The organism is Leptospira ainazelensis, from assembly GCF_016918785.1.
Lineage (GTDB): Bacteria > Spirochaetota > Leptospiria > Leptospirales > Leptospiraceae > Leptospira > Leptospira ainazelensis.
Window position 1 is genome coordinate 57,672 of the sequence record NZ_JAFFPT010000060.1, and the last position, 57,671, is coordinate 115,342.

Consider the following 57,671-nt stretch of genomic DNA (forward strand, 5'->3'; position numbering starts at 1 on the left):
CCCTTTCTAAAATCAATTTAGAAGATGAGAATGTGGTCTGGGGTGTAAACCGTGTGGAAGACTTTCCTTGGCCGAACCTCCTCGACGGGATGTCCTGTATTGAGTGTGGACGTTGCCAAGTTCAATGCCCGGCAAATAGAACCGGAAAGGTCTTAAACCCAAAAGCAATCATCGTAGAACTCAAACACGCACTTCTGGAAAAAATGCCGGAAGTCGCAAAGATCCGTCTGGAAGAATCCGACGCGGCAGTTGCCGCAGAAAAAGTGGCCGCTCTGGATACGGCAGTGATCAACAACTACGAAGGCCTTTCCGAAGAAGCCCTTTGGGGTTGTACAACCTGTTATGCTTGTGTCGAGGCTTGCCCCGTTGGAAACAACCAGGTGAACGCGATCATGGAAATGAGAAGACACTTGGTTCTTGCAGAATCCAAATTCCCCGTAGAACTCCAAAACGCGTTTGTGAATATGGAAAACAACTCCAACCCTTGGGGTGTAGGAGCTCACACAAGAGCGGATTGGGCGGACGGACTCGGTGTAAAAACCATGGCGGAAGATTCCAACGTAGACGTTCTCTACTGGGTCGGTTGCGCCGGAGCTTTTGACGAAAGAAACAAGAGTATCGCGAAGTCCTTTGTAAAAATTCTCCAGAAAGCGGATGTTAAGTTTGGGATCTTAGGAACCGAAGAAAACTGCTCTGGAGATTCCGCAAGAAGAGGTGGGAACGAATATCTCTATCAAACTCTTGCACAAACAAACGTGGATACGATGAACGGATACAACGTCAAAAAAGTTGTAACCGCTTGTCCACACTGCTACAACACGATCAAAAATGAATATCCTCAGTTCGGAGGAAACTTCGAAGTCGTTCACCACTCCGAGTTTATCAACGATCTTGTAAAAGAGAAAAAGCTGGATGTAAAAACCGCAGAAGACGCGTCTTCCGGGAAATATACCTATCACGATTCTTGCTACATCGGTCGCTACAACGACAACTACGAAAACCCAAGAGACGTGGTCAAAAAAGTGGCCGGTGGAAAACTCGCCGAACCTTCCGATCACCACACAAAAGGACTTTGTTGTGGAGCCGGCGGGGCTCAGATGTGGATGGAAGAACAGAACAACGACCGCGTAAACATCAAGAGAACCAAACAACTTCTGGATACCGGAGCGACGACGATCGCAACGGCTTGTCCTTTCTGCGTGACCATGATCACCGACGGAGTAAAACACGAAGGAAAGGTAGAAGATGTAAAAGTAAAAGATATCGCGGAATTGGTGGCGGACAACCTCGTCTAACCGTTTCTAATTTAGAATTTACTCATAAAAAAGCCGGTCTTTAAAAGCCGGCTTTTTTATTTCCTTTTTACTCTTTTTCCGATTGCAAAAATCAAAACTTTCTTTGGATGCACGAGCCCCTAATCCTTCAATCCTTGCTTTGTTACGAATTTCGTTTTAGTTCCTCGGCCCCTCTTCCGTCTGAAATTTTTTCAATTTAGAATTTTTGAAAATCGTCGAAACTTTCCGTTTACTCTTGAAAAGGATTCTCCAAGTCCAATTTCAAACCTTTTTAGGAAGGACATTGTTTGTCGTAAGAAATGAATCAATTCCAAGTGCTGAAATTTGGAGAATCCTAAGGAAATTCGTTAGAATTCTTACAAGAGAAGTCAGTTTCTCAGCCTTGTGCGTTTTAGAATCCTCTAAAAGTAAGAGTTCCCACACTTGACGTTTTAGAACAAAGTTCTGTTTTAGAATCCTCTAAAAGTAAGAGTTCCCACACTTGGCGTTTTAGAACAGAGTTCCGTTTTAGAATCTTCTAAAAGTAAGAGTTCCCGCACTGGGCGTTTTAGAACAAAGTTCTGTTTTAGAATCTTCTAAAAGTAAGAGTTCCCACACTGGGCGTTTTAGAACAAAGTTCTGTTTTAGAATCCTCTAAAAGTAAGAGTTCCCACACTTGACGTTTTGCAGAAATAAACAGCTAACAAATTTTAATTTCGAATCCACTCACTTCCAATGAAATCGTTTCCTTCGAAGAATCGATTTACTTAGAAAACTAAATAAAGAATTTAGAAGATTCTAAAACCTCGCTTTATTTTCGTTCTAATCCAAACCTCTTTCTACTTTTATTAAGAATTTTGTCGGAAGGTATAAGATTCAAAAAAAAATGAGACTGGAGATTTTAAGGAAGATTGACTTTCTCAAACGATCGAAAATTCGTAGGAACTCCAACAACAAATCAGGAGAATCCATGAAAAGTATTCCGATTCGATCACTCAGAAAGAATTATAAACTCCCACAATCCGTCTCTTCAAACGAGGTTCACTTGATCTTTGAAACAAAGGAAGAATGTCCCTGGTTAAACCCGCATCTGATGACCCAGATTCGAAATCTCTTTCGAGAGAAGGCTGAAGAATTGAAAGTAAAAATCTTTCTTGTAAACGGAACTAAAAATCAGGTCCACGCCCTTCTCTCAGTTCCACCCACAATCGGACTTGCGTCGGTGGTTCGCCGTCTCAAAGGTTATTCTTCCAGAATTTTAGGAAAAAATACATTTTGGAAGAAAGGTTATCGGATCCAAACCGTGGGAGACAAAGATTTTCATTCCGCGTTCCGTTTTCTAAGAAATCGAGTCAACCGTTCGGAGGCGCATAACGTTGATCGAGACTTTAAAAAAACGGCTTAGGTCCTGAAAGGGTTTTCGTTCCTTTTTATTGGGTCTTTGGGATGAGAGATAAGATTTTTTTAAGAATCCAATTGACGATTCCGCGGAGGAGGTTTAAAAAAAAAGAACGCGCTCTTTGAACCAAGGGCCTTTTAAAAAAAATAGGCGAAGTGGTCAAAGACCGCTTCGCCTCAAAGACATCTGGTGCAAATACGTTTCTTAAGACTCTAAAAAATTTCAGATTCTTACTTTCCAAATTCTCTTTTTTTAGAAACGAATTCTAAGATTTGTAAATTCAGAGGGAATTTTTCTTCGGAACGAAAACAGAGTCTTTCCCGGAGAAAAGTCTGCCGTCTTGACAAAAACTTGGAAGGAAACCGAGGAAGGCCTCCTTTCAGAGGATTCTCCCATGCGAATGCAAAGAAATCTTCCCTCTTTTTGTAAAAGAAGGAAGATTCTAATTCTTTAAGAAGCAGGCGGGTAATCCAAAAGAGTTATCTCCGGATTCTTCTTTTGAAAATATCCTTTGTCCCATTCCGTGTCGAAAAGAAGCGCGGCGCGACCGCCCCGATCCGTCACGAGATTTGCCGAAGAAGGAACCTTTGCAAGATCCTCTTGAGCGATCCAACAAGAGATGGCGTAGGGAAGAATCGTGATCGTAGAAGGAGCATTGTATTCGTCCATAAGTCTTCTCTTGAAAACCTCGAACTGAAGTTGTCCCATCGCACCGATGATCGGCAATCCGGCGCCGACGGTCTGAGAAGAAAAAAGATGTAAGATTCCTTCCTCTGCGAGCTGATCGATTCCTTTTCGAAAACTTTTCATACTCGCCGTGTCGGAAGAAGAAATTGTGGCGAAAAGTTCGGGCGCAAAAACCGGAAGTCCTTTGAGATCCGGAACCTTGGAAGTCGCGACGATATCTCCGATCGCATACGTTCCTGGATTTACAAGTCCGATGATATCTCCGGGATACGCTTCATCGACCGTGTTTCGATCCTGTCCAAAAAACGCAAAAGAAGAGGAAAGTTTTACGGATTTTCCCAATCTTCCGTGAAGGACGTTGAGCCCTCTTTCAAATTTTCCGGAAGTGACTCTTAAGAATGCGATTCGATCCCGGTGCTGGCGATTCATGTTCGCTTGAACCTTGAAGATAAATCCGCTAAACGGAGTGTGAACCGGATCCAGTTTGGATCCGTCCTTTAAAGGAAAAAACATAGGAGGCGGGGCGATTTTTATAAATTCATCCAAGAACAATTGAATCCCGAAATTGTTCACCGCAGATCCGAAAAAGACGGGAGTGATCTTGGATTCTAAAAAGTCCTCTTTGTTAAACTCGGAGATCCCACCTTCTACGAGTTCTAATTCTTCTCGAAACGCTTTGATGACCCAGTCCTCAAAGCGAGAATCCAATTCGGGATCGTTGATTCCCGAAGTTTGAAAAGAAGATTTTTGACTTCCTCCCGGAGTTTTGTCATAGGTAAGAATGGATTTATCTTTTCTGGAATAAACTCCGCTAAAATCCACTCCGGTTCCAATCGGCCATACCATGGGAACCGCAGAAATTCCGAGAACCTTTTCGATCTCATCCAAGAGTACAAAAAGATTTTTTGTGGGTCGATCCATTTTGTTGATAAAGGTTACGATCGGAATTCCACGATCCCGACAGACCTTGAAAAGTTTGATCGTCTGTGGTTCAACGCCTTTTCCTGCGTCGAGAACCATTACGGCCGTATCCGCCGCGATGAGGGTTCGGTATGTATCTTCGGAGAAATCTTCGTGACCGGGAGTATCTAAGAGATTGAGGACGTGTCCGTTGTATTCAAACTGAAGTGCGGCGGAAGTGATGGAGATTCCTTTTTCTTTTTCCATCTCCATCCAGTCGGAAGTGGCGGCCTTCCGATTCTTACGAGCCTTTACGGCACCCGCGAGTTGAATCGCACCTCCGTAGAGGAGAAGTTTTTCTGTAAGCGTTGTTTTCCCCGCATCCGGGTGGGCGATGATCGCGAAGGTTCTTCTTCGCCGGGTTTCTTCTTCTATCGTTTGATTTTGTTTCTGCGCTACGGTCTCGCTCATAGAATTTGCCCTACCCTTTTCCAGATTTTTCATTTGGACCCGACTGTCAGCAATTAAACTCGGGTTTAAAACAAGCAGGATTTATTGGATGAAGGATTGGAAAGAATAAGGAAGAATCAACGCCTCTACTTTCGAATTCGTTTCTTCGTAGTTCCGACGCTCCTCCGTGAAAGTCTCGCGCCCCGCCCTGATTGGGTCATAACCTTACCCTTAAAGTGGACTGAATCTTGAAAAGAATCTGTCGTAACAACGACAGTCCTCCGTTAAACGAAATCCCCGCCCAAATTTCGGGTGGAGGGGCGGGAGGCGGAAAAATTCGGGAGACTTTGCTCTATCAGAAAATCACTCTTTTTGCAAGGAATATTCTCTCTCAGAGCTTTTGTAGGAACTCCTACAAAACTTTTCTACCTTTTTATCGATCCCGTCTGACCCCCGAATTCCATTCTTGATTTTTCAAATCCGGAATTCTTAAAAAAATTTGTCCCTCGACAAAAGCGTGGGACTCTTACAAAATTCCCCTCTATAAAAACTTCCGGTATGCTCGTGCTTCTTAAAAGATTCTTCGATTTTCCAAAAAAACTTCAGCGACTCCACCTTTCATTTTTTCTCACGTTCGTATTCATCGGGTAAATCGATTGTAACAGGAATGGATTAGATTCTTCCCTATCTTACAAAAAGAAAGGTGTTTTATGGAAGGGATTCCCCTCACTCCATCCAGAGTTCTCAAAGGATTGAAACTACAAATAGACGGACTCGAAGAATCTTTTGAAATTCTAAAAATCAGAGAAGAAGGAATCACGGTTTCTTCTTTGTCGGAACTCAATCTCCTCGTTGGATCTCCCTTAAGCGGGCAGATCGCTTCCCCCGGTTTAAATCTCCAATTTCGATTTCAAGGAAGTTTACAAAGACAAGTCCTCCGACCGGATCAAAACGGATTTATCTTGGGAATCCAATTCCATCAGACCACAAAGTATCCCGATCTTCTCATCGCTCTTGAACTCGCTTCTTAGTTTTCTTTTTTTCTTTTTAGGCATTCGTTCCCGACAAACCATGAACCTTTTACGGGGCGCTTTTTAGCCCCGCTTTTTTTTAGACTCTACGCCTCACTTTCTTACGGGTCGCCGTTCGCCGAATCGTAATTTATCAATTTTCATTTACGAAACAACTTCCGTTTTGTTTTCTGTACATATCCCTTATGTCTGAAAGCAACGTGAAACATCTGATTTCCTGGGAAGATTGGTCGGATTCCGAGATCGTCGATTTGCTCAAATTTGCGATCCATGTAAAGAAGAATCGTGTCAACTACGCGGGTCATCTCAGTGGACGAAGCCTCGCGATGCTCTTTCAGAAAACTTCCACAAGAACCAGGGTTTCCTTCGAAGTTGCAATGACCGAAATGGGAGGTCATGGAATCTATCTGGATTGGATGGCGTCTAACTTTCAGCTCTCCGATATCGATCTAGAAGCGAGATATCTTTCCAGAAACGTCTCAGTCATCATGGCCCGTCTCAAAAAACACGAAGACCTCTTGGCTATGAGAAACGGATCTCAGGTTCCCGTTATCAACGGTTGCGACAATATGTTTCACCCTTGCCAGTCCCTCGCCGACGTTATGACGATCGCCTTGGACAAACCCGATCGTCCCCTCGATCAAGTGAAACTTACTTATATCGGAGTTCACAACAACGTGGTCAATTCTCTCATCGGAATCACAGCGGCCTTAGGAATTCATCTGACGCTTGCGACTCCGATCGCCGAGAAAGAAAACATCCACGAAGGAACCGTAGAAAGAGCCAAGTCGAAAGGAACCCTCGCCTGGGAGAAAAATCTCGAGAAGGCGGTAAAGGACGCGGATTATATCTACACGGACACTTGGCTCGACATGGAATTCTTCAACGACCCTTCTTATGCGGAGAAAAAAAAGGAAAGAATGGAACTCATGATGCCTTATCAGATCAATTCTTCTCTTATGGAAAAAACGGATGCGAAGGTCATGCACGATATGCCGATCCACGCGGGATACGAGATCACAAGAGACGTCGTCTTAAGTCACCGATCCATCATCTTTCAACAAGCCGAGAATCGTCTGGACGCTCAAAAAGCCGTCATTCTAAAACTTCTCGAGGCGTAACCTTTCCGAAAATCGGTTTACCAGAGGCCTACGCTTCCGAAACCTGTATTTAGAGCCTTTTCACCCTCACTTGCGGGCTCGAATAAGAATTAAAGGTATCTCTATGTCTAAATTGACTCATCCAAGAGAGGCGCTCTTCGAAGGAGAAAAGCCTTTCCCTATCATTCCAGCCTGCGAACACTTTGCCGGCTCCGAAAAGCTGATCACAAAAGCCCTTGAACTCCAGAACAAACTCGGCGGTCTTTTCGACATCACTATGGACTGCGAAGACGGAGCTCAAACCGGAAAAGAAAAAGAACACGCGGAATTGATAGTTCGTCTTCAGAACAGCGAGCTCAACAAACACAACATGAGCGGCGTGAGAATTCACGACTATACAAACGCTTTCTGGAAACAAGACGTAGATATCATCGTTCCGGGCGCAGGCGCAAAAATCGCATACATCACCATTCCAAAACCGACTCGCGCGGCTCAAGTGGAAGAGATGATCACCTATATTCAAAAAGCGGTTCAGAAAGCTGGAATCAAAAGAGAAATTCCGATTCACGTTCTGATCGAAACCAACGGAGCGCTTCAGGAAATCGAAAAGATCGCGGCTCTTCCTTGGTTGCAAGTTCTTGACTTCGGTTTAATGGACTTTATCTCGGGACACCACGGAGCGATTCCTGCTTCTTGTATGAAAAGCCCCGGTCAATTCGATCACGAACTTTTGAGAAGAGGAAAAGCGAACCTCGTGGCGGCCGCTCTTGCAAACGGAGTGATTCCGGCGCACAACGTAACTCTCGATTTAAAAAATCAATATCAAACTTACAAGGACGCAAAACGCGCCCATGACGATTTCGGATTTTTGAGAATGTGGTCCATCTACCCGACTCAAATCCAGGCGATCCTCGACGCGATGGCTCCGGATTACAGCGAAGTTCAAACCGCCGCTGAAATTTTGATCCAAGCTCAAAACGCGGAATGGGGACCGATCCAATACGCGGGCGATCTTCATGACCGCGCGACTTACAGATATTTTTGGGAAATTCTTCAGAAAGCAAAACTGACCGGAATACCGGTTTCAGAAGAAGCGTCCAAAAGATTTTTCAGCTAATCGGTTTTACGAAAACCTACATTCAAAAAGCCGCAAGCGATTGCGGCTTTTTTGTTTTTCTTTGATAGGGATTTAAAAAGGAAGAATGGAGAGAAGTGAAGAGTGAATTATTTTACGAACTTCTCCAAAAGTTTTGCAATCAGCTCGTTTAAGCTCTTTTCAACATAGTCCCAGGATTTTTTATTCATGGGCTCCAAAGGCATTTTTTTATTGAGTTGTTTGAAACGATCGAAACTTTCTCTTGCGTAGTCGAGATATTTTCTCGGCTCGATCCCGAGTCGATCAAGATGGCCTTCGTTCTTATTGTAAATTCCTGCGACTTTCTCTTTGTATTCGTCTTCCAAGAAATAATAACGGATATCCAATTTGACTTCGTCCATGGCTTTATAAATCTTCATTCCCTGCCCTTCTTTTTTTTCCGATGGAGCAGTCTTCTCCGCGAGATTTTCCGAACCTGAAGATTTTTGAGTCTCTTTCGGACCGGCGGCCTTGGAAGCGGAATTTTGATTCCCTTTGATCAACTTCTCAAGTTTTTCACGTTTTAAAATATCAAATAAAGCGCTCTTCTTATTCTTAGTCACGATCAAAATCCTATCTATTTTAAACTTACACCAAACCCGGATTAGATTCAAACCATCGGTTTCACCGAAAGTAAGAATTCGATTTCAAGGAAAGATTCTATTATTCTTATCGGAAGAAACGCCTATCCAGTCCATTACTAACGGTTTATGAGACGATTTTTATTATAAAAAAAGCGGCGTTTCATAGAAGTGTAACGACGAAGAATTGGAAACAATTAATTACCAGAATTCTCTTCGGCCTGAATTTTTCTCAGAGCGCAGTTCGGCAGCCATTCACAACGAAGACAAAAAGGATCCTCAGGCTGAAACGTCGAAGGTGGACATAAATTTACATTTGTCTGTTGCAAAGGAGTCAGAATTGTTTCCTTCTCGGAAAAGGTATTGATCTTTGAGAGTTGTGCTAAGAGTTCCCGATTTTTTCTAGTTTGTGTATCCAGATCCTCGCTCATAGAACGGGCCGTCGGAACCGAAGGAGAAGATTCTCTCTGAGTTTGTTTAGGAAAGATTTTTCCTGAATCAAAAAGATTCCCCTTTAAGATCCAGGGAGCCACGAGAGTGGCTCCGATCGCTCCGCCTAAATGACATGAGTTGCTGATAAAAAACGGGGAATGAAAATAGTATAGGGAAATCAGATCGCCTGCATAACCCACTCCCACGATGATCCAAGGCGCATAACGGGCTTTCATTCGAAAGAAGATAAGAAAAACTTCGGTTTCAGGAAATAAAATTCCGAAAAGAACCAAAATGCCGGTGATTCCCCCGCTTGCGCCCAATGTCATCGTCTGAAAAAGATCCATCGGATAGGGAATTCCTAAAACGTGAAGAATCACCGGAGCGAGCGCAACGGTAAGACCGCCCACCAAAATGGAAACGACATAGATGATCGAGAATTTCCAAGCGGGAACGTATTTGCAGATCAAACCGCCGAACATCACAAGAACATACATATTCAAAAAAAGATGAATAAAAGGAGTTCCGTGGACGTCGTGAAGAAAGCCGTAAGAAAAAATCTGCCAGTAATCTCCTTTAAAAAAACGCGCAGGAGTCAGAGCAAAGTAGTATTCAAGAATTCCGGTTCCACCCGCAAAAAGTTGAAGAATGTATATGAGAACGTTTGCCAAGAGGAACAGATTGATCGGATGAAAAATGGAATAACCGAAAAGCGAGATTCCGTTTCGGTATTTTCTTTTTGCCATATAGGATAGAATACGAACTGTGGTCAGAGAGTCAAGCAGGCAAAGCCGGGGCAAAATTTCACCCCGGGTTTCCTCATTCTCCGGGAGAAGGAGAATGATTTTCAATCACACTCTTTTCATCGAAAAAAAGAGCCTCATCCTTTATAGCCGGGAACAAAAAAATGCAAGAATCAGGATTAAAACCAATTCTTTGGAAAGAAAAAGAACTCGTCCTTTTGGATCAAAGAGTTCTTCCCGGTAGCACTTCTTTTTTGACCGCAAAAACTCTGGAAGATTGTATTTTTGCGATCCGAGAAATGGTCGTTCGAGGAGCGCCTGCGATCGCGATTACGGGAGCGTTCGGAATCACGCTCTATCTCAAGGGACTTTCCTCCAAACCGTCTCTTTCGGAGTTAAAGAAAAAACTCGCCGAACTTTTAGAATCCAGACCGACCGCGGTAAACCTCAGACTCGCGATCGAAGAATTCCAATCTCGTTTTCCTGAAAAAGATTATTCCTCTTTTGATTTGGAAGATCTTCAGAAAGGGGCGGAAACGTTCGCGCTTTTTATGCTCGAAGAGGATTTGAATAACAACCTCGCACTTTCCAAAAACTCACTTGTCTTGTTTCCCAAAAATCCGTCGCCGTTAAACATCATCACACATTGTAACACCGGAGCGTTAGCTACCGCAGGTCACGGAACTGCGTTAGGCGTTATACGATCTCTCCGCGACGCGGGACATTCGCTCACCGTATACGCCGATGAGACAAGACCCTATCTTCAAGGCGCGAGACTTACAGCCTGGGAACTTAAGGAGGAAGGAATTCCTGCGTATCTGATCACGGACAGTATGGCCGGTTGGCTCATGTCTTCCCGCAAGATCGACGCAGTGATCGTAGGCGCGGATCGAATCGCTTCCAACGGGGACACGGCCAATAAGATCGGAACGTATCCTCTCGCGATCGTCGCCAAACACCATGGAGTCCCTTTTTATGTGGCGGCAACCGAAAAGAGTATGGATTTTAGAATCCCGGACGGAACACAGATTCCGATCGAAATGAGAAAAGAAGAAGAGGTAACCTCCTTCGGTTTTTTAAAGGACGCGGAAGGAAAACCGTTTTTGACCGAAGGAATCATCGCACCCAAGGGAATGCCCGCTCTCAATCCGTCCTTCGACGTAACACCCGCATCCTTGATCACCGGAATCATCACGGAAAGAGGAATTATCTCTCCTGTTACCGAGGAAAATCTCAGAAAGATTTTCACTTCCCGATAACATTTGTTAAACGAATTCGCGAACTTGAAAGAACGAAAAAACCGAATTCCAGTTTATAAGAATTCGGTTCGCCTCCGAAAAGACTTCATTCGCCGAATCGAAATTTGTCGATCGAAATGGAAAACAATCCCTTCGACTTTTTATCAAAGGTAGGAAAGTAAATCCGATCTCCAAACGGAACCGCGACCGAAATATCGGTAATCTTGGAACCGTCGTGCATCCAATAATACAAAGCGCGTTTTGCATCGGAGCTCAGAACAAGCACTCCGGTCTTTTTTGAGATGGGTAAAATTCCTTGCGGAAGAGATAGAAGAAAAGACTTAAGCCAGGGATTTTTGTGAACAAAGTTGATCAATCCCGATCTTCGTTTGATAACTCCTACCCAAATTCTTCCCTTTTCGTCCCGTTCCAAACCGTCTGCTAAACCCGGCAGATTTTCAAAAAGGATCTCGGATTTCCCCTCGTTCCTTCCGGATAAAAAAGCGCGAAGAATTCTAAACTTAGTTGTTTCGGTAAAAACGACGGACTCGTCATCTTTTGTTTTCCCTTCTTCCAAAAGAATTCCGTCCACAAACGTAAAACCGCCTAACAAGAGTGAGACGGATTTTTCTTTACGATTGTACATCCAGAGTTTACCGTGAGGATAGAGTCCTATCGCTTCCGGAACCGCGCCGCTTCCCATCGCGGCGTCCGATCTTTCAAAGGGTTCGGTGATATAAATACGATTCCCGTCTTTTGAAACCGCAAGGTCGTTGCAAAGAGAAAACGGCCTCGAGTTCGAGGCGTTTAAATCCTTTAAAAAAAAGGTCGGTCTTTCAGATAACGTATAAACTTTTTCGAATTCCTCTTTTTCGGTTTTTGGCAGATCGATTACCAAAGGTTTAAGAATTCTAGTCGCAATATCGACCTCATACAAACCGACTCGGTCTTTTTCTCCGTAAGATTCTCCGCCCAACCGGGAAGCGCAGAAAAGAATCTTTTCCTTTCGATCGTCCGCGAATTGTATTCCCGCCGGATTCACCGGAGGACGAACCCATCGTGTAGCCTTACCCTCCATCTCGTCCAGTTTCCAGATCCATCCGTCCATACCCGATGCGTAACCGATTTTCTTTTTAGAATCGAAAATCAGATCGTCGTGTCCGGGCAGATCCTCCATCTCCACCTTGAGTCCGTTTAAAAACGGATCTTCTTTTGTTTCGACTTCCAAAATTCCGGAGGGGGTTTCTCCCAAGATAACCGCTTCTCCGATTTTGATTTTCCCGGGATTACAGCCGACTCCGATCAAAACTAATAAGAATATTATAATTATTTGATTTACTTTCATTTTACGGCGGCAATTTCCTTTTTTTGATTACGTGAGGGACTTCCTCGTCCAACCAATACGCTTTGTCTTTTTCCACAACCAAGATCTCCTCGAATTTATAGCCGGTCTTACCGCGACCTAGGTGAGGTTCTATCGCCCACAATCCGATTTTATCTCCTTCGTGATCCGGAGTCAAAAGTTCCGGCAAAACCTTGTGTGATAAAAATTCGAACGAGCCCTGCAGGCTAAACCAGCTCGCAAAACCGACGGGCAGCAAAGGGAAGGAAAAACTGGGAAGATGCACTTTATAAACCCGATGACCTAAAACCGCGAACGGATATAAAGAATGCACGTTATCAAAACCGCTTTCCTTCGCATCCCGATCGATCTTCCACCAAATCTCGGAAGCGCTCATAGAAGATGAAAAGTATTTCGGAATTTCTTTTCTAAGTTTAAGAAGATATTCCATTCCTAAAGCCAGTTCCGGGTTCGGAATCAAAGAAGAAGAATAACCGATATCTCCGATATAGCCGTCTACAACGGGAGAAACGTCGAGGATAAAGGATTCGTGAGACGTTAGTCTCTTCTTGCCGGGATGAAACTGAGTAAAACGTTTGTAACCGTCAAACCTCGCGTGTTCTCCGAACCAGGCAAAGGGACGATGTAAAAACGCCTTCACACCGTGGTCTCTCAAAAACATTTCCATCCGTTTTGTGGTCTGAATCTCGGTCCATCCTTCCCGCATTTCTCTTTCGGTTTCGGTCACACACTGGTACGCGAGCCGCTGCGCTTTTAAAAAACCCGTCTTCTCTTCCTCGCTAGGAGTTTTGATCGATTCGGAATTGTATCTGGAAATTTTCGAGGAAAGTTTGGATAAGAATCCCCTCTGAGTCTGTACTGGCATAAATTTTTCCCTTTGTGCAATGGGGAAAAGACTAACAGATTCGAAAACGTTTGGATTGAATGATTCCGGTATCGGCTTAAATTTTTAGATTCTCCAAAATCAATCCGGCTCGCAGAATCTGACCTCGATCGATTTCAGATGACCGAAAAAAAGAGAAGGAACAAATCCGAAATTCTCCTTAAACGTTCTTGAAAAATGAGCGGAATCCGAAAACCCCGCGGCGTGTGCCGCCTCTGTGATATTTTTGCCTTCTTTCAAAAGTTTCACCGTGCTCAAAATCCGAACCCAGAGTAAATAACGTCTGAGAGGAATTCCTAAATTCTCCTTAAAAAGACGAATCAACCGATCCTCAGAAATGGAAAAGTCCTTTCCGATTTCCTTCATTCGAATGCTATCCGGAAGTTCGGTCCGAATTTTATAAGCGATCCTGCGAATCCTTTCGTCTATGTTTTTTTCCAATTTTCGAAAGGGAAACACACACTGAAGAAGATCCAGATGTAAATCCCAGGCTTCTTCGTCGTTTAGAATTCCGTTATATAACTTCCATAATTTTTCCGTCAGAGGGAGGAAGTTTTCGATCTCAAGACGTTTAACTTCTCCCGTTTTTACAAAGTCTGAAATTGACGCATACTCGTATGTTTCCGGATCGATCAACAAGGCGATCATCTCTACTCCGGGGGAAACCGTTCTATGATACGTGTTGGGTCCGACCAATGCCACTCGGTATTCTTCTTTTCCTTGTTCGGTTTCAATACTGATTTTTTTTTCCAAGCTGATCGCCAAAGTCGCCGCATAGTGCACGTGAAAATCGGTCTGCATCGCGTTCGTCGCGTACATAACCCTGCTATTCCATAGATAAAGAATGTCTTTATGAGAAAAGTCCATCCGAGATTCTCCGATTTGTTTCGTTTGTTTCGAACAAACTCTTCTTTGATCCGATTCTTAATTTTAAACCGAATCCGAGAAAAGGAAAATCATGTCGCTTATCAAATTCGGTCCTCGGATTCCGGAAGAATGATTGTCCGAACCAAAGGGAACTTATCAAGTCAAAAACGGAGACTTTCGAACGGTTTCAGGGTTAATCTTTTTTTATTGGAAACATTCCTGAATTTTCAGTCGAAAACAAAACTTAGATCGGATACGGAATCAGATTCAATCCCTTGTAATCCTTTTCATAGACCGAAAGATAAACCCGCTTTTTTCCCGGAACAACGACGATCAGAGTGGAAAATAGAGAACCGTTGTGCATAACGTAATAAAGCGGCTTTTTGGCGTCCTTTGACAAAACGAGCAGACCGGTCTTTTTTGATACGGGCTGGAGTTTTTCGGGAATATACAGAACTAAGTTTTTCCAAAAAGGATGTTTGTGTAACCAGGTGATCAATTTAGATCTTTCCACCGGCAAGGCGATCCAAATTCTTCCCTGCGGATCGCGGTCCATTCCGTCCGGAAATCCGGGCAAACCTTCGATCACGATTTCATCCTCACCCGCACGATCGCCTAACAAGTGCAAACGAATCAATCGGCATTTTGAAAGTTCGTTCATTAAGACCGAGGTTTCCCTTTTTCCATGCGGCGGATATTCGAGTAGGATCCCGTCTAGATAGGAATAGTCGTAAGCGACCAAACTTGCGGTTTTTTCTTTTAAATCAAACTTCCAGAGATTCCCGTTTTTTCCAAGGGTTAAAACCTCGCTCCGGGATTGACTGCTGACTCCGAGTATGGCTCCCTTATGATCGTAAGGTTCGGTAAAATAAATTCTTTCTCCGTCCTCGCTGATCGCGAGATCGTCCGCCTTTTCCACCGCGCGACTATTCTCTTCAGTCATTTCCGTAAAACTCAAGGTCGGCTGTTTTTCGGGGGTGTAGAATTTACCGATATTATTCTTTCCAGATCCGTATCCCGATTCCGGAATTTTGGGGACACGAGTTCCGATCTTCCGGATTCGTTTATTAGAAATTTGTAATTCGTAAATTCCGGGTCCGTTCGGATCGGTCGGATCGTCCTTTTTTCCACGAGACGCGCAAAAGTAAATAAAGTCCGGATTTTTAGGATGAGCGACCATTCCTCCGGGTAACAGGGGAGTTTTCACAAAAGGTGTCGCGCTATTATTTTTTAGATCGACGATCCAAATAAAACCGTCCATCGAAGCTACAAAAGCCCTATCCAATTCTTCTTGTAAAAGGATTTCATCTTGAGCCGGAACGTCCGATATCAAGGTCTGAATTCCTTTCGAGCTTAGATCCCGAGGATCCTTGACTTTTTCTATTTCCTCGTTGTAAGGAAAATCCACCGGCTCCTGGATTTGTTTTTTAAAATGATCTTCGGGGAAATTGAGAAGATTCCAGAACACGATTCCCAAAAAGACGGGAACTGAAAAAATGAAAAATTTTTTACGACTCATGGAAACAATCGTAACTCAAAACTCGAAATGCCGCTTGAACGAATCCGGTATTTGACTTTTTAAATCGATCGCCGCGGCTATTTCTGAAGAGAAACCATCATCGCCTTGTCTTGACCGGGTTCGAAAACCATCATAAAGGAGGATTGAAATTTAATGATCTTTTCGATCTGTCTTCTATAATGAATCACGGCTCCGGGATGAGCTCCTTTCTGAACCGCCAATCGAACCGAACCGGGATTAAAACGAGCGCCTTTCAGAGTGTCTTGTTTGAACTTAAGCATATTCAAAATTTTTAATTTTTTGTTATAGTCTTCGAACACGGCTTTAAAAGCGGCCTTTTTATCGTCCGGAAGATTTCCTCTAGAACGTTGGACCAGGTGTTTGATCTGTTGGATTTTCGGAAGAATCTTTTCCATCTCCTTCTCACCGAGTTGGATCTTACGAGTGATATCCTGGAAGGAACGATCGTTTTTAAAATGAAAACCGAGTTCGATACTCACGTCCAGTTCCGCATTGGAACCTAAGGAACTTAAAGAAATACCTTCGTTGGTTCTAACCTTACTGGAAACTAGGTTCCCGTTCGGTCCGTTTAGGATGATGGAACCCAGGGTATCGATCGTAGAATTAAGAATGGCTCCTTCGATGATGATGTCGCTTTCGGTTTCCAAACGCGCGTTTTCGATAAACTTTGCCTGAACCCTGCCGATCACTTGGATGACATCCTCTCCCCCACCTTTGATTCCTCCGTGAACGATTAGATCCTGGCCGACTTTGATCGTATTACTCTCCAAGTTTCCGTAGATCACTAAAGAACCTGAACATTGTACGACCGAACCGAGTTCGATATCTCCCCGAACGATCACGTTTCCGTCAAACTGAATGTTTCCAGTGGAAAGACCTACGTTACCCGCAATCTGTAACTCAGGAGAAACGTTGATGGAAGATTCGGTGACAAAGATAACACCGTTGCTAGTCGCGTGGTATTCCTGAAGTTCCTTTCCTTCCTCCATTACCTTACGTTCTTCGATATTATTCCCGACGACGAGTTTTGGACGTTTGATCGCGGGCGGAGGAATGATATTACCAAAAACGTCAAAGCCCGGAATTCCCGGAGTCCCTTCAAACTTGGTAGCGAGTTTTTCGCCGATCTTGACGTTGATGTATCGATCGATATTTCTAAAATCGGCTCTTCCGTCTTCGAGAAGTTTGACTCGTTTTGCCATCGGATGATAAAAACGAACCCAACCGTTTTCTCCGGGAGTCGGAGCCACACCTTTAGCGACTTCCACCTTGATCGGAGTAAAGTCGTTCTTTTTACCGGCTTCGTCCAACAGAGTAAGAATTCTCCGAATTTCATCGGTTAACATTCTTTCTCTATGAATCCCCCACTCCATGATAATACTCCAGAGTTTATCCTTAGAAACGGTTTCTCCTTTGAGATTGTAAGGTCTTACCGTAAGAATCGCGGAAAGTTGATCGGGGGAAATCGCAATGCTGATCGCGGATTCCACCGAAATGGGTGAAACTTGAGATTCAGGACTAGGTGTGTTCATAGGTTCGTCGTTCGCATTCATAGTATTTCGATCTTTGGCCCGGAGACCAAGGTTCGTCTCTCTCTAATCTCGGCTTAGGGAGAAGGAACTTGAATGTAGTATATAAAGTTCCCTTGAATTGAAACTTTTTTTTACTTATATTAGGATGAAATCATAAATAAAAAGAAGGTTCATCTCAAACAACAAACAATGGCTCGATTTTCCTTCCTCAATCCTAACATTTTTCCGTAAGATTGCGAGCAAGTATTCATATACTCGGATAAGAATCGGATTCTAATTTGGCCGTGTATGAGACGAAGTCGGATATAACATTCCACGTCTAAAACCGATTCGACGCAGAAAAAAGATAACTTCCCCAGAATTCGGCCATCGGAAGAATTTCCGTCAAACGCGAGTAAAACGGTAAATGATCGCCGTGAGTCAAAAGGCTTGTTTCCAGATAAACGGCGGAAACGGCTTGGTTCTTGAGGATCAGACTTTGGAGATCTTTGGATTCTTGTGCTGAAATGACGGGATCATCGTCTCCGTGGAGTAAAAAACAGGGTTTGATACAACGATTCGCGAAAAAAGCGGGAGATGTTTCTTCGATAAACGAATCAGGAACCTGGGTTCTCAATTGTTTGGAGGCTTGGATTCGAAACTGAGGATTTTCCAAAAAATCTTTCACAAATTTCCGATCCTCTCCGTTGAGAGAATGAAAGATCTGCGGCCCCTTTGCTAAATGTCCTTTCCTCGAAAGTCCGTTGTCAAGAGCCGATTCGAAAAAGTATTCCTTTAAAAGTTCCACGTTCGAACGAATCAGATGAACATAATTAAACATCATTACATTGACCGCATAACTTTCCTTTTCGTAATTTTTAAGAATAAAAGGAAAGGTTTGTCCGAAGTTTGAGTAGGAACCGATCAAAAGCATCGAAGAAAGAATCCTCTGACATTCCAGATTTGCTAATGCGACAAAGCCCATTCCCGCGGAAAAACTGGCCGAAAGATAGGAGATAGGACGCCGTTCCAGAGCGTAGATCTGTAAGAATGAGGAGCGGATATTCGAGACGGTTTCCGAACTCATAATAAGCGACTTTACTTCCGGTAGTTCGGGAAGATAAACCCGAAAACCACGGTTGGCGAGATTGGTTCCAAGCGCGAGAATCCTCGGATCGTCGATCCCCCTTACGCTCATTCCGTGTTGGAGATGGACGATCGGCGCGGAAGGATTGTTCTCTCTTTCAAGAATTTTGGTTCTTAGTAAAACGGAATTCGGAAGCCTCAAAACAGTTTCCGTTACACGCGCTTCCTTGGGAGTTTTGAAACCGGAGTAGTCGATTAAAAACGGAAGTCCTTTCCAAAGATGTAAAGAATTCATTGCAAATTAAGGTTTAAGGCGCGGTAAAAATCTCCACAAAATTTTTGGAACCGAAACCGATTTTTTAACGTCTTCTCGCGGGGAATTTCGAATTGAATCCGTTTTCGAATCTGGAAAAAATTCGATCGTTAAAAAACGATCCGCAGAGGAGAACCAAAAAGGAAGAAAAGCCGGATCGTAGACTCAAAACTTCTTCATCAGAAGGATGAGATAGATTCTTCCGAGATATTGTTTTTCACGCGCGTCCTTTAAAAAATAAATCAGGATGTATTGGCGAAACGTTTCGAGATCGATCGGAACGATTTTGTGATTTAGGATTTCCGGAGGAAGAAGTTCGGTTTCGAATCTTCCGAGTCTCATTTCGGAGATCAAAGATCCGCAGATCTGGTTTGCAAACTCCATAAGAATAGAAGGCGCATCCGCGCGTACGGTCGGATCGATATGAAAGGATCTTGCTATCATAGGAAGTAATTTCAGTTTTGTATATCCGTCCATCGCAAGAAATAATTTTCCTTCTATCTCCCCTTTAAACTCGACCATCGTACAGTTTTCGTAACACAAACCTTCGTTTTTGGAGGGACCAAAGGCTTCCCGCATCGCGGTTACGTTCAAGGTCTTATCCAGATATTCCGGAAAAATCTGGGAAATGGTAAGAATGAATTTTTCGTCGAGTAAGGGATCTATACTCACAGACAGATATACCTATTCGGTCCTTGTTCGATCGAAAGACCGAGCGCTTTTCTCGCGTTAGCAGCCCATTCTTCTCTGCTTTCTTCCAGAATGGATACTCCGAGATTCAGATCGACCCGGTGGTTTTCCTTTTGTAAGGATTCTATTAGTTCCTTCAGATTCTTACTGAATTGTTCCCAGTCTTCCGGAGACAAAAAGAAGGCGACTCGGTCCTGACGAATTCTATAAAAACGAATTTGTTTTCTAAGAACCTTTGAAGTCCACAAAGAAGTCCATTTTAGAATATAAGGAAGAGAGGAAGCGGTAAGAATACTTGCAAAAATTAGAATATTCTCCTGGACCCGGATCTTATCGAGTTCGAATGCGTGGATGTTTCCAAAACCGGTTTCCGGATCGGAAGATTCAAACTGAATCGATACCCTCTCTTCGTATTCCTCTTTCCAGGATTGAAATTCTCTCTGATTCAAAAATTTCCAGTCGTTCGACGCGAGTTTGAGATATCCGAAAGGTTGAATTCCGGTCGCCAGAGGAATGTATACAAACTCGTCTTGAAAACCGATTCTTCCACTGTTGATTTCTTTTAACGTTTTTTCCGAAAGATCCCATTCTTCCGGCGATTCAGGAAGATGAAATAGTTTTCCCCTCTTGGACGCCAAAAGAAGGGAAACTTCTCCGCTCAAAAAATAGATCTCAGCGTTTTGAATTTTAGAACTCAGCTGTTCCAAAAATTTTTGATGGGCTTCGATCAATTCCGGATGAGAAGGAACTTCCCTTTTCCATGTAATCAGCGATTTGTTTTGCCGAAAAGAGCTGTCGCCCTGTTTTACGATCCGATCCGCCTTTTGTTCCGGTACGACCGGATTCTCCGCTTGGATCGTCGCCGATGGAGAAGGCCGGGAGCTCGTGATCTTGTTTTCTGAAAATTCTTCTTTGTTTTTTTGTTTTGGTTTATCTACGCTTTCTTTGAGAACAAGCCCAAAGAGAAACAAGAGTGAAATCGAAATTCCCCCCAAAACCAAGGTGTCTCCGGACAGGAATTCCTGAACAAAACCAACCGGTTTGGTTTGAGCAAAAAGGGATCGATTAAAAAAAACTAAAATGATTCCGAAATATTGGATTTTCATAAGCTGAGTGCCGTTAATATAGTTAACGGGCAGATTCCGATACCTCTGAACCAATTTTTATGAAGTTGTACAACGAACTCGCAGAATTCTACTTTGATATCGAAAAACCGGCCCGCAAGATCGATTCGGAAGCCAAGTTTTTGGATCGTCTTTTCCGCAAACACAGAATCATGACGATTCTGGATATGGGTTGCGGAACCGGAGAACACGTCCGCTATTTTCAATCCCTCGGTTACAGACCGAAGGGAATCGACTCTTCCTCTCGAATGATCGACGTAGCAAAAAAAAGATATTCTCATTGTAAGTTCGACGTAGCTCCGATGCAGAAATATCAATCCGGTTTTCTTTTGGATTGTGTAGTCAGTCTTTTCGGTTCGTTTAACTATCTCTTAACGAACGAAGAGATCGACTCCACACTCAAACTCATCGAACAAAATCTAAAACCTGCGGGTCTTGCGGTCTTGGAAGTCTGGAACGCCGAACCTTTGCGGGCGATCAAAAGAAAACCGATCACTCCCGTGGCTCAGATCAAATCCCAAAACGCCACGATCCAAAGAAACAGAGGCTTTCGTCTGGTCAGGGCCGATACTTCCACCATGGTGGAAGTCAACTACATCTACCAGATCAATACCCGTGAAATCAGAGATAAACACGTTATGCGCGTTTTCTATCTTCCGGAGATCGAAAAGATGATCCTTAGACATAAATTCGAAATCATGCACGTCTATTCAGGTTTTAACGAAACCAAGTTTAAGAATTCCGCCGGAAGAATGATTCTCGTTTTAAAAAGAAAAAACTCTTAAACTCGAAAACTTTCTCGGGCAACCCGCAAACAATATATTCTCGGACTCAATCCGAATCGAATATTCAACCGAATTTCATTTCGGCAATTTCCACCTTTGAACTATAATTCCGTTTCAAAGTATAAAAATCGCTTTTCAAAATTCTTCTTAAAAGCGATTTCGAAAAGATTCAAAAAATGGAATGTTCTTTGTTTTGAACGTGATGCGGATCGGAGAAAGAATTAAAATTTGACTCAAAGATAGTCCGATAAGGAAGTTCGGAAAATTCAGAATCGTTCAAAAAATCCTTGCCCAACCTTGGCAAAGACCTATCTCATAGCTCGGGAGAATTTTATGCCAGAATCCTACGATCTCACCGTCATCGGCGCCGGACCCGGCGGTTATGTTGCCGCCATTCGAGCCGCCCAATTGGGAATGAACGTCTGCGTCATTGAAAAAGATAAACCCGGCGGAATCTGTCTCAATTGGGGTTGTATTCCCACAAAAGCGCTTTTGGAATCGGCTCACCTTTTGGAAAAAATACACGCGTCAAAAGAATTCGGAATCGACTCAAGCCAAGCAAAACCCGATTTCCCGAAAATCATACAACGGTCCCGTGAAGTCGCGGACACAATGGCCTCGGGTGTGGAATTCCTTTTAAACAAAAATAAGATCACTCGTAAAAAAGGAACCGCCGTATTCAAAGATTCGAATATGATCTGGCTTCCGGATACTTCCAAAGAGGAAATTGTTTCCAAATATTTTATCGTGGCGACGGGAGCCAGAGCCAGAGAACTTCCGGGTCTTCCTTTCGACGGAAAAACCGTTCTGTCTTCCAAAAGTGCGATGGTGTTGGAAAAAATTCCGGATTCTCTTTTGATCGTGGGAGCCGGAGCGATCGGAGTCGAGTTTGCGGACTTTTATGCGGCGATGGGAACCAAAGTCACGTTAGTCGAAATGTTGGATCGGATTCTTCCGGTCGAGGACAAAGAGATCTCTTTATTCTTAGAAAAATCGTTTGTAAAAAGAGGCATTCGAGTTTTGACGGGGGTCGGAGTTTCCGGTCCAACACTCAAGGACGGAAAAGTCAAAGTTCTTCTGAAAGGAAAAAATCTTCCGGAATCGGGAGAAATTTTGGAGTCGGAGAAAATTCTAGTTTCGATCGGACTTGTTCCCAATACGGACTCGATGAACTTGGAAGAGATCGGAGTTTTTTTACAAAGAGGTTTTGTAAAGACGGATACAAAATACAAAACGAGCGTTCCTCATATCTATGCGATCGGAGATTGCAACGGGCCTCCGCTTCTCGCTCACGTCGCGTCTATGGAAGGAATCAAAGCCGCGGAAGCGATCTCGATCCACGCGGGAAATCCGCATCGACTACGTTATACTCCCATCGACTACAACGCGATCCCGGGTTGTACGTATTGTCATCCCGAGGTCGCATCGATCGGTTTTACCGAACAAAAGGCGATCGATCTCGGTTATACGATCCGAGTCGGAAAGTTTCCCTTTATCGGAAACGGCCGCGCGCGTGCGATGGGAGACGCCGGAGGTTTTACAAAAGTGATCGTGGATCAAAACTCGGGAGAAATCTTAGGAGCACATCTGATCGGCCCCGGTGTGACGGAACTTCTTCCGACGGTCGCCCTCGGGATCACTCAAGAATTGACGGCGAAAGAAATCGCTTCCACGATCTTCGCCCACCCTACGCTTTCGGAAACCGTTATGGAGGCGTTCGGAGCGGCTCTGGGAGAAGCGATCAATCTTTGAGTTTAGAATCCAGATTTCCAGTAAGCAAGATATCGGTCTTGTTTACCTGAAACTCGGAGGGAAGATGAGAACTGAGAGAAAGAAGAGAAGGATCGATATCGTGAAATTTTCCCGAGACCTCGTCGAAAAAATGATAGTGATCCACGATATTACTGTCATAGACGGACTTTCCCAAACAGGAGAATTTGAATTCTCTCAAAAGTCCCGCACTCACAAGAATGTTTAACGTGTTGTAGACGGTCGCCAGACTCATCTTAAAAGACCGACTATCGACCCATTCTTTTACTTCTTCTGCGGTAGGATGATCGGCCTCGCAAAGAACATACTGACAAATCGAAATTCTCTGCATCGTAGGTTGGATGGAAACCGACTTCAATCTCTGTTCGATCTCGTTCGGGGTCAAACAGGCCTTCTTTGTAAACAACGCTTCCATTCTTTTTAAAATCCCTTAAGGGAAGAACCTTCTATCCATCTGACATACTCAAAGTGAGTTTTTGCACAATTTATTTGTCCAACGGCTTAAGAAACCATTCTCTTTCTTGAAAAATTCTGCAATCCAAAAAAGTTCGCAAAAAAGAATGCCACAAATCGGAAAAAAAAGACAAAGAGATTCTTTTTCCTTTTACTCTCGCTTCTAAATCCTGAAAATGTCTAAAAATTCTTCAGATGATACGAGCTATGAAACAAAAACTTACTTCCGTCCTTCTGGCGATCCTTCTTACTCTGCCCGCAGCGGCGCTCTTGGCCGACGAACCCACGGGAGAAACACAACCCCAGGTTCAGTCCACCGAGAATCACGATTCTTCTCATGAAGAGGCGACCGGAGGCGGTCACCACGAAGTTCAAGGAGAAGACCTTCCCTATTGGAGCGTAATTCCCTTTGTTCTGATTCTTCTGAGCATCGCGCTTCTTCCGATCGTTTCCCACACCACTTCTCATTGGTGGGAAAGTAACACGAATAAGCTGATCCTAGCCTTGGGTTTGGCTGCGATCTCTTTTGTGATTTTGGTTCTCCACGGTTGGTTTGGAAAGATCGTTCATACCCTTGTCTTCGAGTATGTGCCCTTTATCATTCTTCTGGGCGCGCTCTTTTATATTTCCGGCGGAATCCGTCTGAAAGGTGATATCGAAGCGACTCCGGTAAACAACACGATCTTTTTGATCATCGGAACCTTTCTTGCCTCCTTTATCGGAACGACCGGAGCTTCTATGCTTTTGATCCGTCCGATTCTGAAAACAAACTCGGAAAGAAAATACGTAGTTCACACGGTTATCTTTTTTATCTTTCTTGTTTCGAACATCGGGGGTTCCTTGACTCCGCTCGGAGATCCTCCTCTTTTCCTAGGTTATTTGATCGGTGTTCCGTTCACTTGGACTTTTAAACTTCTTCCGGAATTGTTAGTTGCGGGGATTCTTCTTCTCGTAGCGTATTTTATCTGGGATTCGATCGCCTACAAAAAAGAAACTCCCAAAGATCTCAAAAAAGACCGCATTCACAAACAACCGATCAGCCTCGAGGGTCAGGTGAATTTTATCTGGCTTTTGGGAGTTGTTTTGTCGGTGGCGTTTATCAATCAAAACTACATTCCACAAATCGCCGCAAACCCGTATCTTGCATTTATTAGAGAAGCGGTTTTGATCGGTTTGATCGTGGTTTCCAAACTTACCACGAGAGGACACGTGAGAGAACACAACAAGTTTACGCTTCATCCGATTCAGGAAGTTGCGTATCTTTTTATCGGAATTTTTGTTACGATGATTCCGGCTCTGATTCTTTTAGAACACCACGGAAAGGATCTGGGAGTGACTCAACCTTGGCAGTTCTTCTGGGTTACGGGTCTTTTCTCGGGAGTTTTGGATAACGCACCGACATATCTCACCTTCCTGTCTTTGGCTAAAGGAACTCTGGGAATGAACAACGTCGCTCAAATCCTGGCGGATCCGTATGCAGAAAGTCTTCTGAAAGCGATTTCAGTCGGCGCCGTCTTTATGGGAGCGCTCACTTATATCGGAAACGCGCCTAACTTTATGGTAAAATCCGTTGCCGAAGAAAACAACGTAAAGATGCCGAGTTTCGGAGGATATGTTTTGTATTCTTTTGCGATTTTGATTCCGACGTTTATCCTTCTTACGTTTATCTTTTTTCGTTAGAAAGAATGATCCACAGGCCCTTCTCGTTTTTGGGAGGGGCTTTTTGTAAGAGCTCCTACGAATTCGAAGGCAAAATTCTACTTGCAAAAAGTGTGATTTTCTGATAGAGCAAAGTCAGCCGAGTTTTTCCCGCGGACCCGCCTCCTCCACCCTATGAGGGTGGGGCGCGCGACTTTCACGGGGGAACGTGGGAGTTCCTGCAAAAGCTCTGAGAGAGAATATTCCTTGCAAAGTTATGATTTTCTGATATAGGAAAATCTCCCGGAGTCTTCCGCCTCCCGCCCCTCCACCCAAAATTCGGGCGGGGCTTTCGTTTTACGGAGGATCGTCGTAGTTACGACAAATTTTTCTGAAGATTCAAACAACTTTCGGGTAAGGTTATGACCCGATGAGGGCGGGGGGCGCGGCTTTTACGGGGGACCTGTCGGAGTTCCGACACAAATTCGAAGGCAAAATTCTACTTGCAAAAAGTGTGATTTTCTGATAGAGCAAAGTCTCCCGAGTTTTCCCGCGAGCCCGCCTCCTCCACCCTATGAGGGCGGGGCGCGCGGCTTTCACGGGGGACCTGTCGTTGTTCCGACACAAATTCGAAGGCAGAATTCTATTTGCAAAAAATATGATTTTCTGATAGAGCAAAGTCTCCCGAATTTTCCCGCGAGCCCGCCTCCTCCACCCAATCAGGGCGGGGCGCGCGGCTTTCACGGGGGAACGTCGGAGTTCCGACCAAAACCCGAATTCGTTAAAATCACGACAAAGTCTTTTTTCCCTAAGAAAAATAAGATTCGATCCAGAGTTCCAATTCGGAAAAGGAAGACACAAATTCTAAATTTTCCTTTCGAAAGATTTCTGCGGAATATTCTTCATGAGCCATTCCTAAAAACCGCAAACCGGCCCCCATTGAGGAAGTCGCATCTCCGATCGTGTCTCCGACATACATGATTTCGGAAAAATCCAGTTTTCTCTTTTGAGCCTCCTCCAGAATCGGAAGAAAAACTTTCGGATTGGGTTTGTGAACTTTTGTGTCTTCCGCGGTCTGTATCGCGAAAAAAGAATTTTTAGAAAAGGAAAAACTTTCCAATTCTTTCAAGACCCTCCTCCCGCTCGAAGAAGAAAGAATCCCAAAGTGAAACCGCGGACCGTATTTTTGTAGGAAGTCCTCTACACCGGGAAAGGTAAGATTCGGATCTCTTTGGCAAAAGGAATCGTAAACATTCCAAAGAGCTTCCAAGTCTTCGGAATGTTTTCCGTAAATTCTTCTTAAAAAATCGTCTCCGGGCAAACCCCAAGCCTCGTCGATTTGGAAGTCCTTCAATTCAAACCGAAATCGTTCTCTTGCGAGATTCTTCAGAGTATTGTAACGAACCTTTTTTGTCTGTACTAAGGTATCGTCGTAATCGAAAAGAATGGCCTTGATTTTCATTCTTGGACGTTCTCACCTTCCTTCCTTTCTCTCATTCTAAAAACTTGTTTTTGATCTAAAAAATACGCAGATGAAATATTCTATTTTTAGAATATTCTAAAAGAACCAATCTTTGCCAAAATCCCCTTCCATCTTAGAATCTAAGAGACATCGTTTTCGCGGAGCCACTTCGATCTTAGAATCGAAAAATTCTCTTTTTTATTTTTTCGATTCTTCCGGAGGAAGAAAGATCACGGAATCGATCTTTTTTCCCTTTTCCGAATCGATGTAGTTGATTTCGATCTTTCTCTCCGAGGCGGGTTTATAAAGAATCAAAGCCGAAATCATATCGTAGACGGTAAGAGAATAGTCGATTGCAGTAACGACGGCGGGAAAGACGAGAAAACGCGACTTCGTTACGGGTTTGACCTCTCTTTCTTTTCCCGCGGCCATCCATTTGTAGATCCGAGTCGAACGATTCATTCCTTTCATGTGTTCGAGATCCAATTTTACTTCGGGAAGAACGGCTTCCGTTTGGCGAAACGAAACCTTGACCGGAATCATTTTTTCCCCGGATTCTTTTAAGGCTTGGGAGAGTTGTAAATCAAAGGTATCGTCGTCCAGGTATTCGATCTCGTTGCAATTCGCAAAAACCGTATTGCAGATGTCTCCGTATTTGCGATGAACAAAATAAACGAGGAAGATATTTAAAGTTTCAGGATGATACAAAACCTTCGCGTGATAATCGGAAGTCCTTCTATAATAAACCTTTTTATAGATTCTTTTAAAAACGTCCCAACCGACAAGACCAAGATCTTTTAAGAACGGAGGTTCGGGAAGTTGAAAGGAACGAACCGCGATATGCAGTCTTTCGATCGCAACCTTACCGTCCCTTTTGGAAATTTCCTCCAAAACGGTTCGAACATCGTCCAAATCTTCCGAATCGATTTTACGCGCCGAGGCGGAAGTATCGATAAGAATTTTTCCCGCGTTCTCGGACATCAACTGAGAAATTTTCGGCTTCACTCCTTCCGTAAGAATATCTTCTAGTTTTAAGGAAATACAATCGTTCGGATGACAGGAGATTTGTTCTTCATAGACCGCGTCGGCGTCGGAGGGCACGACCGGCAAACTCTCCGCACTTAAGAAAGAATGGAATAAAAGAGAAACTACGATCGAGGAAAGAAAAACGATCCGTGAAAAAAAAAGGTAACGCATTCTTTTGTTTATCCTAAAAGGAATTATCCTGAGGATTCTTCTTTTCAGACAAAGAAAGGAAAGATCTTTTTTACAAAATCAATTGATTTCGTCTCGGTAATCCATCACAAGATACATCAGAGTTTCTTGATCCGTCGGATTGGAATATTCGTGAGGAATATCGGCCCTAAAAAAGACGGAATCCTTCGGCTCGAGTTCTACGATTTTTTCTCCGACACGGAGACGAAGTTTCCCGGAAACGACGACGATGTTTTCGGTGGTTCCGGACTGATGCGGTTCCGCAATCTCGATTCCACCCGGTTTTAAAATGAGTTCGTAAAATTCAGTCTTTCGATTTCCGTTATAAGGGAAAAGCGCGCGGCTCGAAAAAACCTTGGAGCTGGAAAACAAAACCTTCGTGCTTTCGGCCTTCATCACGATGATACCTTCGGTTCCTTTTTCTTTCAAAAGTTCGCTAAAAGGAACATTCAGACCGTTTGCGATCTTCCAAAGTACGGAAATCGTAGGAACGCTCTTTCCTTGTTCGATTTGAGAAAGCATGGCCCGGCTAACTCCGCAACGGGAAGCTAGTTTATCCAAGGAAAACCCTTTTGTATGGCGGATGAGTTTTAGATTTTCTTTAACGACTTCTGTGATGTGCTCGCTGGAAGGAAGTTCTTTCCCCGCTTCCAATTCTTCCGTTGCTGGGTTCATTTCCCTTTTTTTGTCTAATATAGCAGAATTTTGTCAATCGAAAACTCCTATCCCTCGAAAAATAGACTTAGAATCAAAATCCGGATTCGAATCAAAAACTTATAAGGGGCCGCGAAAAAACGGATACAAGACGCAGAAACCACAAAGAAAGGCCCCGAACGACTCTGAAAAGCGAATCCTGACCCTCGATTGAAAAACATATCCTTACCCACAAAGTTGTTTGAATCTTAAGAAAAATCTGTCGGAACAACGACAGTCCTCCGTAAAACGAAAGCCCTGCCCTGATTTTTGGGTGGAGGGGCGGGAGGCGGAAAAATCCGGGAGATTTTTCTATATCACAAAATCATAATTTTGCAAAGGAATATTCTCTCTCAGAGCTTTTGTAGGAACTCTTACAAAAAGTCCTACTGGGATCCTTCTTCATTCTAAATAGCTTTAAAACTTGCGGATAAGGTTATGATTGAAAAAAAGGAGAATCAGGAAATGGAAAAATCTTTTTTTTTAAAGGGAGAATTCAAAGCAAAACCAAGAAAATTCTCAAACCAATGGGCCTAAAATTTCGGTCCGAAAAATCGAATCGTTTTTTTTGAAATCACATTCTAGATCTATTGAGTAGCAATTCCTAATATACTTGGTCCGGGAGAACCCGCATCTCCTTGTGTCACGACGGTCCAATCGGTGGGAAGTCCCGTTTTAGAAAACCCAAACGCAGTTGGCACATTTGCCGAGACGCGCCCTCCTACAACAAACAAATCCAAGGTAGAATTGTAGACAGAAGACATCCAATCCAGACCGGAACATTGGACCATATTGGGGGAAGCGGCAGGGTGCCAAACTTGAAGCGTAAGATCGTAATAATCCACGGCACACTGATTTCCAAAAACGACGATCTTGTCCTTACCTTCCACTGCGGAATTGATAAAACCGGGAATCGCCGTATTGAAAGTCCCGCTCGAAGCGACGTTCAAAACCGTATTTCCGATCTTCGCAAAACTTGAGGTAGGATTCACATCCGTATTCCCGCCAAAAACAAAAACCTTACCGGACTTGAGAGCCAATACTCCACTCTTTGAGGAAGGAGTCGAAATCGAAACCGAAGAGCTGCTCAAAGAAGGAAGAGAAAACTGAACCAATTCCGAGTTCACGCTGTGAAGACCGCTGATATAAACTTCGGAGTTCGCGGAGCTGTAAGAGCTAAAGGAAAAGTAATCCGTCCCGATATAAGTCGATCCGTCGGTAATCGAAAGAAACTGCCAGTTTTTACCGTCGTCGGAGATTTGGCCAAAAAAACCGACCCCGGTCTGAGCGGCAATATGCTCTCCCGCCGCAAAAAAACGTCCGCCCCCAAAAGTGACCGTATAGAGATTTCGGATCACCGAAGTAGGAGTTCCACTGATCGTAATCGTACCGGCAGCGCAAGAAGACTGAACCCAGGTTTCCCCGTCCTGACTAGACCAAATCCCACAACCTGTGTTTGCCGTAAGAGTTCCCACGGCAACCCAGGTTCCGTTTCCGTAAGCGACACTGTAGATAAATCCGTCCACACAACCGGGAAAACGGGTCGCGCTGTATTTCCAAGTTGTCCCGTCCCCACTCGTCCAAGAAGAACAATTGCTTCCAACCGCGACAAAGGAAAGGGAGCCGTTTGCCCCCTTTGCGGGAACAGAACCCAGACTCCATCCGATCTGCCCGAGCATCGCCAAAGGATTGGAATTATCAAAACTATACTTATCCGCTTCCGCACAGGAGGAAAGCAGAAGAATGAAAAACCATGCTCTGATCGTGTGTTTCATACCCGCCTCTTATAAGATAACAACGGTTCCATTTCTTTTCTCAGAAAAATTTAGGAACTACAAGTACGAAATCCCTTTGGTTACATCCGAAATCCATAGAATTCTAAGGCAAGAATGGAAATCCGAAAAGCACGAAATACAAAAAAAACGGATGAAACGGACGAGAGAACCTTACTCGAAAACATCGAAAACACGGCTTTGTCTCGGTCCCTTGATCGAAAACCGCGCGTTCTTATAACGTTTTGAGGACCGGAGAAGCGCCAAGTGAGAAACACAATCCCACTTTACAATCCAGGTTCCAATAGAAGAATGAAACCGGCTTTCGAAAAAAAGGGAATGAAATCTAAATTCAAAAAAGAAAAAGCGGATAGGGCGGCAATTCCCAATGCTCCCAACAATTTGGGATTTAAAAAACTTCTGTCTCTAAAACCGGATTCAAAAGAATTCCGAACCGACTTCCTTTTCCGGCTTACCGAGAAAAAGAACCGACCTAAAAAACCATTCCGATTACGGGAAACAAAGACGGACTTCCTTTTTCCATTCTTAAAAACTAAAAAAGTTTCAGAAGTTCTTTTTTGGATCTAAGACAAAAAAATGCCTAAAGAACATTCCAATTTTAGAATATTCTACCAAACGGATTCTTTTCTATTCGCCGAAAAACCCGCCGGAATTCCGGTCCACGCAACCAAGGATTCTAAAAGGGAAAACTTTTCCGATCTCCTTCAAAATCAACTCGGTCTTCCGTTTTTAAGAACCGTAAATCGTCTCGATCTGGATACAAGCGGCCTTGTATTCTTCTGCAAAAATCCCGAAAAGAATAAGGAAGCGGATCAAATTCTAAAATCTTCGATAAAAATTTATCTCTGTGTCGCCGAAGGAATTGTTCCCGAGGATCGTTTTACGGAAACCTGTTATCTCAAAGACGGAAACAAAAGGGTCAAAAAAGTATTTTCCGGCGGCGATAAGGCCGTGACCGAGTTCGTAGTATTAAAACGAAATCCAAAAGAGAACTATTCGGTCCTTCTCGCAAAACTTCATACGGGGAGAAGACATCAGATTCGATTTCATCTGAGTGAAAAAGGATATCCGATCGTCGGGGATTCCGTCTACGGAATTTCCGATAAATCGACGTTAGACGATCAAAGACCGAATTCCAAAAGGAACGGAAAAAAAAATCCTCAGTCAAAACGGTCCCAATTGCACGCGCTTGGAGTTTCCTTTTCCGAAAAGGACGGCTTAGAAGAACGGATTCTATGTCCTCCTCCGATCGATTTCAAAAGATTCTTAGACGGAGTTTTGATCGACCTTACTCTTTTTTCCAAATTCTCCATAAAATAGAAAGACAAAGAAAACTTCTTCGGAACTATCTCCTGCGAACGGAGAATTTTCATGTCAAAGAATGCACTCATCATCGGAACAAGCGGAGTCGCCGGACAAAGCGCGGTAGAAGCGGTTCGGGAATTTGCAAAGAAAAAAAACGAGGATTGGAAGATCCTCGCGACCACGAGCAAGGATGTTTCACTTCCCGAAGCGGATCTTACGATCACAAAAATCAACTTGGACGATCCGAAAATCTCGCTCGAACGTTTGTATGAAGCTTTGAAAAAGAATGGAATCGAAACACTCGATCTTTTTGTTTATACACCCGCGAGGGGAAATCTGGGCTACCCCGTTTCCGAGACTCCGGAAAACGACGTAATAGAAGCGGCGAAGTTTTGTTTGGATCCGATGCTCGCGGTGGAAGAAAAATTAAAACCGCTTTTGAGCGTCGGCTATTCCGCGTATTATTACAGACCGCACCTCCAACCCTTTTACGGTTCACTTGCTTTTATCAAAAGAAAGATGGAAGAATGGGCTCTGCAGAATCCGAAACATCGAAAGATCATCCGTGCCGGTTCTTTTTTTAGTCAGAGCGTTCGGGGAATTACGATCCTTCTTCAGAGAATGGGAAAAAAATCGCAAGACAAAGATCTACAAGACCTAATCAAACAGCAGAAAGAATCGGGCCTAAGCTTTCCTGATTTTTTTCTTGAGTACGTCGCCAAACAAGAGGAATCCTCTTTTGCATCCAAGTTTCCGGACATTCCGTTTCGACTGACTTCCCAAAACGATCTCAAAAAAGCGTTAGTCGCCGTCTTAGAAGGGGAATCCGCTCCGATCGTTTCTCTTGTCGGAGACTGGGTCTGGACGGAGAATACGTTGCCGGAAATGCCGGAATATTTAAAGAAATTCTAATATTATAGAATTAAAATGGAACTATTTTTCAGACAAATGGAAATTCAGGACCGAAAAGTGCCGAGTTTTTAAGAAAAAAAAATGAGACCGAAAAAAAAGACCGAAAACACCATACAACTCGAAAAAAATCCCATTCCTCCTAAAGGTTATCGTTTAAAAATCGAAAATCATCCTATGAAACGTTTATTGATTTTTCCTTTGATTCTTATTTGTTTTCTTTTGAAACCGATCGCGGCGGAGCCGGATCCGAGCGATCCGACCTTGAGTCCGGAAGAACGGCTGAAGATCATACAGAATCAGGAGACTCGATGGGAAATCGGAAAATCGTCTCCGAATCCTACCCCTTTCCTCTTTTCGGTTTTAAAACCCGCAGTGGAATTTTTTTCTACGGATTTAGAATCCGTAATGGATATCGGAAATTTTAGACTGACGATTCCTCCCCGTTCCTTTCCGAAAACGAATCGAGTGGAAGTGAGAGTCATCACCTTAAACAACCACGCGGATTTTCTCTTTGCGGGAATTCCGACACAAATCGGTCCGAACCGGAGTCCAAATCTTCTTTTGGAATCCACCGGAATGTTCTACGTTTCCTTTTTTGACGAAGATGGAAAACGGATCGAACCCAAAAAAAAACTGAGAGTAGAATTATTCCCTCTCGCGGATCCGAACGGTTCGAACATATATCGTTATACAAAGGGGAATTGGGATTTGATTTCGGAAAAGCAGGAAACCTCTACGATATCCGAAATCGAAGGAGCGGATTCGATTCCTTTTCAAATCTATTCCAAAATTGATTCCTCCGGTTGGTGGAACTTCGATAAACCAAAGCCGGAATTTACCTGCGTTACGGGAAAAATTCTCGCGAAAAATCCGGAAGAATTTTCGATCCAAGGAATCGGAATCGATTACTTCGGAACGAGTTACGGAAGTATCGAACCTTCGGGGATTTTTACACTGAACGTCCTAAAGGATTCGAATGTGAAAATTTTCGCAGTCCTTACTCCCAAAAACAAGAAAACTCAAAAGGAAATCGGTTTCCTCCCGACCTTCCGGACACAAAAGCTGACAACGTTTTCTTCGGAAAAAAAATCTCAGTGCCAGAAGGTTTCCGAAATTTCGACCTTCCCGATCGAAGAATCCGTTTTTAAAGATAGAACCCAATTTCTAAAAGCGATCGACATGCCGGATCTATAATATTCTAAATTTAGAATTTTCTGTTCTCCTTTTTTTCAAACTTAAACAAAAACAAATAAACTGAAAACTTACTTTTTGTTTTTAGGTTTCTGGGAATTCTTTTTTGAGAACGTTTTTTGATCGGCCTTAAAAACGGATCCGCCCTTTCTCTGAGAAAGAACGATCACCGGATTTCCTTTCGGAAGCGAATCTATGATTTTGAGAAGTTCGGAAAGTTTTCCTCGAAATTGAAATTCCGTTTCTAAGGTGAGATCCAAACAAAGAAAAATCTGTCTTTCCTCACCGGATTCTTTTAAAACGAAATCCAAGTCGTGAAGAACCGCCTTATAACGATACGGTGTTTCGTAAAATACTAGCGTATGTCCCGGTTTTAAAAAACGATCCAATTCTTTTTTACGCTCCGAAGATTCTCTCGAAAGAAAACCGCAAAAGGTAAAAGGTGAAATCTTAAATCCGGAAATGCTGAGGGCGGCACCGAAGGCGATCGGACCGGGCGCGCTCCTCACAGTTCCGCCTCTTCTCAAAACTTCTTGGACGAGTTCCCGACCCGGATCTTCGATTCCCGGAGTTCCCGCGTCAGAAATCAGAACGGTCAAGTCGGACCCGAGAACCATTTCGCCTAACGCACGTATGTCTTCGGCGGTCGAATGTTCGTTACAAAGCAAAAATTCTTTATTGATGGAAAGGGACTTGAGTAGAGTGGAAGTCGTTCTGGATTCTTCCCCTATGAGTATATCAGAATGTTCTAATAGTTCTTTTGCCCTCTGCGTTATATCGCCCGGATTTCCAAGAGAAACGGAAACAAGGATCAAAACTCCTTTCGGTTTTGTATCCATAGTTCAGATCAAAACTCCTTCCAGAACGTTCCAAGCGCGAAGACTCTGGACCTTGGCTTCTTTCGGAGGAACGTAGCCTTTCGCCCGATCCAGAAAAACCCCGAGTTTGGAAGATTCCAAAAGAGGAAAGTCGTTTACGGAATCACCAAAGGCGAGATCGGGAAGCCCGCGGGCGGATTCTTGGAAACGTGCCACCTTCCCTTTTCCATACGTAAAGGGTTCCAAAATCCGAGAAGAATGGATTCCGTTTTGAAGAGAAAGTTGCATTCCTAAAACCTTCTCTTCCGGAATTTCAAAAAGTTTGGAAACCGACTGAATGATTTCCTGAGGAGACGCGGTCACGATCCAAACTTCCCAACCGGAAGCTTGCAGATGACTCACCAGTTCTTTCATCGGTTCGTAGATCTTTACGGAAAGTGAATCGGAATCTTCCGCGTGTTGATTCCAAACCGAGCGGGAAATCGTTTTTAATTCCTCCGGAGAATGGCCCGAAAAGATCCAGGAACTCCAGCGATACGAAGCTTCTAAGCCCAAGTTTTGTTGGATCGAATCGTATTCTTCCAAAACAAGAGAGCGAAACAAAAGAGGATCTTTGAATCTTGCGGAAAGAATCCGTTCCCGATTCTTCTCCGAAAAAAAAGAGGAAATGTCTTCCCGATAAGCCGGAACTCCTTGCGAAAGAAAGAGTTCCATCACGGCTTCTCCGAAGTCGTTTTTTACGAGAGTATTATCAAAATCGAATGCGGCTTTCCCGGGAGAAAGCCGGGAAAGAGTTTCGTAAAGATCCGGATTCCAAAAATCCCGGCGAATGGACACTTTAAGGTTCGATGGTCTCCCGCGCGATCGCCACACGACCCTCGGAAGAAGATTGAAAGAGCGGAAGGTAGTGTTCCGGATTTAAAACTACGTTTTGATAGCGAACTTCGAAGTGAAGATGTGGACCGGTCGTATGTCCCGTATTTCCGGAAAGCGCGATGATCTGTCCTTTTTTGACCTTATCCCCTTCTTTTACATAAAGAAGCGAATTGTGTGCGTAGAGAGTGTTGATCTGATTGATTCCGGGATGCGAAAGAAGAATTTTATTTCCGTAACCGCCGTCCTTTTTGGATTCTAAAACCACTCCGTCTGCGGCGGCGATGACGATCGAGCCGGTGGGACAGGCGATGTCCACTCCGGAATGCATCGCGTTCCATCTTCTTCCCAGACGAGAAGTTACGAAGGAATGTTTAAAACTGATCGGCCAGATAAATTCTCTCTGATCGGTCCGGAGAATCTCTCTTCCTTTGTCTTCGAGAAGAAGACTTCTTGTAAAATTTTCGTTGTAAGGGAAGAATACAGGTTCATTGACCGGAATTCTTTCGTTGTCCGGGATTCCGTTGACCCGTTTGATCTCGTGTTCCGTGGTTCCAAAGTTGTGAACCAGGTCTCCTACGGATTCTTTGACACGATTGGGGACAATCCAGATTCCTTCCGTGCCTCGGTAGGTCTGAAGATACTGATTGTCCAATTTGATTTCTTCTAAATTTGTATTGGCGAAGGATTTGATGCTAAAGAGTAGCCCAAGAACAAGCAATCCCGCCAGTATGTAGCCAGTTTTTCTTTTCATATCGTAGATTCCCAAATATGTCGCCAAAAAGCCTCGATGTCCGGGGCCTATTTTCAAGGTCGGCAACGGAAAACAACTTCTGAAGTCAGTCTTCTCGTTTGGGGATTCCATTCAAGAATTTTTCGACGCAATTCCCAAAGCAAAAATCAACGATATTTAAAGATTTTATATGATTTTTAGAAGAATAAGGTAGATTAGATCGTTTTTAAGAGTTTTTTGCCATTTTCTGGAACTTCGAGCTTTCTTATTGAGAACAGATTCTTATTTAGAAAAGCAGGAGTTCCTACGTTTCCCTTTCCAAATTCGAATTGCAAGAGAACGGAAGAAATTTTCCCACGGAATTCAAATGAAAACCACGCTAACACTCCATTCTTCTTTTTGAATTTATGCATTGCAAAAAGAACGAGACAAACGTTCTGTTTTAGAATTCTAAAAAACGAGATTTCAATTCCGGACTTGGAATTCTGCAAGCCTCGCTCTTTCCAAACCATCGATATCGATTTTTTGCGATCCAATCATAGACGATGTCTCGCAATAGGGTCGGAACCCATCGAAAGATCGACGCCAGGTTCCAAGGAAAGGAAAGATGAGCCGCGATCTTCAATACGGCGTTTGACTTTTCGTAAAGAATTCCATTCTCCAAAAAAAGAACCGAGGAAGGAGCAACGTCGGGAAGATTTTTTTTCGTCAAAATCCGTTCCGCGAACTCCGATTGAAGACTCGCAAATCGAAGATTTTTTTTCGGGTTATGATCCAAGAAGAATAAAACGGTTCCGTTGCAGAGATTGCATACTCCGTCAAAAAATACGATCGGAGTTTCCCGTTTGTCTTCCATTAAATCCATGTATTGTTTAGACTTTTCTTGATCGGAATCTTCTTGTCTTTGTTTTCAAAAGAGAATCCAATTTTAAGGGCAAGGAGGAAAACCTTTTCTATTTTTGAGAAAAGAGAATTTTTCCACTTTCGATCACGATCGTCTGATCCTTGATCTTTGAATTCGAAATTTCTTTTCCTAAAGAGAACGATTCAAGACTCAGGCTAAGACAAGGAACGTTAGCTCCCGCTTCGACGACGGCTTTTGTTACCGTCTGAAACGTTTGTGTTTCGTTTTTTTTGGAAAGAATTCGAAATCCTACGATTCCTTCCCGAAGGGATACGGGAGCGATTCCGTTCTTCACCGCCTTTGTCGACTTCTTTACAAAACAAATCTTAGAAGACGGAATCATACTTTCCGTGTAAACGATCTCGTGCGAAACCTTGTCTCGATTGATCAAGTGAACTCCGTTTTTAAATTCCTCCGCGGAAAGTGAAAAAAAAATTAAAATACAGAAGAGATAGATCCAATTCTTATACATAGATTCCAAGTCCTTTGCCTTTACCGTTGTTTTGGATTTCGATTTTAAAATTCATCCCGATCGTTATCTCTCGCAAACGTGTTGAATTTTTACTTAAATCTGTCGTAGTTCCGACGCTTCTCCGTAAAAGTCGCGCGCCCCGCCCTGCGTAGCGACCCATCGGAAGCTACGCACTGAGCTTTTCGGGTTGGAGGTGGCGGGTTCGTGGGAAAAACTTGGGTGACTTTCCTTTATCAGAAAATCACGCTTTTGCAAGTAAAAAGTCTCGATGTAGGAACTCACACAAAGATTCGTCTTTGGGATCCTTCTTGACTTCCAACCGCTTTTCCCTACTTGTCCCAGCCCCCCTCAGGAACGGATTCCACAATGAATTTCTTTCCCGATCCTCCTACGAGTAACGAATTCTTATTCTGGTTGTGTCCGCTCCTCAACTTCAGTCTTGTAATTGTAAATCGCGGAGCCGAAAATCACGGGGCCCAAAAAGAAACTTCCATAGACGACAGCGTAGATCCCCGGATAAAAAGCTGGATTGGTAAAAGCCAATCCAAACCAGGCCCAGACCAAACCCGTTTTTTTTAAGTTCAATTTTTTTTCGGGTCTTTCTCGAACGAAAAAAATTCTTTCCGATTCGGATCGGATCTCCAAAGAAGAATATTCGTAATACGTTGCCAAATCGTTGTGTCCGACGTATTCTTTATAACCTGGATGTTTTGTTTTCAGATGCGCGTCGATCGGAAGAAACTCCGATTCCGTCGACTTGAATTGAGAGGTCTTTATCTCATCGAAATAAAGGACCGTGGTCGAATAGGTTCGGCTTCTGAAAGGCGCGTATGAATTCTTGGATTCGATTTGAATCGAACCCACATAATCACCTTCGGGAAGATCAAGGATCCATTTTTTTTCGGGTAAACGATCGGTGATCGAAAATTCTTCTTTGAAAATTCTCCCTTGGGAAAGATAGGATTCCTTTTTCATCATCGAAACCCGTATTAGAGAATTCTGATCTTCCGATCTTTCGATTTGAAACGTCAGTCTTCCTTTTCGATCGAATTTGTTTCCGGATTCGACATGAAGTTGAGTTTCGTTTCCTCTTGTGCTACAAGAGACAAAGAATAAGATCGCAAAGGAAAGATACACAAACGAATTCATATTATTTTTTTAGAATATTCTACTTTTTTATTATTATATAGAAGCCGGAAATTCCAGCGCCGCTCATTTTCTTTTGTTTCGTTTATCGTTTAAAAGGCAAGAGCACGTTTTTTAACTTGGGAGACCAGGGTCCATTCTTCCTTAAAAAAACCGCCGGACTTCCCAAAGGACTTTCCACTTCGATCTCTTGTTTTCCCGTATAATTTTTTCCCGTCCAGAGATGTTCCCATTCACCTTCGGGAAGATATCCTTTTACGGAGGATTCTCCTTTTTGTAAAACGGGTATTACCAAAAGATCTTCTCCCAATAAAAATTCAGTTTTGATCTCGTGGGTTCTTGGATCGTTAGAATAGTGCAGATACAAGGGCCGAACCACGGGGAGACCGGTGAGAGACGCTTCTTTGACGAGGGCTTGCAGATATTCTTTCAATACAAAGTGCATCTTTCCGTATCTTGCAAATTCTCGAATCGTTTCTTCGTCGCTATAGGCTTGGTGGTTTTTTTCGGGGCGATTTCCTTCGTGCGTTCGAAAGACCGGACTAAAGACGTTCAACTCGGCCCAACGCAAAAACAACTCTTTGGAACGATGATAATCCCGGATCGGATTGTTGATCGTGGTGTAACCGCCGATATCGCTGTGATTGAGTGAAATTCCGCTTAAACCCCCGGACAGAAGACCGGTGAGAGCGGAAGTAAGTCCGTCGTGTTCTCCCCAGCTCACCATCTGATCCCCTTCCCAAAAAAGAGTGGAATGTTTCATAGATTCGCTATAACCCGCTCTTGTAAAAAATACGATCTTTCCTTCCTGGCCGGCCTGGCGGATCGCTTCCCGATTGATTCGAGCCCATTCGACGGGGTACACGTTATGATAGCTTTCCGCGCTTACGCCGGAATGAAGAACCGCGTCAAGAGGAAGCCATTCCCCAAAATCCGCCATCCAACCTGAAAGACCCGCGCCTATCAGATTTTTTTGAATGATCCCCTGGATCCACTTTACGGCTTCCGGGTTTGTAAGATCGAGTAAGTAGGCGGGAAAACCGGCCGTCGCGATTTCGTAGTCTTTTCCGTTTTTGTCCTTTACGAGAAAATTCTTTTTGACAGCTTCTTCAAAAAGGGGACCTTCGTTCGCTAAAAAAGGATTCAAATAACCTAATACAGAAATTCCTTGTGAGTTTAGATCCGAGCAGAATTTTCTAAACTCGGGATAGGACTTTTCATCCGCGATCCATCGCCACCAAAGCTGGGAACCGAAGCTCGTCTTTCTTCTTCCCACCCAATCCTGGATCCAAAGAGCCGTGATCGGGTTTCCCGCTTTTTTCGCTTCTTCTATTCTTTTTAATACGACATCCTTTCCACCTTGAACTCCGAGCCAGGTTCCGTAAGCCCAATCCGGAAGAATCTGCGCCCTTCCCGTCTTCTGCGTAAACTTCTGAACGAGTTGGGAAGGAGAAGAATTTTTCCAGATCGATCCTTTCAGTCCGTTTTCCCGAAACTCGATCGTGATCTCCTCCGGTTTAGAAAAATCAAATATAGAATACGAACTGTTTTCGAAATAAAAGGATCGGTTTTTGGAAGTCAGAAAAAACGGGATCGGAGTATAAGTGGAATATTCGTTTCCGCCGGCTCCCGCCATCAGATTGGCTCCGGCGGTGATCGGCTGGTCTCCCCTTCCCAGTCCTTGTTCTTCGGTCAATAAAAACGGAGTTTTTCCTTTGAAGTTAAAATGGGAGAATTGTTCTCCCAGACCGAAGATATTTTCATTCTTTTCGGAAAGAATCCTTATGTACGAACGATTGAGGGAAGAATCCGAAAATACTACCTTGAACTCCAGAGCGGTTTCGTCTAACGGAATAAAACGGATTTCATAGTCGGTCTTACAATTCTCCCCTTCGAGTTTACCTGAAATTGTAAGTTCTTTTTCGTTGGAAAGAATCCGTTCTAAACTCTGTAAATCACAACGTGTCTGGATCTTGTCCTGGATATGAAACGAAGCAAACTTCGATTTTACTTTTTGTTCTCCCTTTGCAGCGGATAAAAAGGGAGATTCTAAGGAAAGTTCGAGAAAAATTCCCTGAGAAGAACGGATTTCCAAAACACCTTCTTTCTGAATCGCCTGAAATCCTTTTCCAAACGTGAATTGTTTTTCCTTAGGGAGAGTAAGTTTTGTATAATTTGCAAACGGACGATTACAAAAAGAAAAACAAACAAAAAGTGTAAGAATCAAAAACGATCGTAAGAACATAAAAGCTCCCGGCAAAAAAGATACTACCGAAGTAGCAACACTCTTCTAAAAATCCAGTTCTAATTTGTTTCCAGGTTTCTTTCCGATAGAACATTCGTTCATAAAATTTCCATTCTTGAAATTAGAGGATGGAACGCGAAATGTGGGAACTCTCACAATCTTAGAGAATAGGGAAAGGCCTAAAATCCAAAGCAACTTCGGACGAGACGTAATTTGTGGGAACTCACACGATCTGAGAGAATAGGGAAAAGCCTAAAATCCAAAGCAAGTTCGGACGAGACGTAATTTGTAGGAACTCACACGATCTTAGAGAATAGGGAAAGGCCTAAAATCCAAAGCAACTTCTCGGATAAGACGTAATCTGTGGGAACTCTCACGATCTGAGAGAATAGGGAAAAGCCTAAAATCCAAAACAACTTCGGACGAGACGTAATCTGTGGGAACTCACTCAAGATTAAAATTCATAAAAAAAGGATCCGTTTCCGAATCCTTTTTGACTCACTTGCGATCAACGTTCCAAGAGAACATTCCATTCTTTTGGAAACGTTTTTACAAAAATTCTCTTTACGAAATTATTTGCGATCGGTTCCGCCCACTCGCGGACCCGCGGCGCTGGAACCGCTCTGTCCGTATACGGAAACCGCTTGTTTGGGAAGACTGGATCTTCTCCATTCAAACCAAGAACCTTGGTAGGTATGAACGTCAAGATAACCGACTTCGCGTAACATCAAAGCGAGAAGCGAAGATCTCGCGCCGTTGTAATCGTAAATCACCGTGGTTCGTTCCGGCATAAACGGAAAGGATCTGAGTTTTTTATTGAACTGAGTTTTTTCGATCAGGTTCCCTTGACCGTCATAGAGAATTCTCCAATCCCAAAGAAAGGCGCCGGGAAGACGACCGCACAAGGAACCGGGTTCGGGAGCCGTGAGGCGGGGAAGTTTTCCTTCGTATTCTTCTTGGGTTCTTGTATCAAAGATTTGAAGCCTGGTTAGATTTTTTTCCAAGAAGGCTTTGTCTACGACTCCTTCGAGTTTTTTCGGTTTGTCTCCGGGGCCGAGTTCCATTTCTTTCGAACCTTTTTCCAGAGCCACACCCTGGGAAGGCCAACGGCTTCCATAAAGAAACGCGTTTTGATATCCGGCGGCTCTCAAGAGAAAAACCATTCTCGAAGCGAACATCCCCATTCCTTCGTCAAAGGCGATGACGCGGGTCGTTTCTTCTTTTTGTATGAGTTTCAAAATTTCTTCTATAGGACCGGTCATCTTCTTTTGAGATTCCGGATCCGACGCGAACGCCTTCTTAATAAAAGGAAAGCTATACGCTCCTCTCAGAGTAGATTCTTGATACGCCGCAGACGAACGGCAGTCGATCAAAAAGTCTTTATCGTTGAGATCAGTTTTAATAAAATTCCAGCTGGACAAGCAAACCTACCCTATCTATCGAAATGAGTCTTATTCTTTGGATTTAACCATTATTTTTAGCCTGAGATTTCCGATGTACTTTTTTTTAAAAAAGATGAGAATTTTGGGACATAAGAATAAAATAAAAATCATCGGCCTCTCGAGTTCCGGAAAACTTCAATTTGGAAGAATCTTAGAATTCCTTGCTAAAAAACAAATCGCAAAGTGATTCCTGCGATCTCTTTGTTCGAGAGGATTTAATATCGGGGGGAGCAAAGACCGATATTCTTAACAATGATAAGAGAATTCAGGAAAGACCGTATTTTGAGATCCGATTCTCCGAAAAAGTTTCGGAGGAAACGTTTCTTCTTTGTCTGGACTCTCCTTTTCCTCATCCTGAGTTCGGGAAACATTCCCGCAGAACCGAATCCTTCCCGCAGCGCGCAGGAAGAATTCAAATCCTTCCTCAGAGAATTTCAAAAAAGTCCTTCCGAGTCCGCAGCCCGATCCTTTCAAAAAAAACACGGCTCCGTTCCCGTAACACCTTGTGTCTTTGAAGAATCCGGTCGTTTTGAAAAAGTGATTTATCTCACTTACAGTTGTAAGGAAGAAAAATTTTCAGGTTTTATCTATCTAGGTTCGAAGTGGAGTTCTTGGAAAAACAATCCGGAAAGAATCGCCCTCGGCGAAGTTTTAAAAATCGGAAAGAAGGTCTATCTCGAAGTAAAACCTTCCTACGACCTCGGTGTGGAGGAACATTCCTCTTGGGATCCGAAAAAAAAACCGAACAAGGACGCCGCTTTCGATAAACCTCGCCCTCAAAAAGATCCAAAGGACAATTTCGGTCTTCAGTATTTTTTGAGCATCGCCAAACATCCCGCGAGAAGAAGCCTCAATTCGGGAAAAGAAATTTTTTTCGATTCTTCTTGTCCTCTGATCTTTTTAAAAAAGGATTCCGATTTTTATTGGGACAAGGCCACTTATTATTCGTTTCAGGTGAGTTGTATTCCTTCCTCTCCGTATTCTTTTATCCGTATCAAATCGGACTTTTTGGGAAAAATCCGTCTGGATGATAAGGACACCGATCAGATTCAGGAAGGCGCGAAATATCTCGGCAAATTGAAAATCCATTCCATCGAACCGGATAAAATCGTCTGGCAAGACGCGGAAATCTACAATGAATAAAAAGACATTTCAGAATATTCTACTTTTCTTAAGTATCGTTTTGGGTTCCTCCCTTTCCGCTCAAAACGGAAACTCGGCGGATCTAAAGGCCCTGCTCGACGGCGTAGTAATTATCCGAAGCGATACGTTTTCGGAAAAGGAAGAACAGTCGGGTTATTCCGAAAAATCGATCAACCGGGACGCAGGAACCGGAATGATCATCGCGGGAAATCGAATTCTTACCAACGCTCACGTGGTTTCCAACTCGAGTTATCTCAAAGTAAAACATTTTAATTCCAGTCAATTTTTCAAAGCGCGCGTTCAATACGTCGGCTTTGACTGCGACCTCGCCATTTTAAAAGTTGAGGAAGAGGAATTTTTCAACGGAATCGAACCCTTGGAAATAGCGGAATCCTCGCCGGCTCTAGGGAGTAATCTTCTGATCCTCGGTTATCCAGGCGGAGACGACAATATCACATTAGAAAACGGGAATGTTTCCCGGGTGGAAAGGGTCCGTTATTCGTTTACGGGTTTGGATTACAGAAAAGCGATTCGAGTCAACGCAAACATCGTTCCCGGTTATTCCGGCGGTCCCGCGATCCAAAACGGCAAAGTCTCAGGAGTTACCTTCCAGGTCAGTCAGTCGCAGGGAAACGTTGCGTATTTGATTCCACCGGAAGTCATCAATCATTTTCTAAAGGACGTCGAAGACGAAACCTATCACGGATTTCCTTTTCCCGGTTTTAGCTTTCAAAGCGGTTATTCCGCCTCCTTAAAAAGTTATCTTAAAATTCCGGAAGGTTTGAACGGAATTTTGATCAATACCGTTTATCCGGATTCTTCCTTTTCGGATCTTTTAAAACCGGAAGACTTCGTGTATAAAATCGACGAGGCCTATCTCAACGACGAAGGCGGGATTTTGGATCCGAGCGGGATTTTTATCGGAGAGATGATCGAGAACAAGTTTATCGGCGATCCTGTGAAAATTTTCTTTTATCGAAACGGAAAAAACTACAAAGTGGAAGGTACTCTCAAACAAGTTCCTTCTTTGGATCTTTACAGACAACAGGGAAGCGGAACAAGTTTTCTTTCCGGCGGTTTTTTGTTTCAACCGGTAAACCGCGCTTTGGCGGGAGGAGATTCCAAACGTCTGGAAAGTTCCCTTCGTTATCACTACAGTTATTATATCCAAGACGAACTTTATCGATTCACGGACCGCGATATCATTCTTTCGGGAGTTTATCCGGACCCTCTCAATTCAAAATACGCGGGTTATCGTTATAAAATTTTGGAATCCATCAACGATCGCACTCCTTCGAGTCTGGAGGATTTTAAATCGCTCTGGAAAAAATTCTACGGAGGAACAATCAGCCTAAAGTTTAGAGGTATCAATCTTCCAGTCGTTCTCGATCAGGAAACGATCGATAAGATCAACGTTCGGATTAAAAAACGCTTCGACGCGGAGGCGGACGAATGATTTTGTTTCAGTTCTTATCCAACCTTCTTCGTTTTAGAATTTTGTCGGTTCTTCTTTTAGCTTTTTTACTTTCCGATTCCTTACGCGCGGAGACGATTCTCGTTCACTTTCGCAAGTTTTCGCATCAGAACCCTTGGCAAAAAGGTTCGCATTACGAGAAAAAGGTTCCCGCGATCATAGCGAATCCGGATTTTATTCTCGCGTTACTTCCTCCGGGGGAACTTCCTCTTTTTTCCGAAATGAATCCGGAAACAAAACCGGGGACTCGTTTGTATATTTTCAAACACGATCCGGAAACAGGGCTCGCTCTTTTTTCCCACCGCGGCAAGTTCTCCGAAAAAAGACGGGTTCATTTCGCGGGTGCAAACCAATCGGGTTGTTCCCATTTTTTTCCAAAGCTGGAATGGGCCAATCCTGACTTTTCCAACTCGATCCTTCGGATGAGCAAACACCAAAAGGAAGAATCGAGTGAAAGAAAATTCTTATATTCTAAAAATGGAATCTGCGGTTATTCGGACGGAAGATGGAACGTCCCCGCCGAGTATTTGAGTTATTTTCTCCACAGCCCTTCGAGCAACCCGATCACACATCCGGGATTTTACTTTGACGACGCCCTTACGGTTCCGGAAAAAAAATTCTACTTTCCGGATTCTTCTTACGGAATTGTGGTTTCGGAAGTTCTTCCCGGAATCGGTCCGGTTCACAATTTATTTCCAGGAGACGCTATCTACAGCATCAACGGTCAGGGATTTTCCTCTCCTCCGAGCCGTCAGGAAATCTATTCTAGAATTCTTTCCCGAAATCATCACCATTCTCAGCCGGGAACACAAATCACCCTCGGAATTTTCCGCTCCGGAAAAAAAAGAGAAATCTCGTATCACTTAAAACCGTATTCGGAAGAATTCTTTTTTATTCCTTCCAAATCGGGAAACAAACCTCCTTCTTATCTCATCGCAGGAGGTCTCTTTTTTACGGAACTCACCGGAGCGTATCTGAAAGAATCCGGAGATAAATACAGAGAAAACTCCGATAAAAAACTTCTTTATCTCTACGAATCCTATAACAAAAAGTCCCATCCCGAAAAAAACCGCCTCGTCTTTATCAGCCGGGTTTTTCCCGACGCGGAAAACCAGGGATTTCACGATTTTCAAGACCAAATCTTAGAATCCGCAAACGACAAACGTGTTCGTTCTTTGGCGGACTTAAAGGAAATCTTAAGGGAAAACCAAGACGAGTATATCGTTTTCCGTTTTTCAGGAAATCGGATCGCGACGTTTCAAAAAGAACAATTACGATCCCTAAATCAGAAGATTCTTTCAAACTATAATCTGGACAAACTCGACAATTTAGACTGATAATATCTTGACGGATCTATTTCAAAAATGTAATTTTTGATTCCGGAATGATCCAATGCGAATCCTATTCTTAGACGACGAAGAAGTTATTCGAGATTTATTCCGAGAAATATTCGGTTCCTTGCATGATCTTACTTTGACGGGAACCGCCGAAGAAGCCCTCGAAATCTGCAAAAATCATACGTTTGATTTGATCGTGACCGACGTTCGACTTCCTAAAATGAGCGGAATCGACTTTGTTTCCAGACTCCGAGACATGGGAGTGGAAACTCCCTTTATCGTGATCACCGGTAATCAGGACATCGACGTTTCTATCCGTGCGCTTCGTCTCGGGGCCGTGGATTTTTTTATCAAACCCTTTCGAATGGACGCGATCCGTCATTCCCTCCAGAAGTTCGAAAATCTTTTTATTTCCAGTCAGGAGTTGATCAGCAAAAATCATTTTCAACTTACCGAATCCAAACAGCAATTCGCAATCAAACCCAGTCTTAAGAATCTAAATCAATACGTGAATCTTGTCATGCGTTCTATTTCCCTGATTCCTGGAATTCATACCGACGATATTCTCGCGATCAAACTCGCGTTGTATGAACTCCTCGGAAACTCGATCGAACACGGTTCCGCAGGGATCAACTATGAAAAAAAATCCAAACTCCTCTCTTCGGACGTAAACTATTTCGATCACGTGGATAAGATCTGCGACGCTCTGAACGAGGTCGTACAATTGGAAATCAGTTTTGAAAATCAGAAAATTTACGTTTTGCTAAAGGACCACGGCGCCGGTTTTGATCCTTCAAAAGTTCCCGATCCGGTTACGGACCCGAACGCAAGTCATCTTTCCGGTAGGGGAATTTTTTTGGTAAGAATGAACGTGGACGAACTGATCTACAACGAGATCGGAAACGAAGTTCGGTTTAGCAAAACCCTAAAAAAAGCGGTGGAAGCCCAATCAAAAGTAAACACCGGCTGAAAGATAGATCCTGGAATATTCCTTCTTCTCGGCTTTTTTTGTCCACTCGTCGAAAAAAATCTTCTCTTGTCTTTGAGGATCCACGATCGTATAGGAAAAGCTCATAAGAATATAAGAATATTCTGATTGAAATCCCGCCGTCCCGATTCCTTCCCAGCCTCTTCCCATCGGAGAAGAAGAGGTAAGAATCGTCCCCTGCGCGGTCCATCGTTTGTCCCAGGTTTTACGAACCCCCGCTTGGAAAAGCTGAATTCCTTTGTTTTCGTAGTTTGGTCGGGAAGAAGTTCCGTCCTCTTTAAAAACGGTTCCCTCTTGGAGAAGAAGACTTTGCATCAAAAGAAAGGAGGTTTTTCCTCCGTATCCTCTCGCGTCCGTTCGAATTCCGGAAAATCCGTTCGAGTCCGAATCGGTTTTCAGATTCGGATCCTTGGACGTATAAAGACCTCCAAGAAAGTATGTAGCCTCGGGTCTTTCCCAGTTCAACTTGGATCCGAATAGATTTCCAAACGTCGTTTGAGACGTCCCGTAACTCTGAAACGCGTTTAATCCGTATTCCCGCGAACCGCTCACGACGATTCCGTCCAGATCCAGACTCAAGTTCCTGATTTTCGCGGTGGAAAATTCGAATCCATAGTATTGATATCGACCGTAAGGACGAAGCGGACTCTCTTTCAAAAACAAATCCCCTTTGAGCGCTTCTTGTCTGGACTCTTGATAGATATAGTAGAATATTCTAAAATTCTCAAGTCCCATTTTTTCGGAGAGGGAAAAACTTCCTCCGGAAATTCTGCGGGGCGATTCGTCGCGATTTTTTTCGGAATACAAATTCGAATTTTGCATCTGAGCCCCGAGCGCCGAAAAAGAAAGTCCGATCGGTTTCCATTGGACTGAAAATTCTCCATAGTTTAAAAATCCCGCAAAAAGAAATCCGTTTCGATCGAGTCTCTGATATCCCCTTCCCGCTTCGACTCCGATTCTCCATTCCGGAGTTTCCCATCCGCTCAGATATAAAAGTTCTCCGTCGGCGCCCCTCGTTACCGTTTTGGTTCCGATGATACTCTCTTCGTATTCCAAAAAGGGCGAGATTAGAATCTGTTGATAAAATCGATTTCCCTTCTGCGCCCATCCGAACTCGGGACTTACGATCCCTCTGGAAAAACTTCTATCTGCTTGTTCTTCCCGTTTGCCTCCGTTTTGAGTCAGTCCTCTGTAGAGCAAGGTTGTGTTGAGATAAAAAGAAGAATCGGGTTTGGCGGGATTTCGTTTTTTCATGGAAGAATCTCCCGAATTGGAACGCGCTTCGTTGCCTTGCAGGCCTTCCTGGATCGTTTTCCCATTCGTCCCTGCTATCATTTCCGTTTCGGAAAACGTCTCCGCCGTTTTAGAATCCTGAATTTCTTTTTTTGGAAACGAAAATCTTCCCTTTCCTTTGAGATCTCTTTTTCCATCCTGTAATAACAGAAGATCGTCCAGCCGATATTCCGGAAAGGATTCCGCGTTGATCGTTAAAATCGGAAATACGATCCAAATCAGTAATACGAGTTTTTGCGAGATCGTTTTTTTGTTTCGATCCTGCGGTAGGGATCGACGCGGAGTCAATAAATTGGTTGTTAAATTCAGTTTTTGTAATTTAGAATTTTTGAATTTATTGACTGTAGCGGAGAGCCCGGTCCGCGCAGCGGAACCGCCCGGCGCCTTTCCTTTTCGTAAATTTTCCATTTCATCTTCGGAAAAATGCAAGGAAGTATCCGGTCAGGATGAGCCAGGATACGATCTGACCCAAAAAGTAAGAAGACGCCGCTCCCGTCGGTCCGTATTCCGGAATCAATACGTTCGCAAGCACGAGTCCGCAGACCAATCGTAACAACGCCAAAAACGCGAGCATCCGAGGTTGTCCAAGCGCGAATAACGCGATTCCCAAGGGTGAAAACACGAGTTGTAACATATAGTTCGGATAAAGTATCTGAAATACGCCGATCGAATCCGCGTATTTTCCGCGAAACAATAGATTTAAGATCCATTCCGCGAGAAAAAATCCCGGCGACAATAAAACCGCCATTCCCACCGCGAGAAGCATCGACTTCCAGAGAAATTTCGGAAATTCCTCGGATTCCACAAGTCTGGATAGTTTTGGATAGATCAACGAATTGATCACCGAAAATAAGATCACAAACCCGCTGAACAATTGTAAGGCGGTTCCGTATACGGCCGCGGACTCCTGGGAATGATACCACTTCAAAAAGAAGATCTCCATCCGATCCGAAATCATCGCGAATATCGAAGCCAAAAACGCATATCCGTTAAACGAAGTCAGCGTCGACGTCATTTCCTTGACCTGGTCTTTTGCGCCGCTCCAGTAGAGTTGATTTCTCGGAAATACAAAAAAGAATAAGACCAATACAAAAAGCGGAGACGCCGTAAAAATCGCGAGAATGTCCAGATGTCCGAGCGCTTTTTTGGAAAGATGATCGGCCGCATACAACACAAGAAGCCGCACCAGATTGGGTAACGGATTCCAAAACGACAAAGAAATATAATTTCCAAAACAGATAAAGATACTTTCAAAAAAGGAATTAAAAGAGAGAACAAAACTCCCCAATACAAGAAGAGCGACCACGATCGAACTTTCTCTCAAAAGTACGGCGCCGATCAGACTGATCAAAGCCAGAGCTCCAAGCGCTCCCAACTTGATCCACATCGAGGAGGACAATAAAACCCCGATCTTTTGTTTGTCTCCCGTGACAGGAGCTAAAAATTTTACGAGCGCGGCGGGAAGTCCGAATTCCGCGATCGCAAGAAGCACCGGCAAAAATCCGGCGTAGTATTGAAAAAGTCCGTTTTCACTTTTTGTGAGTATGTTTACGGAGTAGACCATAAACACAAGATTGAGCAAAGAAGAGATCGCTTTTGAGATACTTACAAACAGGGAAGATTTGAACATTCCGGATTTCCGAAATTGAACCACGAGGTTCGAAACTTTTTTCACCTTCCCTGAAAGTTTTAACATTCTATTTTTTGAAATCTGTTTTCTCTCTCCAAAACGACAATAGATAAACCGAGAAAAAACCGATATAACTGCTAACGATCCCGTACCTTAGGTATCTTGCAACCGGATTTTCTGGAAAGAGCTTTTGAACAAGATAACCCGGAAGAAAGTAAAACAACAATACTCCGGCGATCAAGATCCCCACCCTTTTTGCGGTTTCATCGAGAGTCTTCATCGGTTTCCAATCCAAGGAATGATACTTGGATATCAGAATTCCGATCGCAAATCCTGCGAGCGCTCCACAAGCCGAAATCACCTGCTCGTAGGATTTCGCTTTTTCGATTCCGTTGTTTTCCGAATACAAAAGCACCGAGGGAAGAGTCGCAACTACGAAGATCAAAGAAAGCGTTTTTGTGTTGGAAAGATTCTGTCCCGGAAACGGATGCGGCGCTTCGAGCTCCGGAACAAAACGGAACAAAAGTTGTACAAAAAGAAGTCCAAGAAGTCCTAAAACAAATCCCCCGAGTACGTCTCCGGGAAAATGAACTCCCGCATACATCCTCGAAAACGGCATCAGAAGAATGATGATCCCCGCTACCAACTGAAGCGGTCTTGATTTTGTATTGAGAAGAATGAGTCCCCAGATCACAACCGACGTCTGCACGTGACCCGATGGAAATCCGTATGCGAATTCTGTCAAACTTGCCGGCCCCATCCACGCAAGAAAAGGTCTCGGACTTTCAAAAAAAGCCTTTGCCAATCCGTTTACGATTCCGGAAGTAAGAAGTCCGACTCCAAGTCGAATCCCGAGTTTGCGATTCCAAAAAATATAAACGCTCGAAAGAAGAATCATAAAAAATAGATTTCCTCCGAGATGATGAAACAAAAGACTCACCCAACCCAACAAACTCGCGTTCAGAGAAGTTCCTCGTAACGTTTCTAAAAAACCATTCCCAAACCAAAAAGAGTCCTGAAACCAACTCATATTTTCACCTTTCTCCTAACGTATTTTTTTTCCAAAGCCGGTTCCGAATTCGGATTTTTTTTTACGATCTTTCCCTTTGGACAATTCAAAGTGTATTCTCGGAAAACTACACAAAGTTCAAGTCGCTTTCAAAAAATCCAACTTGATGGATTCGATTCCTTTCCATACAATGAATTCTAAATCCAATATTTATTGAACACTTGTTCGAAAAGCAGACCTTGCATGGAAACCCAAACAGAATCCGATCTTCTTGAAAGCCTTTTCCTCATCCCCAGAGAACCCGTAAAACAATTTCTCAGAACCCTTCTCAACCTCGTTTATTCGGTGGAAGTTACCGGTCTTGAAAACGTTCCCCCAACCGGAGGCGCCGTTCTCATTTCGAATCACACGGACAACCTGGATGTAATCGTACAAGGTACGTCGGTTTTAAGAAAAGTGATTTATCTCGGAAAATACGAATTGTTTCATCCTCAGGAAACCGTCCTCGAACTTCTCAACAATCCCGATTCTCCCCTCAATACCTTTCCTTTAAGTCTGATGAAACAAACTCTGGTCACGGCCCTCAACGCCCTCGGCGGTCTTCAAGGAAAACAATTGATGCACTGGGGAGGCCATCCCATCCTAAGAGCGCATAACGTAAAGGACGCAAAGTCGGCGGCGGCCTATTATGAAAATCTGGAAAATTATATGGTGGAGCTGATTCAAAAAGGAGAACTCATTTCGGTCTATCCGCAGGGAACCAGAGTCGAAAACGTGGAGCCCGGATCCTTCAAGGCCTTGTCCGCAAAACTCGCGATCCGCGCCGGAGTTCCGATCATTCCGAGCGGGATCAACGGAGCCTGGAGAATGATGAAACCGGAATCCTTTCTGACCGGAAAAGCTTTCGGTTCCAAAATCACTTACAATATCGGAAAACCGATCTACCCGGATCAGTTTCCAAAAGAACCTTTGAAAAAAGCCGCAAAAATGGTTACGGAAGAATTGGAGAATCGTGTGAGAAAACTCATCGATTCTCCGGAAAGCTAAATTCAATTTTTTGAATCTATTATAGAAGAATCAATATGGAAACACAAGTCTACACTCCCAAACACAAGGTCCGTTTTATCACGGCGGCCTCCCTCTTCGACGGACACGACGCGTCGATCAATATCATGAGGAGAATTCTACAAGCCTCCGGAGTGGAAGTCATTCATCTCGGCCACAACCGTTCCGTAAAAGAGATCGTGGAATGTGCGATCCAAGAAGACGCACAGGGAATCGCGATCACGAGTTACCAAGGAGGTCACGTAGAATATTTCAAATATATGATAGACCTTTTGAAAGAAAAAGGCGCGGGTCATATCAAAGTATTCGGAGGCGGAGGCGGAACGATTCTTCCATCCGAGATCAAAGAACTCGAAGCCTACGGAGTTACAAGAATCTATTCTCCGGACGACGGAAGAGAACTCGGACTTCAGGGAATGATCAACGACCTGATCTCCAAGTCGGACTTTATTCCCCCTCTGAGTTTTAACGGAACCCTACACGCTTCTCTCAGAGAAAAAAATCCGTTGGCGATCGCACAAACGATCACACTCGTCGAAAACACGTTTGAAAGAGAAGAATCGGAAAAGTCGGCCCTTACCGAAAAACTTCAGTTTCCTCCCTCCTCAAAAAAAGTTCCGATCCTCGGAATCACGGGAACCGGAGGCGCAGGTAAGTCTTCTCTCACCGACGAATTGGTTCGAAGATTTTTAATCGATTTTCCGGATAAAACGATCGCGATTCTTTCAGTCGATCCTTCCAAAAGAAAAACCGGAGGGGCCCTTCTCGGCGATAGAATCCGTATGAATTCGATTTCCCACGAAAGGGTTTATATGAGATCCTTCGCGACGAGAGAGGCAAACATTGCGCTTAACAAAAACGTTAAGCGAAGTATCGAGGTTTTAAAAAGCGCGGGTTTCGATCTAATCGTCGTCGAAACCGCGGGAATCGGCCAGAGCGATTCCGAAATCACCGAAGTCGCGGACGTTTCCCTTTACGTAATGACTCCCGAATACGGAGCGGCTACCCAACTCGAAAAGATCGATATGATCGACTACGCGGACTTAATCGCGATCAACAAGTTCGACAAACGAGGGGCGCTCGACGCGCTCCGAGACGTGAAAAAGCAATACCAGAGATCCAGACAGTTGTTTTTGGAAAACGTAGATTCCATGCCCGTCTTCGGAACCATCGCTTCTCAGTTCAACGATCCGGGAACAAACGGCCTTTATAACAACGTAATCCACGCGGTTTCCGAAAAATTGGAACTCGGCTGGACGAGTTCTTACGGAAAGGAAGCCGGGATGAGCGAAAAAATCTTTATCATTCCTCCGGACCGAGTCCGTTATCTCGCCGAAATCCGCGAAGAATGCAACCGCTACGACCAGATGACCGAAAAAGAATCCGCAAAAGCCAGAAAACTTTTTCAACTCGCGGGCGCGCAGGAAGTTCTAAAATCCTCCGGTCAAGATACGAAAATTATAGAATTAGAATATTCTAAAATTGAAAGTTCTCTGAGCGCGGATGCAAAACAGATTCTCGCGACCTGGGAATCCAAACTCAAAAACTACCAGGGTGAAAGTTTTACTTACAAGGTCAGGGACAAGGAAATCCGGGTTGCAAACACGACGGAATCCTTGAGTCATTTAAAAATTCCGAAGGTCGCGACTCCGAAGTTCAAGGACTGGGGAGAGATCGTTCGCTGGTCTTTCCAGGAAAACTTTCCCGGAGAATTTCCTTACACCGCGGGAGTGTTTCCTTTTAAAAGAACCGGAGAGGATCCTACTCGTATGTTCGCGGGCGAAGGCGGTCCCGAAAGAACCAATTCACGTTTTCATTATGTAAGCGTCGGAATGCCCGCACAACGTCTTTCCACCGCATTCGATTCGGTGACTCTTTACGGAGAAGATCCCGGAGAAAGACCGGATATCTACGGAAAGATCGGAAACTCGGGCGTAAGCATCGCAACCTTGGACGACGCCAAAAAACTCTATTCCGGTTTTGATCTCTGCAACCCTACTACTTCGGTATCGATGACGATCAACGGACCCGCTCCGATGGTTCTTGCGTTTTTTATGAACGCGGCTATCGATCAAGCCTGCGAAAAATACATCCATGCCCAAGGAATCGAAACTGAGGTTCGTAAGAAGACAGAAACGATCTACAAAGAAAAAAATCTTCCCGTTCCAAAATACAACGCCGCGATTCCCGAAGGAAACGACGGACTTGGTCTGATGCTTCTCGGCGTCACCGGGGATCAGGTTTTGGAAAAAGATGTTTATGAGAAGATCAAAGAAGAAACTCTAAAAGTCGTCCGAGGAACGGTCCAAGCTGACATTCTCAAAGAGGACCAGGCTCAGAATACCTGTATCTTCTCGACCGAATTCGCTCTAAAGATGATGGGAGACATTCAGGAATTCTTTATCACAAAACAGGTGAGAAATTTTTATTCGGTTTCAATCTCGGGTTATCATATCGCGGAAGCCGGAGCCAATCCGATCACACAGGTCGCGTTCACTCTTGCAAACGGATTAACGTATGTGGAATATTTTTTAAGCAGGGGAATGAGGATCGACGACTTTGCACCGAACTTGTCCTTCTTTTTTTCCAACGGAATCGATCCCGAATACGCGGTCATCGGCCGCGTAGCGAGAAGAATCTGGGCCAAGGCTATGAAATACAAATACGGAGCCAACGAACGTTCTTCGATGCTAAAGTATCATATCCAAACCTCGGGCCGTTCCTTACACGCGCAGGAGATCGCATTCAACGATATCCGAACCACATTACAGGCGTTATACGCCATCTTCGACAATTGTAATTCATTGCATACGAACGCATACGACGAGGCGATCACAACTCCGACCGAAGAATCCGTACGAAGAGCGATGGCGATCCAGCTCATCATCAACCGGGAGCTCGGACTCGCCAAAAACGAAAATCCGGGACAGGGAGCCTTTATCATTGAAGAGCTGACCGACTTGGTCGAACAAGCGATCCTGGAAGAATTCCATAGAATCTCCGAACGAGGCGGTGTTCTCGGAGCGATGGAGATGATGTATCAGAGAAACAAGATCCAAGAAGAATCTCTTTATTACGAATCTCTAAAGCACAACGGAGAATTCCCGGTCATCGGAGTAAACACGTTCTTGAGCAAGGAAGGATCTCCTACGATCATTCCCGAAGAAGTGATCCGTTCGACCGACGCAGAAAAGCAGGACCAGATCAAGGCGCTCCGAGAATTTCAAAAAAGAAACGAATCGGTAAGCGAGTCCCGTTTGGAACAACTGAAAAAAACGAGTCTCACAAACGGGAATATCTTTCAAGAGTTGATGGAAACTTCCAAAGTAGCCTCTCTTGGACAGATGACCCATTCTCTCTATGAGGTCGGCGGTCAGTATCGCAGAAGTATGTAAGAAATCACATTCTAAATTTAGAATATTTATTCCAAATCGGAATAAATAGAACCGAAAACCGTGAATTTGAATTCTCCAAAAATAGAGTCTAACGAGTGTTATTTCTATTTCGATTTTACTTTTTTTGAACTAATTTTGACTTTTTTGATTTTTTTATTGACTAAAGCCGAAAACTAAAATCACATTCGGCTTCTAAGATTCAAAAATATATCAGCTATAGAGTCGGGTTTTCTTCATTCAAATTAGAACTGGAGAAAATTCATGAAGAGAAGATGGGACAAATCTAGGATCCGTTTCCTATTTCGGAAAACCGGAATTGCAATGTTGGTGACGTTCGTTCTGTTCGTCACTCAGTCGGTGAGCGCGGCCTACGAAAGAACGGTTTTAACTTACGATGTGATAGGTCGTAATTTTTATACCGGGGAGACAACTCACTACTCATTAAACGTAATCAAATACAAAAAAACGGGGATCATCTTAGATCCAAAACTCAAGAGTGTTTTGTGTGTTCACGGTTTTGGCGACAACAGCACGATCTACGAACCGCTTGCCAAAGAGTTGATCAATCAGTCTAAGGCTCACACCGTTTATATACTGGATTTACCGGGACACGGGGAAAGCATCGTGGGTCAGGGTTCCGCCGCTTTGCCGAAATATGCAAGCGATCTTACTCTCATTCACTACGCCGATGCGCTTCGTGCCTTGTTATCTCAAATGACGGTGACCGAGGGAAAAAAAATTCATACGATCGTTGGCCATAGTTTAGGCGGGCTCGTCATCCAGATCGTTCAAAATCAATTCGTTACACGGGGCTGGGGTGGAAATCTTCTTTCCAGTTTTGGAATCGAAAATACGATTCTCATCGCAAGCGATATCCCGTCTCCATTGCCTTGGTATCCGGGAGATACGGACATGAGCGATCCGAATTCCGCAAAAAGTCTGGTATGGAATTATAAAGTTCAAAAGGTCGTGGAATTCGAACCCTATCCGCCGGTCTTAGCCTTTGGATATTTCGTACAAAGCCCGAACGATTTCTTTATGGGTACCAAATATTCAGTCAACGGTGTGCCCGTTTCGGGAGCACCTACTCCAAGCGAAATTCCGCTCATGAATAATTTGGAGCCGTATCCCGCAGGTGCAAACGTAGTCGGTTTGGATCCATCGGGAGAAACGACGGAATCCCGTCCTCGTTTGCAAATTTCACCGAATATCTGGGCCGGATTCAATCTCAAAGTTGTATGGTTGGACAAAGACCCATTCTTCAGTCATTCCGAACTACAGGGTTTGGCTCAGTATCTCAAAACCGGTTTGGACGTGATTACGATTTCCGATCCTGAGGCGGTACACGGAACTCCGTATTCCAAACCAAGCCTGTTGGTTCCTTTGTTTTGAACTTGCAGCCTTACCCACAGGTTAAAAAAGCGATTTCGAATCGGGGCGATTCCAATCAAAATTTTGTAGGAGTTCCTACATCTGGGACTTTTTACTTGCAAAATATTGATTCTGTGATATAGGAAAATCTCCCGGAGTTTTCCACCATCCCGCCCCTCCACCCAAAAACAGGGCGGGGCGCGCGACTTTCACAGAAGATCGTCGTTGTTACGACAAATTCTTTGAAAGATTCGGTCTCACTTTGCGGGTAAGTTTATGGCAAGGATGGATGTGTAACTTTTTTTTAAAGCCGCGTTCCAATCGATTCTTCCAAAAGAAACGTTTCCAGATTCTTTTGGAAGAACGGTCCTAACTTCGCTTTCAAAGTTGATTCCGGATGTTTCCCTTCCGGGTCGATTCGATCGGACGAACCTTAAAAAATTCGAACAAACCTCGGGTCCTGTAACGAGGTTTGGTTAGTTTCCAAAACTCAAGTCTCACAAACGGAAATATCTTTCCAAAATGGAACAATTCCGCACAACGTCCGCCGTTTGGTTTGTTGTAAAAGTAACCCGTATCAAAGAAGATTTTCAAATCTTTTGAGAAGGGATTTTTAAAAGACCTAAGATTTAAAATCGAGAGGTCGAAACAACGGACCATGATTATGAACCGCCCATTTTTCTTTTTTTTCCTTTTATTTTTTTCTTTTTCCCTGTTTTCCGAGACTGAAAACTCCTCGCTCGAAGAAATCATTCTCAAAAGAAACGAA

At 43.8% G+C, this 57,671-nt stretch carries 46 protein-coding genes and 1 pseudogene (2 of these 47 cut by a window edge); 20 read left to right on the forward strand and 27 right to left on the reverse strand.

Annotated features, from left to right (window positions below):
* Together JWG44_RS13670 and tnpA are read left to right on the forward strand one after the other, a co-directional pair.
* Positions 1–1,295 carry the 3' portion of a heterodisulfide reductase-related iron-sulfur binding cluster gene (locus JWG44_RS13670; protein WP_205275565.1) on the forward strand. 796 nt of this gene lie to the left of the window's left edge, so only the last 1,295 of its 2,091 coding nucleotides appear in the window; the start codon falls outside the window, past its left edge; its stop codon occupies positions 1,293–1,295.
* Between the two features lie 949 nt (positions 1,296–2,244).
* Complete coding sequence (gene tnpA, locus JWG44_RS13675) at positions 2,245–2,679, forward strand: IS200/IS605 family transposase (protein ID WP_205275566.1); 435 nt, start codon at positions 2,245–2,247, stop codon at positions 2,677–2,679.
* Positions 2,680–3,123: 444 nt separating this feature from the next.
* On the opposite strand, the gene JWG44_RS13680 is transcribed toward tnpA, so the two are convergent.
* Positions 3,124–4,731, reverse strand: coding sequence for a peptide chain release factor 3 (locus JWG44_RS13680; RefSeq protein ID WP_205275705.1), 1,608 nt, complete (start codon positions 4,729–4,731; stop codon positions 3,124–3,126).
* A gap of 689 nt (positions 4,732–5,420) precedes the next feature.
* On the opposite strand from JWG44_RS13680, the gene JWG44_RS13685 reads away from it, so the two are divergent.
* The 3 genes from JWG44_RS13685 to JWG44_RS13695 all read left to right on the forward strand — a co-directional run bounded on the left by JWG44_RS13685 (position 5,421) and on the right by JWG44_RS13695 (position 7,958).
* Complete coding sequence (locus tag JWG44_RS13685; protein ID WP_205275567.1) at positions 5,421–5,741, forward strand: hypothetical protein; 321 nt, start codon at positions 5,421–5,423, stop codon at positions 5,739–5,741.
* 185 nt (positions 5,742–5,926) lie between these two features.
* Entirely contained in the window at positions 5,927–6,862 is a 936-nt protein-coding gene (locus tag JWG44_RS13690; protein WP_205275568.1) for an ornithine carbamoyltransferase, read from the forward strand.
* A gap of 103 nt (positions 6,863–6,965) precedes the next feature.
* Positions 6,966–7,958 carry an HpcH/HpaI aldolase/citrate lyase family protein gene (locus tag JWG44_RS13695; protein WP_205275569.1) on the forward strand — a complete coding sequence of 331 codons (993 nt, stop codon included), beginning with the start codon at positions 6,966–6,968 and terminating at the stop codon, positions 7,956–7,958.
* Positions 7,959–8,065: 107 nt separating this feature from the next.
* Here JWG44_RS13695 and JWG44_RS13700 read toward each other — a convergent pair whose 3' ends face one another.
* A complete protein-coding gene (locus tag JWG44_RS13700; protein WP_205275570.1) occupies positions 8,066–8,539 on the reverse strand; it encodes an LIC11177 family protein in 474 nt (157 codons plus the stop codon).
* Positions 8,540–8,754: 215 nt separating this feature from the next.
* On the reverse strand, positions 8,755–9,735 hold the full coding sequence (locus JWG44_RS13705; RefSeq protein WP_232371643.1) for a rhomboid family intramembrane serine protease: 981 nt from the start codon (positions 9,733–9,735) through the stop codon (positions 8,755–8,757).
* 161 nt (positions 9,736–9,896) lie between these two features.
* On the opposite strand from JWG44_RS13705, the gene mtnA reads away from it, so the two are divergent.
* Positions 9,897–10,991, forward strand: coding sequence for an S-methyl-5-thioribose-1-phosphate isomerase (gene mtnA, locus JWG44_RS13710; protein WP_205275571.1), 1,095 nt, complete (start codon positions 9,897–9,899; stop codon positions 10,989–10,991).
* Between the two features lie 85 nt (positions 10,992–11,076).
* Here the strand turns inward: mtnA and JWG44_RS13715 are convergent, their stop codons facing one another.
* The 8 genes and pseudogenes from JWG44_RS13715 to JWG44_RS13750 all read right to left on the reverse strand — a co-directional run.
* Complete coding sequence (locus tag JWG44_RS13715; RefSeq protein ID WP_205275572.1) at positions 11,077–12,315, reverse strand: SMP-30/gluconolactonase/LRE family protein; 1,239 nt, start codon at positions 12,313–12,315, stop codon at positions 11,077–11,079.
* A gap of 1 nt (position 12,316) precedes the next feature.
* The gene (locus tag JWG44_RS13720; protein WP_205275573.1) at positions 12,317–13,198 is read right to left on the reverse strand and encodes a M24 family metallopeptidase; all 882 of its coding nucleotides are present in this window, start codon (positions 13,196–13,198) and stop codon (positions 12,317–12,319) included.
* Positions 13,199–13,297: 99 nt separating this feature from the next.
* Positions 13,298–14,083 carry a helix-turn-helix transcriptional regulator gene (locus JWG44_RS13725; RefSeq protein ID WP_205275574.1) on the reverse strand — a complete coding sequence of 262 codons (786 nt, stop codon included), beginning with the start codon at positions 14,081–14,083 and terminating at the stop codon, positions 13,298–13,300.
* 244 nt (positions 14,084–14,327) lie between these two features.
* Positions 14,328–15,602, reverse strand: coding sequence for an SMP-30/gluconolactonase/LRE family protein (locus JWG44_RS13730; protein WP_205275575.1), 1,275 nt, complete (start codon positions 15,600–15,602; stop codon positions 14,328–14,330).
* A gap of 77 nt (positions 15,603–15,679) precedes the next feature.
* On the reverse strand, positions 15,680–17,176 hold the full coding sequence (locus JWG44_RS13735; protein ID WP_205275576.1) for a DUF342 domain-containing protein: 1,497 nt from the start codon (positions 17,174–17,176) through the stop codon (positions 15,680–15,682).
* A gap of 298 nt (positions 17,177–17,474) precedes the next feature.
* A complete protein-coding gene (locus tag JWG44_RS13740) occupies positions 17,475–18,515 on the reverse strand; it encodes an alpha/beta hydrolase (protein WP_205275577.1) in 1,041 nt (346 codons plus the stop codon).
* A gap of 183 nt (positions 18,516–18,698) precedes the next feature.
* The gene (locus JWG44_RS13745; RefSeq protein WP_205275707.1) at positions 18,699–19,211 is read right to left on the reverse strand and encodes a chemotaxis protein CheX; all 513 of its coding nucleotides are present in this window, start codon (positions 19,209–19,211) and stop codon (positions 18,699–18,701) included.
* Positions 19,202–19,987: pseudogene (locus JWG44_RS13750) on the reverse strand (hypothetical protein); the annotation flags it as partial. The pseudogene JWG44_RS13750 and the gene JWG44_RS13745, both read right to left, overlap by 10 nt.
* Positions 19,988–20,388: 401 nt before the next feature.
* Between JWG44_RS13750 and JWG44_RS13755 the strand changes: the two are divergent.
* Both JWG44_RS13755 and lpdA read left to right on the forward strand, forming a co-directional pair.
* Entirely contained in the window at positions 20,389–21,132 is a 744-nt protein-coding gene (locus JWG44_RS13755) for a class I SAM-dependent DNA methyltransferase (protein WP_205275579.1), read from the forward strand.
* Between the two features lie 333 nt (positions 21,133–21,465).
* Positions 21,466–22,884, forward strand: a complete 1,419-nt coding sequence (lpdA, locus tag JWG44_RS13760; RefSeq protein WP_205275580.1) for a dihydrolipoyl dehydrogenase — start codon at positions 21,466–21,468, stop codon at positions 22,882–22,884.
* On the opposite strand, the gene perRB is transcribed toward lpdA, so the two are convergent.
* Complete coding sequence (gene perRB / locus JWG44_RS13765) at positions 22,874–23,317, reverse strand: peroxide-responsive transcriptional repressor PerRB (RefSeq protein WP_205275581.1); 444 nt, start codon at positions 23,315–23,317, stop codon at positions 22,874–22,876. The two genes, lpdA and perRB, sit on opposite strands and share 11 nt — an antisense overlap.
* A 245-nt stretch (positions 23,318–23,562) precedes the next feature.
* Between perRB and JWG44_RS13770 the strand changes: the two genes are divergently transcribed.
* Complete coding sequence (locus tag JWG44_RS13770; protein WP_205275582.1) at positions 23,563–25,035, forward strand: sodium:proton antiporter; 1,473 nt, start codon at positions 23,563–23,565, stop codon at positions 25,033–25,035.
* Between the two features lie 766 nt (positions 25,036–25,801).
* Here the strand turns inward: JWG44_RS13770 and JWG44_RS13775 are convergent.
* From JWG44_RS13775 to JWG44_RS13790, 4 genes are all read right to left on the reverse strand, one after another.
* A complete protein-coding gene (locus JWG44_RS13775) occupies positions 25,802–26,455 on the reverse strand; it encodes an HAD family hydrolase (RefSeq protein WP_205275583.1) in 654 nt (217 codons plus the stop codon).
* A gap of 198 nt (positions 26,456–26,653) precedes the next feature.
* Entirely contained in the window at positions 26,654–27,652 is a 999-nt protein-coding gene (locus tag JWG44_RS13780; RefSeq protein WP_205275584.1) for a hypothetical protein, read from the reverse strand.
* Between the two features lie 78 nt (positions 27,653–27,730).
* Positions 27,731–28,345 (reverse strand): helix-turn-helix domain-containing protein, encoded by a 615-nt coding sequence (locus JWG44_RS13785; RefSeq protein ID WP_205275585.1) that lies wholly within the window; start codon positions 28,343–28,345, stop codon positions 27,731–27,733.
* 605 nt (positions 28,346–28,950) lie between these two features.
* Positions 28,951–30,138, reverse strand: coding sequence for a hypothetical protein (locus JWG44_RS13790; RefSeq protein ID WP_205275586.1), 1,188 nt, complete (start codon positions 30,136–30,138; stop codon positions 28,951–28,953).
* A 594-nt stretch (positions 30,139–30,732) separates the two neighbouring features.
* On the opposite strand from JWG44_RS13790, the gene JWG44_RS13795 reads away from it, so the two are divergent.
* The 3 genes from JWG44_RS13795 to JWG44_RS22320 all read left to right on the forward strand — a co-directional run bounded on the left by JWG44_RS13795 (position 30,733) and on the right by JWG44_RS22320 (position 33,567).
* Entirely contained in the window at positions 30,733–31,476 is a 744-nt protein-coding gene (locus JWG44_RS13795) for an RluA family pseudouridine synthase (protein ID WP_205275587.1), read from the forward strand.
* Between the two features lie 51 nt (positions 31,477–31,527).
* Positions 31,528–32,373, forward strand: a complete 846-nt coding sequence (locus JWG44_RS13800; RefSeq protein ID WP_205275588.1) for an SDR family NAD(P)-dependent oxidoreductase — start codon at positions 31,528–31,530, stop codon at positions 32,371–32,373.
* 81 nt (positions 32,374–32,454) lie between these two features.
* Positions 32,455–33,567 carry a hypothetical protein gene (locus tag JWG44_RS22320; protein ID WP_232371644.1) on the forward strand — a complete coding sequence of 371 codons (1,113 nt, stop codon included), beginning with the start codon at positions 32,455–32,457 and terminating at the stop codon, positions 33,565–33,567.
* 68 nt (positions 33,568–33,635) lie between these two features.
* Here the strand turns inward: JWG44_RS22320 and rsmI are convergent, their stop codons facing one another.
* From rsmI to JWG44_RS13845, 8 genes are all read right to left on the reverse strand, one after another.
* Entirely contained in the window at positions 33,636–34,403 is a 768-nt protein-coding gene (gene rsmI / locus JWG44_RS13810; RefSeq protein WP_205275589.1) for a 16S rRNA (cytidine(1402)-2'-O)-methyltransferase, read from the reverse strand.
* A 3-nt stretch (positions 34,404–34,406) separates the two neighbouring features.
* Positions 34,407–35,219 carry an HAD family hydrolase gene (locus JWG44_RS13815; protein ID WP_205275590.1) on the reverse strand — a complete coding sequence of 271 codons (813 nt, stop codon included), beginning with the start codon at positions 35,217–35,219 and terminating at the stop codon, positions 34,407–34,409.
* A gap of 1 nt (position 35,220) precedes the next feature.
* Positions 35,221–36,009 carry a M23 family metallopeptidase gene (locus JWG44_RS13820; RefSeq protein WP_205275591.1) on the reverse strand — a complete coding sequence of 263 codons (789 nt, stop codon included), beginning with the start codon at positions 36,007–36,009 and terminating at the stop codon, positions 35,221–35,223.
* A 421-nt stretch (positions 36,010–36,430) separates the two neighbouring features.
* Positions 36,431–36,853: a thiol-disulfide oxidoreductase DCC family protein gene (locus JWG44_RS13825; RefSeq protein WP_205275592.1), complete on the reverse strand. Its 423-nt coding sequence runs from the start codon at positions 36,851–36,853 to the stop codon at positions 36,431–36,433.
* Between the two features lie 88 nt (positions 36,854–36,941).
* Positions 36,942–37,364 (reverse strand): hypothetical protein, encoded by a 423-nt coding sequence (locus JWG44_RS13830; RefSeq protein WP_205275593.1) that lies wholly within the window; start codon positions 37,362–37,364, stop codon positions 36,942–36,944.
* Between the two features lie 405 nt (positions 37,365–37,769).
* Complete coding sequence (locus tag JWG44_RS13835) at positions 37,770–38,513, reverse strand: hypothetical protein (protein ID WP_205275594.1); 744 nt, start codon at positions 38,511–38,513, stop codon at positions 37,770–37,772.
* 82 nt (positions 38,514–38,595) lie between these two features.
* Positions 38,596–40,755 (reverse strand): alpha-glucosidase, encoded by a 2,160-nt coding sequence (locus JWG44_RS13840; protein WP_205275595.1) that lies wholly within the window; start codon positions 40,753–40,755, stop codon positions 38,596–38,598.
* Positions 40,756–41,327: 572 nt separating this feature from the next.
* Entirely contained in the window at positions 41,328–42,176 is an 849-nt protein-coding gene (locus JWG44_RS13845; protein ID WP_205275596.1) for a sulfurtransferase, read from the reverse strand.
* 273 nt (positions 42,177–42,449) lie between these two features.
* Between JWG44_RS13845 and JWG44_RS13850 the strand changes: the two genes are divergently transcribed.
* From JWG44_RS13850 to JWG44_RS13865, 4 genes are read left to right on the forward strand one after another with little or no spacing between them, the layout of a single operon-like run.
* Positions 42,450–43,340 carry an LIC11113 family protein gene (locus tag JWG44_RS13850; RefSeq protein WP_205275597.1) on the forward strand — a complete coding sequence of 297 codons (891 nt, stop codon included), beginning with the start codon at positions 42,450–42,452 and terminating at the stop codon, positions 43,338–43,340.
* Positions 43,333–44,796, forward strand: coding sequence for a S1C family serine protease (locus JWG44_RS13855; RefSeq protein ID WP_205275598.1), 1,464 nt, complete (start codon positions 43,333–43,335; stop codon positions 44,794–44,796). The genes JWG44_RS13850 and JWG44_RS13855 overlap by 8 nt, the downstream gene beginning before the upstream one ends.
* Positions 44,793–46,151 (forward strand): PDZ domain-containing protein, encoded by a 1,359-nt coding sequence (locus JWG44_RS13860; RefSeq protein WP_205275599.1) that lies wholly within the window; start codon positions 44,793–44,795, stop codon positions 46,149–46,151. Before JWG44_RS13855 ends, JWG44_RS13860 begins: the two co-directional genes overlap by 4 nt.
* A gap of 55 nt (positions 46,152–46,206) precedes the next feature.
* A complete protein-coding gene (locus tag JWG44_RS13865; RefSeq protein WP_205275600.1) occupies positions 46,207–47,121 on the forward strand; it encodes an ATP-binding response regulator in 915 nt (304 codons plus the stop codon).
* On the opposite strand, the gene JWG44_RS13870 is transcribed toward JWG44_RS13865, so the two are convergent.
* Genes JWG44_RS13870 through JWG44_RS13880 form a run of 3 tightly spaced genes read right to left on the reverse strand, consistent with a single transcriptional unit; the run spans position 47,101 to position 51,092 of the window.
* Positions 47,101–48,840, reverse strand: coding sequence for a hypothetical protein (locus JWG44_RS13870; protein WP_205275601.1), 1,740 nt, complete (start codon positions 48,838–48,840; stop codon positions 47,101–47,103). The two genes, JWG44_RS13865 and JWG44_RS13870, sit on opposite strands and share 21 nt — an antisense overlap.
* Before the next feature lies 1 nt (position 48,841).
* Positions 48,842–50,128, reverse strand: coding sequence for an oligosaccharide flippase family protein (locus JWG44_RS13875; RefSeq protein ID WP_205275602.1), 1,287 nt, complete (start codon positions 50,126–50,128; stop codon positions 48,842–48,844).
* Position 50,129: 1 nt separating this feature from the next.
* Positions 50,130–51,092: a phosphatase PAP2 family protein gene (locus JWG44_RS13880; protein WP_205275603.1), complete on the reverse strand. Its 963-nt coding sequence runs from the start codon at positions 51,090–51,092 to the stop codon at positions 50,130–50,132.
* A gap of 222 nt (positions 51,093–51,314) precedes the next feature.
* Here JWG44_RS13880 and JWG44_RS13885 point away from each other — a divergent pair, with 222 nt between their 5' ends.
* From JWG44_RS13885 to JWG44_RS13900, 4 genes are all read left to right on the forward strand, one after another.
* Positions 51,315–52,118 (forward strand): lysophospholipid acyltransferase family protein, encoded by an 804-nt coding sequence (locus tag JWG44_RS13885; RefSeq protein WP_205275604.1) that lies wholly within the window; start codon positions 51,315–51,317, stop codon positions 52,116–52,118.
* 35 nt (positions 52,119–52,153) lie between these two features.
* On the forward strand, positions 52,154–55,531 hold the full coding sequence (locus tag JWG44_RS13890) for a methylmalonyl-CoA mutase family protein (RefSeq protein WP_205275605.1): 3,378 nt from the start codon (positions 52,154–52,156) through the stop codon (positions 55,529–55,531).
* Between the two features lie 261 nt (positions 55,532–55,792).
* The gene (locus JWG44_RS13895; RefSeq protein ID WP_205275606.1) at positions 55,793–56,923 is read left to right on the forward strand and encodes an alpha/beta fold hydrolase; all 1,131 of its coding nucleotides are present in this window, start codon (positions 55,793–55,795) and stop codon (positions 56,921–56,923) included.
* Between the two features lie 643 nt (positions 56,924–57,566).
* Positions 57,567–57,671 carry the start of a YARHG domain-containing protein gene (locus tag JWG44_RS13900; RefSeq protein ID WP_205275607.1) on the forward strand. Its footprint extends 669 nt past the window's final position, so the window shows 105 of its 774 coding nt (coding positions 1–105); it begins with the start codon at positions 57,567–57,569; its stop codon lies off the right edge, out of view.

Excerpts from the sequence above, each read along its gene's own strand:
- JWG44_RS22320 (WP_232371644.1), top strand. The coding sequence starts at position 32,455 with ATGAGACCGAAAAAAAAGACCGAAAACACCATACAACTCGAAAAAAAT.
- JWG44_RS13830 (WP_205275593.1), bottom strand. The coding sequence starts at position 37,364 with ATGTATAAGAATTGGATCTATCTCTTCTGTATTTTAATTTTTTTTTCA.
- JWG44_RS13690 (WP_205275568.1), top strand. The coding sequence starts at position 5,927 with ATGTCTGAAAGCAACGTGAAACATCTGATTTCCTGGGAAGATTGGTCG.
- perRB (WP_205275581.1), bottom strand. The coding sequence starts at position 23,317 with ATGGAAGCGTTGTTTACAAAGAAGGCCTGTTTGACCCCGAACGAGATC.
- JWG44_RS13790 (WP_205275586.1), bottom strand. The coding sequence starts at position 30,138 with ATGAAACACACGATCAGAGCATGGTTTTTCATTCTTCTGCTTTCCTCC.
- JWG44_RS13860 (WP_205275599.1), top strand. The coding sequence starts at position 44,793 with ATGATTTTGTTTCAGTTCTTATCCAACCTTCTTCGTTTTAGAATTTTG.
- JWG44_RS13740 (WP_205275577.1), bottom strand. The coding sequence starts at position 18,515 with ATGAATTCTTTACATCTTTGGAAAGGACTTCCGTTTTTAATCGACTAC.
- JWG44_RS13695 (WP_205275569.1), top strand. The coding sequence starts at position 6,966 with ATGTCTAAATTGACTCATCCAAGAGAGGCGCTCTTCGAAGGAGAAAAG.
- JWG44_RS13725 (WP_205275574.1), bottom strand. The coding sequence starts at position 14,083 with ATGGACTTTTCTCATAAAGACATTCTTTATCTATGGAATAGCAGGGTT.
- JWG44_RS13870 (WP_205275601.1), bottom strand. The coding sequence starts at position 48,840 with ATGGAAAATTTACGAAAAGGAAAGGCGCCGGGCGGTTCCGCTGCGCGG.
- JWG44_RS13770 (WP_205275582.1), top strand. The coding sequence starts at position 23,563 with ATGAAACAAAAACTTACTTCCGTCCTTCTGGCGATCCTTCTTACTCTG.
- JWG44_RS13775 (WP_205275583.1), bottom strand. The coding sequence starts at position 26,455 with ATGAAAATCAAGGCCATTCTTTTCGATTACGACGATACCTTAGTACAG.
- JWG44_RS13885 (WP_205275604.1), top strand. The coding sequence starts at position 51,315 with ATGGAAACCCAAACAGAATCCGATCTTCTTGAAAGCCTTTTCCTCATC.
- JWG44_RS13855 (WP_205275598.1), top strand. The coding sequence starts at position 43,333 with ATGAATAAAAAGACATTTCAGAATATTCTACTTTTCTTAAGTATCGTT.
- JWG44_RS13785 (WP_205275585.1), bottom strand. The coding sequence starts at position 28,345 with ATGAACCCAGCAACGGAAGAATTGGAAGCGGGGAAAGAACTTCCTTCC.
- JWG44_RS13880 (WP_205275603.1), bottom strand. The coding sequence starts at position 51,092 with ATGAGTTGGTTTCAGGACTCTTTTTGGTTTGGGAATGGTTTTTTAGAA.
- JWG44_RS13875 (WP_205275602.1), bottom strand. The coding sequence starts at position 50,128 with ATGTTAAAACTTTCAGGGAAGGTGAAAAAAGTTTCGAACCTCGTGGTT.
- JWG44_RS13835 (WP_205275594.1), bottom strand. The coding sequence starts at position 38,513 with ATGAATTCGTTTGTGTATCTTTCCTTTGCGATCTTATTCTTTGTCTCT.
- JWG44_RS13840 (WP_205275595.1), bottom strand. The coding sequence starts at position 40,755 with ATGTTCTTACGATCGTTTTTGATTCTTACACTTTTTGTTTGTTTTTCT.
- JWG44_RS13850 (WP_205275597.1), top strand. The coding sequence starts at position 42,450 with ATGATAAGAGAATTCAGGAAAGACCGTATTTTGAGATCCGATTCTCCG.
- JWG44_RS13730 (WP_205275575.1), bottom strand. The coding sequence starts at position 15,602 with ATGAGTCGTAAAAAATTTTTCATTTTTTCAGTTCCCGTCTTTTTGGGA.
- JWG44_RS13825 (WP_205275592.1), bottom strand. The coding sequence starts at position 36,853 with ATGGATTTAATGGAAGACAAACGGGAAACTCCGATCGTATTTTTTGAC.
- rsmI (WP_205275589.1), bottom strand. The coding sequence starts at position 34,403 with ATGGATACAAAACCGAAAGGAGTTTTGATCCTTGTTTCCGTTTCTCTT.
- tnpA (WP_205275566.1), top strand. The coding sequence starts at position 2,245 with ATGAAAAGTATTCCGATTCGATCACTCAGAAAGAATTATAAACTCCCA.
- JWG44_RS13890 (WP_205275605.1), top strand. The coding sequence starts at position 52,154 with ATGGAAACACAAGTCTACACTCCCAAACACAAGGTCCGTTTTATCACG.
- lpdA (WP_205275580.1), top strand. The coding sequence starts at position 21,466 with ATGCCAGAATCCTACGATCTCACCGTCATCGGCGCCGGACCCGGCGGT.
- JWG44_RS13795 (WP_205275587.1), top strand. The coding sequence starts at position 30,733 with ATGCCTAAAGAACATTCCAATTTTAGAATATTCTACCAAACGGATTCT.
- JWG44_RS13820 (WP_205275591.1), bottom strand. The coding sequence starts at position 36,009 with ATGAAAAGAAAAACTGGCTACATACTGGCGGGATTGCTTGTTCTTGGG.
- JWG44_RS13800 (WP_205275588.1), top strand. The coding sequence starts at position 31,528 with ATGTCAAAGAATGCACTCATCATCGGAACAAGCGGAGTCGCCGGACAA.
- mtnA (WP_205275571.1), top strand. The coding sequence starts at position 9,897 with ATGCAAGAATCAGGATTAAAACCAATTCTTTGGAAAGAAAAAGAACTC.
- JWG44_RS13865 (WP_205275600.1), top strand. The coding sequence starts at position 46,207 with ATGCGAATCCTATTCTTAGACGACGAAGAAGTTATTCGAGATTTATTC.
- JWG44_RS13755 (WP_205275579.1), top strand. The coding sequence starts at position 20,389 with ATGAAGTTGTACAACGAACTCGCAGAATTCTACTTTGATATCGAAAAA.
- JWG44_RS13705 (WP_232371643.1), bottom strand. The coding sequence starts at position 9,735 with ATGGCAAAAAGAAAATACCGAAACGGAATCTCGCTTTTCGGTTATTCC.
- JWG44_RS13895 (WP_205275606.1), top strand. The coding sequence starts at position 55,793 with ATGAAGAGAAGATGGGACAAATCTAGGATCCGTTTCCTATTTCGGAAA.
- JWG44_RS13720 (WP_205275573.1), bottom strand. The coding sequence starts at position 13,198 with ATGCCAGTACAGACTCAGAGGGGATTCTTATCCAAACTTTCCTCGAAA.
- JWG44_RS13680 (WP_205275705.1), bottom strand. The coding sequence starts at position 4,731 with ATGAGCGAGACCGTAGCGCAGAAACAAAATCAAACGATAGAAGAAGAA.
- JWG44_RS13685 (WP_205275567.1), top strand. The coding sequence starts at position 5,421 with ATGGAAGGGATTCCCCTCACTCCATCCAGAGTTCTCAAAGGATTGAAA.
- JWG44_RS13715 (WP_205275572.1), bottom strand. The coding sequence starts at position 12,315 with ATGAAAGTAAATCAAATAATTATAATATTCTTATTAGTTTTGATCGGA.
- JWG44_RS13780 (WP_205275584.1), bottom strand. The coding sequence starts at position 27,652 with ATGCGTTACCTTTTTTTTTCACGGATCGTTTTTCTTTCCTCGATCGTA.
- JWG44_RS13735 (WP_205275576.1), bottom strand. The coding sequence starts at position 17,176 with ATGAATGCGAACGACGAACCTATGAACACACCTAGTCCTGAATCTCAA.